53 protein-coding genes and 1 pseudogene (2 of these 54 cut by a window edge) are annotated in these 55,775 nt (G+C 67.6%); 31 read left to right on the top strand and 23 right to left on the bottom strand.

The features are described from left to right. The 3 genes in view from LGM89_RS30135 to LGM89_RS30125 are tightly spaced (at most 50 nt apart) and all read left to right on the top strand, a layout consistent with a single transcriptional unit that may run on beyond the window. Positions 1 to 162 carry the 3' portion of an aldolase gene (locus LGM89_RS30135; protein WP_226274847.1) on the top strand. It extends 621 nt beyond the left edge of the window, so 162 of the gene's 783 nt are visible here — the last part of the coding sequence; the start codon falls outside the window, past its left edge; it ends in the stop codon at positions 160 to 162. A 50-nt stretch (positions 163 to 212) separates the two neighbouring features. After that, a complete protein-coding gene (locus LGM89_RS30130) occupies positions 213 to 1,109 on the top strand; it encodes a dihydrodipicolinate synthase family protein (RefSeq protein WP_226274846.1) in 897 nt (298 codons plus the stop codon). Continuing rightward, positions 1,106 to 1,813, top strand: coding sequence for an MOSC domain-containing protein (locus tag LGM89_RS30125; protein ID WP_226207233.1), 708 nt, complete (start codon positions 1,106 to 1,108; stop codon positions 1,811 to 1,813). Before LGM89_RS30130 ends, LGM89_RS30125 begins: the two co-directional genes overlap by 4 nt. A 20-nt stretch (positions 1,814 to 1,833) precedes the next feature. Here the strand turns inward: LGM89_RS30125 and LGM89_RS30120 are convergent, their stop codons facing one another. Further along, complete coding sequence (locus LGM89_RS30120; RefSeq protein ID WP_226274845.1) at positions 1,834 to 2,598, bottom strand: SDR family oxidoreductase; 765 nt, start codon at positions 2,596 to 2,598, stop codon at positions 1,834 to 1,836. Positions 2,599 to 3,000: 402 nt separating this feature from the next. Here LGM89_RS30120 and LGM89_RS30115 point away from each other — a divergent pair, with 402 nt between their 5' ends. Next, on the top strand, positions 3,001 to 3,705 hold the full coding sequence (locus LGM89_RS30115; protein WP_226274844.1) for a YceH family protein: 705 nt from the start codon (positions 3,001 to 3,003) through the stop codon (positions 3,703 to 3,705). Between the two features lie 91 nt (positions 3,706 to 3,796). Here the strand turns inward: LGM89_RS30115 and LGM89_RS30110 are convergent, their stop codons facing one another. Genes LGM89_RS30110 through LGM89_RS30100 form a run of 3 tightly spaced genes read right to left on the bottom strand, consistent with a single transcriptional unit; the run spans position 3,797 to position 6,068 of the window. After that, positions 3,797 to 5,062, bottom strand: a complete 1,266-nt coding sequence (locus LGM89_RS30110) for a hypothetical protein (RefSeq protein ID WP_226274843.1) — start codon at positions 5,060 to 5,062, stop codon at positions 3,797 to 3,799. Next, complete coding sequence (locus LGM89_RS30105) at positions 5,062 to 5,514, bottom strand: hypothetical protein (RefSeq protein ID WP_226274842.1); 453 nt, start codon at positions 5,512 to 5,514, stop codon at positions 5,062 to 5,064. The genes LGM89_RS30110 and LGM89_RS30105 overlap by 1 nt, the downstream gene beginning before the upstream one ends. Next, a complete protein-coding gene (locus LGM89_RS30100; RefSeq protein WP_174947585.1) occupies positions 5,514 to 6,068 on the bottom strand; it encodes a hypothetical protein in 555 nt (184 codons plus the stop codon). The genes LGM89_RS30105 and LGM89_RS30100 overlap by 1 nt, the downstream gene beginning before the upstream one ends. A 401-nt stretch (positions 6,069 to 6,469) precedes the next feature. On the opposite strand from LGM89_RS30100, the gene LGM89_RS30095 reads away from it, so the two are divergent. The 3 genes from LGM89_RS30095 (at position 6,470) to LGM89_RS30085 (ending at position 9,763) form a co-directional block, all read left to right on the top strand. Continuing rightward, positions 6,470 to 7,786, top strand: coding sequence for a lipase family protein (locus LGM89_RS30095; protein WP_226274841.1), 1,317 nt, complete (start codon positions 6,470 to 6,472; stop codon positions 7,784 to 7,786). 191 nt (positions 7,787 to 7,977) lie between these two features. After that, positions 7,978 to 9,108 (top strand): 3-deoxy-7-phosphoheptulonate synthase, encoded by a 1,131-nt coding sequence (locus tag LGM89_RS30090; RefSeq protein ID WP_089495987.1) that lies wholly within the window; start codon positions 7,978 to 7,980, stop codon positions 9,106 to 9,108. A 226-nt stretch (positions 9,109 to 9,334) separates the two neighbouring features. Next, the gene (locus LGM89_RS30085; protein WP_089495988.1) at positions 9,335 to 9,763 is read left to right on the top strand and encodes a PRC-barrel domain-containing protein; all 429 of its coding nucleotides are present in this window, start codon (positions 9,335 to 9,337) and stop codon (positions 9,761 to 9,763) included. Positions 9,764 to 9,818: 55 nt separating this feature from the next. Here LGM89_RS30085 and LGM89_RS30080 read toward each other — a convergent pair whose 3' ends face one another. From LGM89_RS30080 to dapF, 5 genes are all read right to left on the bottom strand, one after another. Continuing rightward, positions 9,819 to 10,334: an Ohr family peroxiredoxin gene (locus LGM89_RS30080; RefSeq protein WP_089475879.1), complete on the bottom strand. Its 516-nt coding sequence runs from the start codon at positions 10,332 to 10,334 to the stop codon at positions 9,819 to 9,821. A 25-nt stretch (positions 10,335 to 10,359) separates the two neighbouring features. Beyond that, positions 10,360 to 11,115 (bottom strand): SDR family oxidoreductase, encoded by a 756-nt coding sequence (locus tag LGM89_RS30075; RefSeq protein WP_226274840.1) that lies wholly within the window; start codon positions 11,113 to 11,115, stop codon positions 10,360 to 10,362. Positions 11,116 to 11,320: 205 nt separating this feature from the next. Next, entirely contained in the window at positions 11,321 to 12,343 is a 1,023-nt protein-coding gene (locus LGM89_RS30070) for a LysR family transcriptional regulator (protein ID WP_226274839.1), read from the bottom strand. Between the two features lie 178 nt (positions 12,344 to 12,521). Further along, positions 12,522 to 13,409, bottom strand: coding sequence for an RNA polymerase sigma-70 factor (locus LGM89_RS30065; RefSeq protein ID WP_226274901.1), 888 nt, complete (start codon positions 13,407 to 13,409; stop codon positions 12,522 to 12,524). Further along, entirely contained in the window at positions 13,406 to 14,221 is an 816-nt protein-coding gene (dapF, locus tag LGM89_RS30060; protein WP_226274900.1) for a diaminopimelate epimerase, read from the bottom strand. Before dapF ends, LGM89_RS30065 begins: the two co-directional genes overlap by 4 nt. Before the next feature lie 268 nt (positions 14,222 to 14,489). On the opposite strand from dapF, the gene LGM89_RS30055 reads away from it, so the two are divergent. The 3 genes from LGM89_RS30055 to trhA all read left to right on the top strand — a co-directional run bounded on the left by LGM89_RS30055 (position 14,490) and on the right by trhA (position 17,589). Beyond that, on the top strand, positions 14,490 to 16,568 hold the full coding sequence (locus LGM89_RS30055) for a carbon starvation CstA family protein (protein WP_089428804.1): 2,079 nt from the start codon (positions 14,490 to 14,492) through the stop codon (positions 16,566 to 16,568). Positions 16,569 to 16,580: 12 nt separating this feature from the next. Then, positions 16,581 to 16,787 carry a YbdD/YjiX family protein gene (locus LGM89_RS30050; RefSeq protein ID WP_226274838.1) on the top strand — a complete coding sequence of 69 codons (207 nt, stop codon included), beginning with the start codon at positions 16,581 to 16,583 and terminating at the stop codon, positions 16,785 to 16,787. A gap of 181 nt (positions 16,788 to 16,968) precedes the next feature. Continuing rightward, the gene (gene trhA / locus LGM89_RS30045) at positions 16,969 to 17,589 is read left to right on the top strand and encodes a PAQR family membrane homeostasis protein TrhA (protein ID WP_039349524.1); all 621 of its coding nucleotides are present in this window, start codon (positions 16,969 to 16,971) and stop codon (positions 17,587 to 17,589) included. Between the two features lie 67 nt (positions 17,590 to 17,656). On the opposite strand, the gene LGM89_RS30040 is transcribed toward trhA, so the two are convergent. The 3 genes from LGM89_RS30040 to LGM89_RS30030 form a co-directional block, all read right to left on the bottom strand. Continuing rightward, complete coding sequence (locus tag LGM89_RS30040) at positions 17,657 to 19,066, bottom strand: MFS transporter (RefSeq protein ID WP_226274837.1); 1,410 nt, start codon at positions 19,064 to 19,066, stop codon at positions 17,657 to 17,659. Continuing rightward, complete coding sequence (locus LGM89_RS30035) at positions 19,063 to 19,494, bottom strand: nuclear transport factor 2 family protein (RefSeq protein WP_226274836.1); 432 nt, start codon at positions 19,492 to 19,494, stop codon at positions 19,063 to 19,065. The genes LGM89_RS30040 and LGM89_RS30035 overlap by 4 nt, the downstream gene beginning before the upstream one ends. Before the next feature lie 117 nt (positions 19,495 to 19,611). Further along, positions 19,612 to 19,965: a DOPA 4,5-dioxygenase family protein gene (locus LGM89_RS30030; protein WP_089495996.1), complete on the bottom strand. Its 354-nt coding sequence runs from the start codon at positions 19,963 to 19,965 to the stop codon at positions 19,612 to 19,614. 492 nt (positions 19,966 to 20,457) lie between these two features. Here LGM89_RS30030 and LGM89_RS30025 point away from each other — a divergent pair, with 492 nt between their 5' ends. Both LGM89_RS30025 and LGM89_RS30020 read left to right on the top strand, forming a co-directional pair. Beyond that, positions 20,458 to 20,835: a hypothetical protein gene (locus LGM89_RS30025; protein WP_226274835.1), complete on the top strand. Its 378-nt coding sequence runs from the start codon at positions 20,458 to 20,460 to the stop codon at positions 20,833 to 20,835. A gap of 226 nt (positions 20,836 to 21,061) precedes the next feature. Next, a complete protein-coding gene (locus tag LGM89_RS30020) occupies positions 21,062 to 21,550 on the top strand; it encodes a hypothetical protein (protein ID WP_226274834.1) in 489 nt (162 codons plus the stop codon). 231 nt (positions 21,551 to 21,781) lie between these two features. Here LGM89_RS30020 and hpnH read toward each other — a convergent pair whose 3' ends face one another. Further along, entirely contained in the window at positions 21,782 to 22,942 is a 1,161-nt protein-coding gene (gene hpnH / locus LGM89_RS30015; RefSeq protein WP_039349540.1) for an adenosyl-hopene transferase HpnH, read from the bottom strand. 12 nt (positions 22,943 to 22,954) lie between these two features. Beyond that, complete coding sequence (ispH, locus tag LGM89_RS30010) at positions 22,955 to 23,896, bottom strand: 4-hydroxy-3-methylbut-2-enyl diphosphate reductase (protein ID WP_089495999.1); 942 nt, start codon at positions 23,894 to 23,896, stop codon at positions 22,955 to 22,957. Positions 23,897 to 24,299: 403 nt separating this feature from the next. Here ispH and LGM89_RS30005 point away from each other — a divergent pair, with 403 nt between their 5' ends. After that, the gene (locus LGM89_RS30005; RefSeq protein WP_089496001.1) at positions 24,300 to 25,487 is read left to right on the top strand and encodes a glycosyltransferase; all 1,188 of its coding nucleotides are present in this window, start codon (positions 24,300 to 24,302) and stop codon (positions 25,485 to 25,487) included. 121 nt (positions 25,488 to 25,608) lie between these two features. Here LGM89_RS30005 and LGM89_RS30000 read toward each other — a convergent pair whose 3' ends face one another. Then, positions 25,609 to 27,063, bottom strand: a complete 1,455-nt coding sequence (locus LGM89_RS30000; RefSeq protein ID WP_226274833.1) for a phage tail protein — start codon at positions 27,061 to 27,063, stop codon at positions 25,609 to 25,611. A 108-nt stretch (positions 27,064 to 27,171) separates the two neighbouring features. After that, entirely contained in the window at positions 27,172 to 28,179 is a 1,008-nt protein-coding gene (gene hpnA / locus LGM89_RS29995; RefSeq protein WP_059780150.1) for a hopanoid-associated sugar epimerase, read from the bottom strand. Between the two features lie 176 nt (positions 28,180 to 28,355). Between hpnA and LGM89_RS29990 the strand changes: the two genes are divergently transcribed. The 3 genes from LGM89_RS29990 to LGM89_RS29980 all read left to right on the top strand — a co-directional run bounded on the left by LGM89_RS29990 (position 28,356) and on the right by LGM89_RS29980 (position 31,093). Beyond that, complete coding sequence (locus tag LGM89_RS29990) at positions 28,356 to 28,652, top strand: acylphosphatase (protein ID WP_069253069.1); 297 nt, start codon at positions 28,356 to 28,358, stop codon at positions 28,650 to 28,652. 19 nt (positions 28,653 to 28,671) lie between these two features. After that, positions 28,672 to 29,571: an EamA family transporter RarD gene (gene rarD / locus LGM89_RS29985; protein ID WP_089496004.1), complete on the top strand. Its 900-nt coding sequence runs from the start codon at positions 28,672 to 28,674 to the stop codon at positions 29,569 to 29,571. Positions 29,572 to 29,968: 397 nt separating this feature from the next. Next, positions 29,969 to 31,093: an OpgC domain-containing protein gene (locus LGM89_RS29980; RefSeq protein ID WP_226274832.1), complete on the top strand. Its 1,125-nt coding sequence runs from the start codon at positions 29,969 to 29,971 to the stop codon at positions 31,091 to 31,093. 46 nt (positions 31,094 to 31,139) lie between these two features. On the opposite strand, the gene LGM89_RS29975 is transcribed toward LGM89_RS29980, so the two are convergent. Together LGM89_RS29975 and LGM89_RS29970 are read right to left on the bottom strand one after the other, a co-directional pair. Continuing rightward, positions 31,140 to 31,346, bottom strand: a complete 207-nt coding sequence (locus tag LGM89_RS29975; RefSeq protein ID WP_226274831.1) for a hypothetical protein — start codon at positions 31,344 to 31,346, stop codon at positions 31,140 to 31,142. A 120-nt stretch (positions 31,347 to 31,466) separates the two neighbouring features. Continuing rightward, positions 31,467 to 32,987, bottom strand: a complete 1,521-nt coding sequence (locus LGM89_RS29970) for a peptide MFS transporter (protein WP_089475860.1) — start codon at positions 32,985 to 32,987, stop codon at positions 31,467 to 31,469. Between the two features lie 503 nt (positions 32,988 to 33,490). On the opposite strand from LGM89_RS29970, the gene LGM89_RS29965 reads away from it, so the two are divergent. The 7 genes from LGM89_RS29965 (at position 33,491) to LGM89_RS29935 (ending at position 41,364) form a co-directional block, all read left to right on the top strand. Continuing rightward, on the top strand, positions 33,491 to 34,069 hold the full coding sequence (locus LGM89_RS29965; protein WP_069252724.1) for a cupin domain-containing protein: 579 nt from the start codon (positions 33,491 to 33,493) through the stop codon (positions 34,067 to 34,069). A gap of 179 nt (positions 34,070 to 34,248) precedes the next feature. Next, complete coding sequence (locus LGM89_RS29960; RefSeq protein WP_226207249.1) at positions 34,249 to 35,862, top strand: peptide ABC transporter substrate-binding protein; 1,614 nt, start codon at positions 34,249 to 34,251, stop codon at positions 35,860 to 35,862. A gap of 11 nt (positions 35,863 to 35,873) precedes the next feature. Continuing rightward, on the top strand, positions 35,874 to 36,812 hold the full coding sequence (locus LGM89_RS29955) for an ABC transporter permease subunit (RefSeq protein ID WP_089496009.1): 939 nt from the start codon (positions 35,874 to 35,876) through the stop codon (positions 36,810 to 36,812). Between the two features lie 13 nt (positions 36,813 to 36,825). Further along, positions 36,826 to 37,728: an ABC transporter permease gene (locus LGM89_RS29950; protein ID WP_226274830.1), complete on the top strand. Its 903-nt coding sequence runs from the start codon at positions 36,826 to 36,828 to the stop codon at positions 37,726 to 37,728. 1 nt (position 37,729) lies between these two features. Beyond that, positions 37,730 to 38,722, top strand: a complete 993-nt coding sequence (locus LGM89_RS29945) for an ABC transporter ATP-binding protein (protein WP_089496011.1) — start codon at positions 37,730 to 37,732, stop codon at positions 38,720 to 38,722. Further along, positions 38,719 to 39,738: an ABC transporter ATP-binding protein gene (locus tag LGM89_RS29940; RefSeq protein WP_226274829.1), complete on the top strand. Its 1,020-nt coding sequence runs from the start codon at positions 38,719 to 38,721 to the stop codon at positions 39,736 to 39,738. The genes LGM89_RS29945 and LGM89_RS29940 overlap by 4 nt, the downstream gene beginning before the upstream one ends. A gap of 165 nt (positions 39,739 to 39,903) precedes the next feature. Then, positions 39,904 to 41,364: an OprD family porin gene (locus LGM89_RS29935; protein ID WP_089496172.1), complete on the top strand. Its 1,461-nt coding sequence runs from the start codon at positions 39,904 to 39,906 to the stop codon at positions 41,362 to 41,364. A gap of 54 nt (positions 41,365 to 41,418) precedes the next feature. Here the strand turns inward: LGM89_RS29935 and LGM89_RS29930 are convergent, their stop codons facing one another. From LGM89_RS29930 to LGM89_RS29920, 3 genes and pseudogenes are all read right to left on the bottom strand, one after another. Continuing rightward, positions 41,419 to 42,414 carry a DedA family protein/thiosulfate sulfurtransferase GlpE gene (locus LGM89_RS29930; protein ID WP_226274828.1) on the bottom strand — a complete coding sequence of 332 codons (996 nt, stop codon included), beginning with the start codon at positions 42,412 to 42,414 and terminating at the stop codon, positions 41,419 to 41,421. Between the two features lie 152 nt (positions 42,415 to 42,566). Then, on the bottom strand, positions 42,567 to 42,836 hold the full coding sequence (locus tag LGM89_RS29925; protein WP_039349596.1) for a hypothetical protein: 270 nt from the start codon (positions 42,834 to 42,836) through the stop codon (positions 42,567 to 42,569). Between the two features lie 227 nt (positions 42,837 to 43,063). Then, positions 43,064 to 45,403: pseudogene (locus tag LGM89_RS29920) on the bottom strand (phosphocholine-specific phospholipase C); the annotation flags it as partial. A 572-nt stretch (positions 45,404 to 45,975) separates the two neighbouring features. Between LGM89_RS29920 and LGM89_RS29915 the strand changes: the two are divergent. The 3 genes from LGM89_RS29915 to LGM89_RS29905 all read left to right on the top strand — a co-directional run bounded on the left by LGM89_RS29915 (position 45,976) and on the right by LGM89_RS29905 (position 48,784). After that, on the top strand, positions 45,976 to 46,476 hold the full coding sequence (locus tag LGM89_RS29915; protein WP_226274827.1) for a GNAT family N-acetyltransferase: 501 nt from the start codon (positions 45,976 to 45,978) through the stop codon (positions 46,474 to 46,476). A gap of 273 nt (positions 46,477 to 46,749) precedes the next feature. After that, positions 46,750 to 48,345 (top strand): thioredoxin family protein, encoded by a 1,596-nt coding sequence (locus tag LGM89_RS29910; RefSeq protein ID WP_226274826.1) that lies wholly within the window; start codon positions 46,750 to 46,752, stop codon positions 48,343 to 48,345. A gap of 73 nt (positions 48,346 to 48,418) precedes the next feature. Next, a complete protein-coding gene (locus LGM89_RS29905; RefSeq protein ID WP_089496016.1) occupies positions 48,419 to 48,784 on the top strand; it encodes a 5-carboxymethyl-2-hydroxymuconate Delta-isomerase in 366 nt (121 codons plus the stop codon). 77 nt (positions 48,785 to 48,861) lie between these two features. Here the strand turns inward: LGM89_RS29905 and LGM89_RS29900 are convergent, their stop codons facing one another. Together LGM89_RS29900 and LGM89_RS29895 are read right to left on the bottom strand one after the other, a co-directional pair. Next, positions 48,862 to 49,125, bottom strand: coding sequence for a DUF4148 domain-containing protein (locus LGM89_RS29900; protein WP_226274825.1), 264 nt, complete (start codon positions 49,123 to 49,125; stop codon positions 48,862 to 48,864). 247 nt (positions 49,126 to 49,372) lie between these two features. Further along, entirely contained in the window at positions 49,373 to 50,776 is a 1,404-nt protein-coding gene (locus LGM89_RS29895; RefSeq protein WP_089428826.1) for a GntP family permease, read from the bottom strand. Positions 50,777 to 51,092: 316 nt separating this feature from the next. Between LGM89_RS29895 and LGM89_RS29890 the strand changes: the two genes are divergently transcribed. The 5 genes from LGM89_RS29890 to LGM89_RS29870 all read left to right on the top strand — a co-directional run. Continuing rightward, positions 51,093 to 52,571 (top strand): sigma-54 interaction domain-containing protein, encoded by a 1,479-nt coding sequence (locus LGM89_RS29890; RefSeq protein WP_089496018.1) that lies wholly within the window; start codon positions 51,093 to 51,095, stop codon positions 52,569 to 52,571. A 57-nt stretch (positions 52,572 to 52,628) separates the two neighbouring features. After that, the gene (locus tag LGM89_RS29885; RefSeq protein WP_089496019.1) at positions 52,629 to 53,156 is read left to right on the top strand and encodes a BON domain-containing protein; all 528 of its coding nucleotides are present in this window, start codon (positions 52,629 to 52,631) and stop codon (positions 53,154 to 53,156) included. Between the two features lie 61 nt (positions 53,157 to 53,217). Next, positions 53,218 to 53,490 (top strand): hypothetical protein, encoded by a 273-nt coding sequence (locus LGM89_RS29880; protein WP_081421152.1) that lies wholly within the window; start codon positions 53,218 to 53,220, stop codon positions 53,488 to 53,490. Positions 53,491 to 53,593: 103 nt separating this feature from the next. Continuing rightward, positions 53,594 to 53,893, top strand: coding sequence for an H-NS family nucleoid-associated regulatory protein (locus LGM89_RS29875; protein WP_089475849.1), 300 nt, complete (start codon positions 53,594 to 53,596; stop codon positions 53,891 to 53,893). A gap of 603 nt (positions 53,894 to 54,496) precedes the next feature. Next, positions 54,497 to 55,775: the 5' portion of a GNAT family N-acetyltransferase gene (locus LGM89_RS29870; protein ID WP_226274899.1), read on the top strand. The gene runs 1,079 nt beyond the window's last position; the window shows 1,279 of its 2,358 coding nt (coding positions 1-1,279); it begins with the start codon at positions 54,497 to 54,499; its stop codon lies beyond the right edge, outside the window.

Genomic DNA, 55,775 nt, shown 5'->3' with positions numbered 1-55,775 from the left:
AAGCTGCAGCTGCTCGCGATGGCGGCCGGCGAAATTAGGCCGGTGCCGCCGCCGCTGGCGCGCGAAGCGCACGACTGGATTTCGAAGCCGAAGCGTGATGCGGTGACGTTCGACTACTACGCGCGCCGGGCATTGCGGACGCATCAGGATTGCGTCGCATGAGCGGGCGATTCGTCGTTCTCGTCTCAGACCATCATTGAGGAATACCTATCGTGTCCATCCTGCTGAAAGGCATCATTGCCTACCCGGTTACGCCGTTCTCCGCTGACGGCGGCGTCGACCTGAAAGCACTCGAAGCGCTGATCGAGCGGCTGATTGCCGACGGCGTCCACGCGATCGCCCCGCTAGGCAGCACAGGCGAAAGCGCGTACCTGTCCGACGCCGAATGGGAGGCGGTCGCCACCGCATCGATTCGCGCGGTGCGCCGGCACGTGCCGACCGTCGTCGGCATTTCCGATCTCACCACGGCGGGCGCGGTGCGCCGCGCGCGCTTCGCGGAACAGGCCGGCGCCGATGCGGTGATGGTGCTGCCGGTGTCGTACTGGAAGCTCGCCAACGACGAGATCGTCGCGCACTATCGTGCGATCGGTGCTGCCATCGGCATCCCGATCATGCTGTACAACAACCCCGCGACGAGCGGCGTCGACATGTCGCCCGACCTGATCGCGTCGATCTGCCGGACCGTCGACAACGTGACGATGGTGAAGGAGAGCACCGGCGACATCGGGCGGATGCACCGGCTCGCGCAGTTGAGCGACGGCGCGATCCCGTTCTACAACGGCAGCAATCCGATGGCGCTCGCCGCGCTCGCAGCGGGTGCGGCGGGATGGTGCACGGCCGCGCCGAACCTGAATGCGGCGTTGCCGCTGGCGCTGTTCGACGCGATGCAGGCGGGCGACCTGGCGCGCGCGAGGACGGTCTTTCATGCGCAGCTGCCGCTGCTGCAGTTCATCGTCAACGGCGGGTTGCCGGTGACCGTGAAGGCCGGGTTGCGCCTGCGCGGCTTCGATGCCGGCGAACCGAGGAAGCCGCTGATGCCGCTCGGCGACGCGCGCACGCGCGAACTCGAACGCCTGCTCGCGGCGCTGCCGGACGGAGTGACGACATGAGCGATACGGCACGACCGCTGATCTCGGCCGCCATCGGCGCCGTGCGGGTCGGCAAGTGCCGGCCGCTGGCCGACACGCCGCACGCTAGTGCGATCGACAAGCAGCCGGTCGGCGCGCGTCTGTGGCTGGGCACGCTCGGCTTTGCCGGCGACGAGCAGGCCGATGCGCGGCATCACGGCGGCCCTGACAAGGCGGTGCACCACTATGCGCACGATCACTATGCGTGGTGGTCGGCGCAGATCGGCACGCGTGACGTGCTCGCGCAACCGGGCGCGTTCGGCGAGAACCTGTCGACGCACGGCGTGACCGAGCACGACGTGTGTCTCGGCGACGTGTTCACGCTGGGCGGCGCCGTGCTTCAGGTGTCGCAGTCGCGGCAGCCGTGCTGGAAGCTGAACGCGCGTTTCGATCATCCGCGGATGGCCGCGCTCGTGCAGCAAAGCGGCCGGACCGGCTGGTACTACCGCGTGCTGCAGGAAGGCTGGGTGGAGTCGGGTGACGTGCTGGCGCTGCATGAGCGCCGCTACCCGCGATGGCCGCTGGCGACGGTGCTCGACGTGCTGTACCGGCGCACGCTCGACATGGCCGCGCTCGATGCGCTGTGCGACGTGCCGATATTGCCGCCCGGCTGGCGCACGATGCTCGAAAGGCGCCGAACGGAGCGGCAGGTCGAAGACTGGACGAAGCGGCTCGAAGGGCGATGACGCGCCGCGTGCCGCGTGCCTCAGTGGCTCGGCAGTTCCCGCACGTCGGCGGTGGGCACCGAGCCGAACGCGTCGCTCAGCGCATAGCCGATCAGCTGTCGCGCGGCCGCCTCGGGCGTCGCGAGCGCGCCGCTCGACTTCAGCTGGTCGAATTTCTCGCGCATCGGGAAGTTGTCTTCGCTGGTCGAGCGGATCGTCGCCTGCATGCCCGTATCGACGACGCCCGGCGCGACGCTGCAGATCCGCAGCGCGCGGTTCGCGTCGAGTGCGACTGCGCGCGCATGGTGATCGAGCGCCGCCTTGGTCGCGCAGTAGACGCTCCAGCCCGCGTACGCGTTGCGTGCCGCGCCGCTCGACACGTGCAGGATCCGGCATTCGGTCGTGGCCCCCGCCGCTTGTGTGAGCGCGGCGGACAGCATCAGCGGCGCCGCGACGTTCACGCCGACCGCGCGCGCGACGATCGCCGGGTCTTGCGCAGCGAGTGGGCCGATCGGGTCGACGATGCCCGCGTTGTTGAACAGCAGCACGATCGATGCGCCGTCGACGAAGCGGCGCAGCGTGTCGCCCGCCAGCCAGGCCGCGACGGCCGCCGTGTCCGACAGGTCGAGTTCGATTTCGGCGAAGCGGTCGCCGGCTTGCGACGCGAGCGACGGATGGCGGCTGCGCGACACGCCGAGCACGGCGACGCCTTCCAGCAGCAGTTGTTCGGCGAGCGACGCGCCGAGGCCGCGCGTATGTCCGGTGACGATGGCGCGCACGTGCGGGGCGGAAGAGGATGCGGTCATGGTGGTGAACGGGTCGAAGGGGTGAACGGGATGAGCGGCGTCGACGCGCGGTGCGCATGCGTGGCGGCATGGCGTGCGGGTCGGGCGATGCGTGGTGTGGCGTGCGAAGGCGGTCGCGCGGCGCCGCGGGCGTCGGGGTGACGCATATCGTAGCGCCCGCATGCGTGTCGCGCAAACGCCGCCGCGCGTGCGGAGGCGGAATCCGCGGTGCCATGCGTATCCCACGCCGCGTGGCACCCACTCGCCGATACGTTGGACGAAAGCCTGCTGCGGCAAGTGCGCGCGCCGGCACGCCGCGCGGCGCCGGGCCACGCGACGCGAGCTATCATATGGCTCGCCCGTGCGCGATGCCGGACGGGCCGCGACCGTTTCCCTTCACCTGCTGCACGCTGCGACGCCACCATGAACACCACGCCGGATACGCCCACGCCACGCGCCCTTCGCGAACTCACGCCCCTCGAGGCCCGCATTCTCGGTGTGCTCGTCGAGAAACAGCACACGGTGCCGGACACCTATCCGCTGTCGCTGAATGCGCTGACCGCGGGCTGCAACCAGAAAACCGCGCGCTCGCCGGTGATGAACGTGAGCGAGGATGAGGTCACGACCGCGCTCGACGGACTGAAGCACCTGAGCATCGTGATGGAAGGCAGCAGCAGCCGCGTGCCGCGTTTCGAGCACAACATGAACCGCGTGCTCGGCATTCCGAGCCAGGCGATCGCGCTGCTGACGATCCTGCTGCTGCGCGGCCCGCAGACGGCCGCCGAACTGCGCCTGAACAGCGCGCGCCTGCACGGTTTCGCGGACATCTCGTCGGTCGAGGCGTTCCTCGACGAACTCGCGGCGCGCACGCAGCCGCTCGTCGTCCGGCTGCCGCGTGCGCCGGGGGCGCGCGAGAACCGCTGGATGCACCTGATGTGTGGCGAAGTGAACCTGACCGACTTCGCGAGCGCGGAGGCCGGCGGTGCGGATTCCGTGCCGCCTTCCGAATTCGAAGCGCTGAAGGCGGAACAGAAGCGCCTCGCGGATGAAGTGGCGCGGCTGAATGCGCTGGTTCTGCGGATGGCCGGCGAGCTGGGCATCGACGTCGACGCGCAAGGCGCGTCCTGACATCAGCGGCTGCGGGGCGTATGCATCGCCCGGCCCCGTCGCCACACGGCCGGGCCGGTGCGCGATGTGGGCACCGCCACGCACCGCCGTGTTACTTCAGCTTGACACCCGGTACGAGATAACGCGAACCGCCCGGTTTCAGGATCGGTGCCAGCGCCGCAAAGGGCGCATCGAGTTGCGGCCCGAGGCAGGCGCCCATCGCGTGCCCGATGCCGGAGACGCTGAACGACAGCTTGCCGGGCGCATCGAATTCGAACGCCAGATACTGCGGGAACACATCAGCACACGCCATCGAATCGCCGTCGCCGTCCGTCGGGTGAGCGCCAGATTCGGTCTTGTCACGCAACCGCGCAATGAAGTTCACCAGCGCGGGGCTCGCTGCCGGTTCGCCGTCCTTGCCCGCCGCAGTCGCGTCGATCACGCGATCCCAGTCGAGATACGTACCACGCAACAGGTCGAACGTGACCGGATCGTAGTGATTGTTCGGATGGGCGCCGCCGCAGTACGTACTACCCGATTCCACGATGCCGAGTGCCGCAGGTGACAGCCACGTGACCGTCACCTGTTCGTCGTCGAAGCCGCCGAGCGAGCCGGCGGCCGGCCCGTCGTCGGAGTAGCGGGTCGACGCGCATTCGAGCGCGGCGAGATTGATCTGCCAGTGCTGCTGCTCGAGCAGGCGGTTGACCCGTGCCATGACCGCCGGATCGGGATGACGGCTCAGACGCGGATACATGAGCTTCGTGCGCGGGTCGCGCCACATCCGGTACGCAACGGTGCCGTCGCCGATCTCGGGGCCTGCGGGCTGCGCGTGCCCGGCAAGCTTCAGCGTCGCATAAGGCGCCTGCCGCATGTCGATGGCCACGCCGCTTGCGATACCGCTGCCGACGCCACCGGCGATGCTGTTGGTGACGGCTTCGACGGCACCGGGCGCAACCGCATCGGGATCGTATTCCGCAACGCGCCGCAGCGTGAAATTGCGTGACTTGCCAGAGCGCGCATCGATCCAGCGGCCGCGATAGCCGGCCTTGTCCCGCGTGCCCTGCCAGGTGGCCGCGGCATGATCGAAATCGGCTTGCTGGCCGAATCCCAACGAACTGCGGGCATCGTCCGGCAACTGCGATCGCACGAGCGGTTCGACCAGTTGCGCGGGCGTGCCGTGCAGCGGAATATCGACGCCGTGCTGCGCATAGAAGTAGCGGCCCGAGATTGAACCATCCGCAGCCGGGCGATCGTCGAGTTCCATCACGACGGCGCCGGCGCCTTGCAGCGTTCCTTCGTAGACCGTGCGCGGCGCGGCATCGACACAGCCCGCGCGCAGCGCGAACAGCACCAGCACGAACCGGATCAGCGGGCGCATCACCAGCGGCACCCGGTTTGTTCGGACGCGTCGACGTCCAGTACCCTGCCGAACGCGGTCTGCTTGCCGGTGCGCGCGCTGGTATAGGTCATCGAATAGATCATCGCGCCTTGCGACATCATCTCGTACCGCCCGTTGATCCTGCCGTCGACCATCTCGACCCAGGTTGTCGTGAACTGGTGCGGGCGGCCCTCGGCGAGCACTTCCTCGTCCACGTGCTCGACCACCAGCGGCAGCGCCGTTTTCGCTTTCGCATAGCGAACCATGCCGCCTGACCAGCCGACGGCGTCGTCGTAGTAGGTGCGCATCTCGAAGCGCACGAGCTTGTCGCCGTCCGACTTGAAGCAGTACACGTCGGTGGAGACCTTGGCGAACGCGGGCAGCGACGCGCAGAGCAGCAGGGCGGCAAGGATTTTTTTCATGATGAGCCGGTGAAGAATGAAGTGCGGCATCAACCTAGCACGATCCGCGTCGCGCCTGCATCGACGAGCCGGAACAGCAGATCCTCGACGGCCGTCTCGGGCGCGGAGCCGAGGTCCGCATTGACGCGCCACCCCTGTTCCGTGCGAACCGGTTCCGACAGGTAGTGAGCGATGCCGTGCAGGCCGTCTTCGGCCGGCGTGTTCTCGTCGTCGACGTCGAACCACGCGAAGAACCACGCCTTGAACGCCTCGACGGCCGCGCTTTCGTCGAGACCATCGGCCTCGATCGCAGCCCAGTCCCACACGAACGGGCGGATCGACACGGCCGCCGTTTCGAGGTCGAACGCCAACGGCTCGAATGCCAGTTGCGTGGCGGAATCGACCATCGCCGGCTGGCCGGCCGATTCGCCTTCCGTGGCAATGAGGTCGGCCCGGCACGGCAACGCGAGCGGCCCTTCGGTGGCGAGCGTGCCGTCGGCCCGCCGGTAGGCCGGTTCGACGATCACGGCCGGTTGCGCCGCCGCTTTCGCGAGCAGGTCGGCATACGGTTGGCGGATGGCGCGGAGCAGTTCGGAGACGGTCATCGTGGCGTATCGGTTGGGCAGGGGCGATCGGTTGCAGGCAGTCAGTATGCGGCGCGGCCGGCATCGCACGACGGGGCCTTCGGTACCGGACAGCCGTGATCGTACGGCACTTCGACAACACGCGGACAGTCGGCCGAATGGCCTGCGCCACCCGCATCGCGCGGCGACCGATTTAGACGTTTACCTTCAAACAATCGAAAACGCCCGTCGAGCGCGCGCTCGTTGTGCTTCAATTCATCCGGTTTGTAGTCCTACTAAAATTACAGGTGCGGAACAGGCCGGATTACTCATTCACAGGAGACAGTCGATGGCTCGGAAACGGTTTTGAAGCGGCACACGCGATGGTCTGCAACACCGCGAACTTCCTTCGATGAAAGCAGGTTATCCCAGGGGCCCCAACCATGTTCTCAAGACGTTTCATGATGGCCGCGGCAGCGATGTCCGCCGCGTTGGCCATCACCGCGCCGGCAGCCAGCGCCGCCGCGCCGATCCTATCCGACCCGTTCTACACGTACACCGGCACCACGCCGTTGGCATCGATTCCACCGGGCACGGTGCTCAAGACGCGCAACGTCACCTACCACGTGGCCGGCATCCCCACCGCGCTGACCGCGCAGCAGTTGCTGTATCGCACCCATAACGCGCTGAACCAGCCGGTCGTCAACGTGACGTCCGTGATCCGGAGCCCGGTCAGCAACGGCCAGGCCATCTCGTACCAGTCGGCCTACGATTCGCTGAATCCGTACGACGAGCCGTCGCAGGTGATCGCCGGCGACCGCGACGTCACGAAGATCATCAACGTCGGCACGCTGCTCTACAGCGCGGAATCGATTCCGCTGTCGACGCTGCTGCTGCTCGGCTACAACGTCATCGTGCCCGATACGGAAGGCCAGACGGCCGATTTCGCCGCCGGCCCCGAATACGGGATGACGACGCTCGATTCGATCCGCGCGGCGCTCAATACGCCGTCCACGGGCATGAATCCGTCGAGCAAGGTCGCGATGATCGGCTATTCCGGCGGCGCGATCGCGACGAACTGGGCCGCTCAGCTCGCGCCGAGCTATGCGCCCGAGATCAACAGGCAGCTCGTCGGCGCGGCGGAAGGCGGCGTGCTGGTCGATCCCGCGCACAACCTGCGCTACGTCGACGGCAGCATCGTGTGGGGCGGGGTGGCCGCGGCCGCGCTGGCCGGGCTGTCGCGCGGCTACGGCTTCGACCTGACGCCCTATCTCAGCGATACCGGCGTCGCCGTGTTCAAGGACATCCAGAGCCAGTCGCTCGCCTACATCCTGCCGAAGTACACGGGGCTGCGCTGGGGCACGCTGTTCAAGCCGCAATACGCGAACGACATCAACAGCATTCCCGTGTACGTGACCTATGCGAACAAGGTGAATGCGGGGCTGGCCGCCTCGCCGACGATCCCGATGTTCATCGGCCAGGGCACGGCGGGCGCGCTCGATGGCACGTTCAGCAGCCAGGTGGGCGACGGCGTGATGATGGCGTACGACGTGCGCGCGCTGGCGCAGAAGTTCTGTGCCAGCGGCACGCCGGTCGTGTACAACGAGTATCCGCTCGAACATGCGGGCGCGATCGTGCCGTGGGTGGCCGGCATGCTGCCGTGGCTCTACGACCGCTTCAACGGGAAGGCCGCGCCGACCAATTGCTGGCTGACGTCGCTGCTGCCGAGCAATTCGCTGGCGCCCGAGACGCTGCACTAGCCGCCACGCCGCGTGCGATGCGGCGCGTGTCCGGGCGACCCTCCGCGGGTCGCCTTTTTTTTCGCCTGTTGATCTGCGTCGCGCTGCGGCAAGGGCGCCGCGTCGGTCCCCCTGCCGCAGCCCGCCACCGTCCCGTCCGGGTGCCATAATCGAGCCTGCCCATCATTCCAGACGTCCCCCGGAGAATCACCATGCAGAACCTCGACAATCCTTCCCACGATCGCGAGGTAGGCAGCGCCGACGCGACGCAGGACACCACGCGCATCGACGACGTCCGCATCGGCGCCGTACGCCCGCTGATTTCGCCGGCGCTGCTGCTGGACGAACTGCCGGTGCCGGCCGCCACGCAGACGCTCGTCGAGGATACGCGCCGCGCGATCGGCGACATCCTGCACGGCCGCGACGACCGGCTGCTGCTCGTCGTCGGCCCGTGCTCGATCCACGACCACGACCAGGCGCTCGATTACGCGCGCCGCCTGAAGATCGCCGCCGATGCGCTGAAGGACGACCTGCTGATCACGATGCGCGTCTACTTCGAGAAGCCGCGCACGACGGTCGGCTGGAAGGGCTACATCAACGATCCGCGCCTCGACGGCAGCTTCCGCATCAACGAAGGGCTGCGCGCCGCGCGGCAACTGCTGCTCGACATCAACGCACTGGGCCTGCCGGCGTCGACCGAATTCCTCGACCTGCTGAGCCCGCAATACATCGCCGACCTGATCGCGTGGGGCGCGATCGGCGCGCGCACGACCGAGAGCCAGAGCCATCGCCAGCTCGCGTCGGGCCTGAGCTGCCCGATCGGCTTCAAGAACGGCACCGACGGCGGCGTGCAGGTCGCGTCCGACGCGATCGTCGCCGCGGCCGCGAGCCATGCGTTCATGGGGATGACGAAGATGGGGATGGCCGCGATCTTCGAGACGCGCGGCAACGACGACGCGCACGTGATCCTGCGCGGCGGCAAGAACGGCCCGAACTACGACGCCGAGCATGTCGAGGCGAGCTGCGCGGTGCTGCGCAAGGCCGGCCTGCGCGAGCAGGTGATGGTCGACTGCTCGCACGCGAACTCGAACAAGTCGCACGACCGCCAGATCGACGTCGCGCAGGATCTCGCGCGGCAGCTGTCGCAGGGCGAGCAGCGGATCGTCGGCGTGATGGTCGAGAGCCATCTCGAGGCCGGCCGCCAGGACCTGAAGCCGGGCGTGCCGCTGAAGTACGGTGTGTCGATCACGGATGCGTGCCTGAGCTGGACGCAGACGGAGCCGGTGCTCGACGTGCTGGCAGCGGCGGTGCGGCAACGGCGTGCGCAGTCGCGCAACGCGTGACGAGGGCGATGTACGCGATTCGCTGCGGTGTCCGTAATGTCGCCATGGCAAGAGGTGGCTGACAGCGGCTGCGTCATCACGTCCGATGCAGCGTTTCGCGAGTGGCGCTAACATGGGCCGGTGTGATGCGTCGTACAGAGGCCTTTTCGTTTCACGCGGCGCATGCACGGAGGCGGCTTGGCCGGCCGCCGACACCGACAACAACCGAACCGGAGTACATGACAGCATGGCTTTCTACAAGACCCTCATCGCAGCAACCGTCCTCGCCTCGAGCGTCAGCGCACATGCGCAGATCGCGGGTGCGCAGCCGCTCAGCGTGACCGTCGAGCAATCGCAGGCGCTGCTCGAAGGCTGGAGCGTGAAGAAGAGCGTGCTCGGCAAGGCCGTCTACAACGACGAGAACCAGAAGGTCGGCACCGTGCGCGACCTGATCGTCGCGCCGGACGGCTCGGTATCGGCGGCGATCGTGTCGGCCGGCGGCTTCCTCGGCGTGGCTGCGCATGACGTCGCGGTGCCGATCGCATCGCTCGACGTGCGCAGCGGCAACATCTACCTGCCGGGCGCGACGAAGGATGCGCTGAAGGCGACGCCCGCGTTCCAGTACGCGAAGGTGCCGTCGCCGCCGAAGCCGAAGAAGGTCGACGACAAGCACTGAGCCAGCACGGATTGGCAATACCCGGCGCGCAACGCGCCGGGTATTTTGTTTGCGGTCAGCCGTTCGACGGATCGTCCGGAGGCGCGAGCGCCACGATGTGGCTGATGCCTTCGTGCGCCATCTTCGTATAAGGGCTGAAGCGCTCCGTATTGCGGACGAGTTCTTCCGCCACCGTGCGCTCGACGCCCGGCAGCTGCACGCGAATGTTCGCGTTCAGCATGAACAGCCCATCCACCGGATCGCGGCAGAAGTCGACCGATGCACTGACCGACGCGCCGGCGATCGACACGCCGGCCCGCGTGGCGAGCAGGCTCAGCGCCCCATGAAAGCACGCTGCATAGCTCGCGGCAAACAGCTGTTCCGGGTTCGGGCCGTCGCCCGGGCCGCCCAGTGCGGACGGCAGGCGCAGCGCCACGTCGAGGCGGCCGTCGTCGGAACGCGCGACACCCGATGCGCGCCCATGCTCCGCCGCCCCGCCCGTGACGGTCACCGTCGTCGAATAGAGCGTCTGCGGTTCCCGCCCGCGATACTTGTCGAGCAGCGAGAGCGGCGGTGGCCGTAGCGGCGTCATGGCGTGCGCGATCCTGCGGTGCGGCTCAGCGCGCGGGCTGGTTTTTTTTGAACCACGTATCGAAGGTCGTCGCAGCGAGGCGCGCGCCGGGCGCGGGGACGAGCGTGTCGTCCTGCAGTATCGCGCCGAAATAATCGGCGCCTGCGTCCCTGACCACCGTGCGCGGGTCGCGCGTGATCTTCAGGAAATGGTCGACCAGGTCGGCGATCCGCACCCGATCGGGGCCGCCGATTTCGGCAATGCCGTTGCGCGGTGCGTCGAGCGCGACATCGGTGACGGCGGCCGCGACGTCGTCCGACGCGATCGGCTGGAAGAACGCGGTGGCCTGCCGCGTGGTGTCGCCATCGGCGCTCGCCTGTGCGATCGCGCCGACGAATTCGAAGAACTGCGTCGAGCGCACGATCGTGTACGGCACGCCTGCTGCGCGGATCAGGTCTTCCTGAATGAGCTTGCCGCGGAAATACGCGCTTTGCTGCAGGCGGTCGGTACCGACCACCGACAGCGCGACGTGATGGCGCACGCCCGCCGCGCGCTCCGCGGCGAACAGGTTGCGCCCCGACGTCTCGAAGAATGCCTTCACGGCCGCTTCCTCGAACGACGGCGAGTTCGCGAGATCGACCACGACGTCCGCGCCCGCCAGTGCGTCGCCCAGCCCCGCGCCCGTGATCGTATCGACGCCGGTCGACGGCGCTGCCGCCATGGCGTCGTGGCCGCGCGCGATCAGGTTCCTGACGACTTTGCTGCCGATGAGGCCGGTACCACCAATCACGACGATCTTCACGATTGCTCTCCTTGAACGGGCGCGCGGGAGGCGCGCCGCCTGAATCGGTCGAAGCCGGCGCGCATTGCATTCGCACGCGTGCGCCGGCACGTTGCCGAATGGCGCGCCGCGATGCCCGCACGCCGTTCGATCAACCCGCATCGTAGGCAGATGCCGCGCGATCCGGTAGAGCCCCACCGGTGCTCACGGTGTTGCTTCGAATGCATCAATCGACCGGCTCCAGCGGCGCCGTCGTCGTTACGGTAGTCATCGCGGTCATCGTCGTGAGGCACTGCAGGTCGCGTGCGCGCGTCTGTTCGATCATGTAGTCGATGAATGCGCGGATGCGCGTCGGCAGGTGCTTGCGGCTCAGGTAACACAGATAGTGTCCGCCGTCGTCCGGCGCGTGCTGGCCGAGGCAGCTCACCAGTTGCCCGTCGGCGAGCAGGTCGCACACCTGGTACGCGGGCAGTTGCGCGATGCCGAGCCCGTCGAGCGCCGCGCGCACGACCAGATCCATGTCGTTGAAGGTGTGATGCGCGGCGAGCTGGTGCTGCTGCGCCAGCCCGTCGACCTTGAATTCCCATTCCGCGGCGCGGCCCGACGCGGTGCGCAGGTTGATGCAGCGATGCTGCGCCAGCTCGTCCACGTGACGCGGCAAGCCGTGCCGGTGCGCGTACGACGGCGACGCGCAGACGATCATCTGCATCGGAATCAACTGGCGCGCGACGATCGCGCTGTCCTCCATGCGGCCGTCGCGAAACGCGACGTCGATGCGGTCGACGGAGAAATCGGCCGGCCGGTCGTTCAGCAGCAGTTCGAGCGTGATGTCCGGATACTGCGCGTGGAAATCGCCCAGCAGCGGCGCGATGATCTTGCGGCCGAAGCCGGGCGTCGAGCCGATCCGCAGGTGTCCGCTCGGCGGGCCGCTGCGCAGCTCGCGCATGTCCTCGAGCGCCTGCGCGAGCTGTTCGATGCCGGGGCGGCAGCTTTCATAGAAGCGTTCGCCTTCGCGCGTCAGCGACATGCTGCGCGTCGTGCGCTGGAACAGGCGCGCGTCGAGCCGGTCCTCGAGCCGCTGCACGTGGCGGCTGACCGACGAGCGGCCGACGCCGAGGCGATCGGCGGCACGGGCGAAGCTGCCTTCGGTGACGACGGCCAGGAAGGTGACCACGCCGGCGTAGCAGGTCGAGAAGCTGCGCGCGAACGGATCGTCGGCGTCAGGGCGGCGGATGGAAGTATCTGGCATGAAGGTGCTGGAATCGTGGTGTCCATACGCGACTAGACGTTTCAGCACAGCGGCCTGTGACACCGTCCTCTATCTTTTTTAAAAAAGGGACGCGGCGGCGGGCGGGCAGGTTATTTCTCCGGCGCGAGCTCGAGCTCGAGCTCGAGCTCGAGCTTCGCTGGCGCGCGAGGCGCGCACGTCAACCGGCGATGCAGGTTGCCGCGATCCGGGCGAGCTTGTCGGGGTTGCGCTGCACGAGAATCCGGACGATGCGCGTGCCGTCGGTCTCGAACGACATCGCGGCGTCGAGCTGTCCGTCGATGAAGCGCAGCATGGCCCACTGGCCGTTGAGCACGACGGACCGCATCTCGACCCCGCTGCCGTGGCGCAGCCACGTCGCATAGAACAGTTGTGCGACACGCCGGCTGCCGACCATTGGCCTCGGGACGCTCCGGACCTTGCCGCCACCGTCGCCGATCAGGGTCGCGTCCTCGGCGAGCAGCGCCTGGATCGACGGGAAATCGCCCTGCGCGAGCGCGTGCGAGAACGTCTGCAGCAACCGGTGGTGCGTTTCGCGCGGCACCGCGTGGCGAGGCGAGCCGTCGTCGCGCAGCCGCGCCTTGGCACGGCTGACGAGTTGCCGGCACGCGGCTTCGGTTTTGCCGATCGCGTCGGCGATCCGGTCGTAGTCGATCTCGAAGATTTCATGCAGCAGGAAGGCGGCGCGCGCCTCCGGCGTCAGCCGTTCGAGCAGCAGCAGGAACGCGACCGACACGTCGTTCGCGCGCTCGATCATTTCCTCGGGCGTGGCCGGTGATGCGTCGAGTTCCGGCTCGGGCAGCCAGATCCCGGTGTATTGCTCGCGCCGGCGCTTCGCGGCGCGCAGGCGGTCGATCGACGTGCGTGTCGTGACGGCGACGAGCCACGCTTCGGTGTTCTCGATCCCGTCGCGTGCCGTGTCGTGCCAGCGCAGCCAGACGTCCTGCACGATGTCCTCGGCGTCCGCGATGGAGCCGAGCATCCGGTACGCGATCTTCTGCAGGCGCGGACGCAGTGCCTGGAACGTGTGTGTGTCGTCGGCCGTCACAGCCACACCCCGCTGAAACCGAACGCGACCGGCCCGCTCAGGAGCACGCTGCCGGCGCCATCCCAGCGCACCGTCACGTCGCCGCCGTCGCATTCGACCCGCACGCTCTCGTCGAGCAGCCCGCGCCGGATGCCGTTGACGACCGCCCCGCACGAACACGATCCCGAACCGAGCGGCACGCCGCCGCCGCGCTCCCAGATGCGCAGGCGAATATGCGTGCGATCGATGACCTGAACGAAATGCACGTTGGTTTTCCGCGGAAACAGCGGGTGCGTTTCGATGGCCGGGCCGAGCGCCGCGACATCGATCGTGCCGAGATCGTCGACGAAGAACGTGCAGTGCGGATTGCCCATGTTGCACGCGGCCGGCGCGCCGGGCAGCGGCAGCGCGAGGGTGTCGAGTACCTCGGCGAGCGGCACGTCCCGCCAGCCGGTGAGCGGCCTGCCCATCTCGACGGTGATCAGGCCGTTCGCCTCCGTCGAGCACACGAGATACCCGCGGGGCGTCCGCAGCACGAGCGATGTCATGCCGGTTTCCCGCATCAGTTGCCACGCGACGCCGCGCGTCGCGCTGCCGCAGGTGTCGAGCGGCGTGCCGTCCGCGTTCCAGAACGCGACGCGGGCCGCCGCGTCGTCGCAGTCCGACACGATCGCGAGCTGGTTGAAGCCGATGCCGAAACGCCGGTCGCCCATGCGCCGCACCAGATCAGGGGCGATGGGGTGCGCTTGATTCTGGTCCTGATCCTGACCGCGCAGGTCGACGATGGCGAAGTCATCGCCATTCGCGTTCATCTTCTGAAATCCGAACGGCATGACAGTTCCGGAAGGGGGCAGGCGAACACTGTACGTGGCTCGCCGTTCGCGATCAATCGCCGCACGATATCGTGCCCGCGCCATGCATCTACGTAATTCTACGTAGCTCCGCATACGTAGTTATCCGCTTGTAAGCCGCCCCGGTCGCGCGGAATACTACGGCCCATCGCCGCGACCTCTGCGAGGCTGCGGCACGACGCATCGACGTCACGCGGGTTCGGCCCCTCGCCGCATCCACTCAAAAACACATTGGAGACCAGGAGACGCCATGAATCGGGCTTCCAGTACCCTGCTCTGGATCGCGGTCGCGCTGCTCGGCGCGTTCGCGTTCGGCACGATCGCACTCGCACACGGCGAGCGCGTCAGTGCCCTCTGGATCGTGATCGCCGCAGTCTGCGTGTATCTGATCGCGTATCGCTTCTACAGCCGTTTCATCGCCAGCAAGGTCATGCAGCTCGACGGGCTGCGGATGACGCCGGCCGTCAAGTACAACGACGGCCTCGACTACGTGCCGACCAACAAGTACGTGCTGTTCGGCCACCACTTCGCCGCGATCGCCGGCGCCGGCCCGCTCGTCGGGCCCGTGCTCGCCGCGCAGATGGGCTACACGCCCGGCATGCTGTGGATCCTGGCCGGCGTCGTGTTCGCCGGCGCGGTGCAGGACTTCATCGTGCTGTTCATCTCGACGCGCCGCGACGGCCGCTCGCTCGGCGATCTCGTCAAGATGGAGCTCGGCACGGTGCCCGGCGTGATCGCGCTGTTCGGCGCGTTCCTGATCATGGTGATCATCCTCGCGGTGCTCGCGCTGATCGTCGTGAAGGCGTTGACCAATTCGCCGTGGGGCACGTTCACCGTCGCCGCGACGATTCCGATCGCGCTGTTCATGGGCGTCTACACGCGCTACATCCGTCCGGGCCGCATCGGCGAAGTGTCGATCATCGGCTTCGTGCTGCTGATGGCATCGATCGCGTTCGGCCAGCACGTGCACGATTCGCCGACGCTCGCCGCGTGGTTCACGTTCACGGGCACGCAGCTCACGTGGATCCTGATCGGCTACGGCTTCGTCGCGTCGGTGCTGCCGGTGTGGCTGCTGCTCGCGCCGCGCGACTACCTGTCGACGTTCCTGAAGATCGGCACGATCCTCGGCCTCGCGATCGGCATCCTGGTCGTCGCGCCGGAACTGAAGATGCCCGCGCTGACGAAGTTCGTCGACGGCACGGGCCCCGTGTGGTCGGGCAACCTGTTCCCGTTCCTGTTCATCACGATCGCGTGCGGTGCCGTGTCGGGCTTCCACGCGCTGATCTCGTCGGGCACGACGCCGAAGCTGATCGACAACGAAACCAACGCGCGCTTCATCGGTTATGGCGCGATGCTGATGGAATCGTTCGTCGCGATCATGGCGCTGGTCGCTGCCTGCGTGATCGAACCGGGCATCTACTTCGCGATGAACGCACCGGCCGCCGTGCTCGGCTCGACGCCGGAAGCAGTCGCCAACACCGTCACGCAATGGGGCTTCGTGCTGACGCCCGACATGCTGACGCAGACCGCGAAGGCCGTCGGCGAAACGACGATCATCGCGCGCGCGGGCGGCGCGCCGACGCTGGCCGTCGGCATGGCGCACATCCTGCACCAGGTGATCGGCGGCGAAGCGATGATGGCGTTCTGGTATCACTTCGCGATCCTGTTCGAGGCGCTGTTCATCCTGACGGCCGTCGATGCCGGCACGCGCGCGGGCCGCTTCATGCTGCAGGACCTGCTCGGCACGTTCCACCCGGCGCTCAAGCGCACCGAGTCGCTGCCGGCGAACCTGGTCGCCACCGCGCTGTGCGTGGCCGCGTGGGGCTACTTCCTGTACCAGGGCGTGGTCGATCCGCTCGGCGGCATCAACACGCTGTGGCCGCTGTTCGGCATCTCGAACCAGATGCTCGCCGCGATCGCGCTGGTGCTCGGCACCGTCGTGCTGTTCAAGATGAAGCGCGAGCGCTATGCGTGGGTGACGATCGTGCCGACCGTGTGGCTGCTGATCTGCACGCTGACCGCCGGCTGGCAGAAGATCTTCGACGCGAACCCGAAGGTCAGCTTCCTCGCGCACGCCGCGAAGCTGCAGGCCGCGGTGGACGAAGGCAAGGTGCTCGCGCCGGCGAAGTCGATCGCGCAGATGAAGCGGATCATCTTCAACGACTACATCGATGCGGCGCTGGCCGGGCTGTTCATCTTCGTCGTCGTGGCGATCGCGGTGTACGGCGTGATCGCCGTGCTGCGCGCGCGCCGCGAGTCGAAGCCGACGGTGCGCGAGACGCCGTACGAAGCGATGCCGGCCGCGCAGGCGCTCGGCAGCGGACGTTAAGGGGAGGCCGCGATGTTCAGCGATCTTGGCAGCGACCTGCGCAGCGCGGGGCGTTACCTCGGGCAGGCGTTGCGGCTGATGGTCGGCCTGCCCGACTACGACACCTACGTCGCGCACATGCGCGCGACCCATCCGGACCGCGAGCCGATGACGTATGAGGAATTCTTCCGCGAGCGTCAGAGCGCGCGGTACGGGTCGGGCGCGGGGAAGTGCTGCTGAACCGGGCTGCCTAGGCGGTTCGGTCATCGAAAGGGAAGCGCCGCGATGCATGTCGCGGCGCTTTTTTCTTTGGCGGGCCGGTGGCGCGCTGCGCCGTTTGCCTGAACGCAGCACGGCAAATTCCGCCGGCCGGTATCATAGGGTTTCCTCTTTTCCCGATGGACCCGCAGGAGAACACGTCGTGCATGTCGGTGAGCGTTTCAACAGCATTTCCCATCTCGTCGGCGCGGTGCTGTCGGTGGTCGGCCTCGTGGCGCTCGTGACGATGGGCGCGCTCGAAGGCGATCCATACAAGGTGGTGAGCTTCAGCGTGTATGGCGCGATGCTGATCCTGCTCTATGCGATCTCGACGCTGTACCACAGCGTGCGCAATCCGCGCCTGAAAGCGATCCTGCAGAAGTGCGACCACTCGGCGATCTACCTGCTGATCGCCGGCAGCTATACGCCGTTCACGCTGGTCACGCTGCGCGGCCCGTGGGGCTGGTCGCTGTTCGGCGTGAGCTGGGGGCTGGCCGTGTTCGGGATCGTGCAGGAGCTGACGCTCGGGCGGCGCACGCGCCTGCTGTCGATGATCCTGTACGTGGCGATGGGCTGGCTCGCGCTCGTCGCGGTGCGTCCGCTGATCCATGCGCTGCCGCCGGTCGGCACCGCGTGGCTCGTGGCCGGCGGCCTGATCTACAGCGCGGGGATCTACTTCTTCATCAACGATGAACGCATCCGCCACGGGCACGGCATCTGGCATCTGTTCGTGCTGGCCGGGAGCCTGTGCCAGTTCGTCAGTGTCGCGATGTATGTCGCGTGAGCGACGGGCGGCGTTGACGCAATGACGGCGCGCCGTGCCGCCGCGCGCGCACCTGCCGGAGCATGCGTTAGCGACGCGTGACGGTTTGTAGCGGCGTGGCCGGTTCGCCAGGTACCCGTGTCGGCCGCGCCGTGACCCACCATGTCGCGGCGGCGAGCGCGGACATTCCGGTCGCGATGCCGAGCGCCGCCCGCATCGCCGCCGGAAACGGCTGCAACGTCGCGATGCACGCACCGAAAATCGCCACCCCGAGCGCCGATCCGCTCTGGCGCGCCGCGTTCAGCGCGGCCGCCGCCACGCCGGCGCGGCGCCGGTCGACCGTCCCGAGCGCCGGCGACGTCGCGGCCGGCGAGATGAATCCCGATGCAAAGCCGATCGCGAGCATCGGCACGACGGCGAGCCATGCGGGTGTCGTCGCGCCGATGCCCGTCATGCCGAGCGCGCCGGCCGCATAGAGCCCAAACGCCGCGCACATCGTGCCGCGCGCGCCGAAGCGCGCAACCAGCCTGCCCGAACCCAGCCCGCCGAGCGCGACCATCGCGGTCATCGGCAGGAACGCGAGCCCCGTGTCGAGCGGGCTCGCGCCGCGGATCTGCCGATAGAACAGGCTGAGCACGAACAGCAGGCCGTAGAACACGAACGCCGACGCCATCGACACGAACGTCGATCCGGCGAACAGCCGGTTGCGGAAGAACGCGAGCGGCAGCATCGGTTCGCGGCGCCGCGCTTCGATCGCGATGAACGCGCTCCACGCGACGACGCTCGTTACCGCGCCGCCGATGATCGGCGCCGAGCGCCAGCCGAGCGACGGGCCTTCGATCAACGTGCCGATCAGGGCCGCGATCGCAACGATGGCCGCGGCCTGGCCACCCCAGTCGAAATGCCGCGAGGCGTCGACGACGGCGGCGCGCACGACCGAGCGGCCGAGCCAGATGCCGGCCAGCCCGAGCGGCAGGTTCACGAAGAAGAGGCTGCGCCACCCCAACAGATGGATCAGCAGGCCGCCGATCAGCGGGCCCGACGCCATCGCGATGCCGCCGCAGCCCATCCACAGGCTGATCGCCGACGCGCGCGCGGCCGGTTCGGGGAACGCGCGGTTGAGCAGCGCGAGCGAGCAGGGCACCAGCATCGCGCTGCCGACGCCTTGCAGCACGCGGGCGATCGCGAGCGCCGGGAGGGTCGGCGCGACGCCGCACAGCGCCGACGCGGCGACGAAGACCGCGAGTCCGGCGATATAGACGTCGCGATCGCCGAGCCGGTCGCCGAGCGTGCCGCCTGTCATCAGCAGGCTCGCGAACGCGAGCGTGTACGCGTTCACGATCCACTGCAGGCCGGCCACGCGGCTGCCGAATGTCTGGGCGATGTCGGTGAGCGCGACGTTGACGATGGACGCGTCGAGCAGCACGAGCGTGTAGCTCATGCAGGTCGCGGCGAGTACGCGGCGCGCGGCGACCCGATCCAGTGCGGCGGCCGTCATGCGCGTTCGGGCGACGGTGTGGCGGCCCGCAGCGCATTGAACCCGACCCATCCCCAGTACACGCGATGATGCGCGATCAACCCGTCGCACAGGTCCATCACCTCGACGAGATCGACCTGGTCGCCGTCCGGCGTGGCGCGCGGATATTCCCACGTGAGCTGGCGGCCGTTCGAGAAGAACAACCCGGTGCGGTACCAGCGCCCGAGCTTGTTGCCCGGATTGCGCAGGCCCGCTTCGAAGAACCCGCCGATCGCGGCCTTGCCGTGCAGCACGCCGGCGCCATGATCGGGCAGCGTGACGACGATCAGCGGCGTTTCGAGCACCGCGTCGTCGGCATACAGCGCCATCAGCGCATCGACGTCGCGTGCGACGACGGCCGCGTGCCAGCCTTCATAAATGTGCCGGGCATCGGCGTGGGCGTGTGACATGGCGGGTTCCCGAAGCATCGATAACGGAACCCACTGTAGAGGCGCGCCGCCGCGGGACGTTTCACGTCGACCCGAAACGTGGATGTCGCCGCGGCGCAGGCGGCCGCGTGCCGGCTGTTATCCGGCCAGCGCGTCGAGATTCAGCTGATACGACTTCCCGATCCACACCGCGCAATCGCGATGGTCGCGCAGTTCGTCGTTCGTATTCGGATGCAGGAAGATGTCGAGCGCGCCGTGGTTCAGCACGAGCCACGGCACGATCTCGTCGAAGCGCGCGGCGTCGAATGCGATCTGGTACGACCAGGCCGGGTGCGGGCCGACGAGGCGTTCGTGAAAGCGGCCGAGTTCGATGACCGCGCCGAACCGTTCGTCGACGAGCTGGCGAAACGCCCAGGCCGCGTCGCGGCTGGCCGCATCGAAATAGACGTGTGCGTGCCAACTGTGGATGGTGGTGGTGTCGAGGGCTGCCATGGAAGGACTCGATGAGAATGGGAATGCATGAGGTGCCGTGCGAAACGGCCGATGCGTGATTATCGCGCGTCATTGCCGTGCGCGTCGTGTCTCGATCCGGCAATCCGGACGCGATGACTTGTCCTGAATCACGAGAAACGTTCGATTAGATCGGGCCAGCGATGGAGGTATCCGCACGCGCGATATCACGCCGGAGGCCTTGTCGGCAGGTGCGCCGGCCGTGATCGCACCGGCAACATGCCATTTCGGAAATTGAAACAGCGCGGCGTGCGCTGCTTCGGATCGTCTGAACAAAGGCGATCAGGGCATTGAATGAAATAAAGAAATTCCTGTTTGACGGGATTCGCGCATGACGCGATTTGCGCACCGGGTGTCGACACCGAAAATATCAATTGCAGATTCGGCTATTCAAGCGGAATGCCGCGCGTCATACGATGGTTTCAACGCATCGTCGAACCTGATCGATGCGGGGACAACCGCCTGGAGGCCACTATGCGATCCCTCGTTCCCGTTGCTGTACTTTCCTGCGCACTCGTTGCGCTGCCCACCGTCAGTTTCGCCCAGTCCGCCGTGACCGACGGCGCATCGAATGCGTCGCTGTCGAGCTGGTCGGCGGCGCGTGCCGAGACCGATGCGCAACTGATGCAGATGACGCGCGCCGGTTATCGCGCGACGTCGGCCGGCAACCAGAACTATCCGCTCGCGATGCAGCGTGCGCTCGAACGTATTCACAACCCGGTGCCGGACCGGTCGCGCGAAGCGCGTGCCGCGATGGAGGCGCGCGCCGCGCGCGACGTGCAGGGCGGCCATCCGGTCAAGGCGTTCTTCGTGAAGACCGCGTACTACCTGAAGGGCGAGAACACGTTCTGATGCAGGAGACGAGCATGCCTTGCACGATCCGATTTGCCGGCGGCGGCGTGCGCGCGTCGGCGCCGCGCCGGCCGCCGGACGCACGAGCGACGCAACGGCGCGACGATGGGCGCGGCGCGCGGCGTCGTGCGAAGCATCCGCGCCATGCGCGCCGCGACGCCGTTGGGTGCCGCATCGCATGGCCGGCTTTCGACGCGAGCGATGCGCCTGCCGACGGGAGCCCATCATGAAGGGCGCCCGGAAGAACCGTCGCCACGTGCCGCTGACCCGCGAGTGGCTGCTGCCGCTGCCGCCCGTGCATGCGCGCGACATCTCGCTGAAATGCCACATGGCGCTCTTCGCGCTGCGTAGCGGGCATGGCAGCGAGGCGCTGCTGATGCGCTTGCGCACGAGCGTCTACCTGGTGTTCCTGGCGCTCGACGATGCGGTGTTTGCAGATGCGGACATCGACCTGTGCGTCGACGCGGAGCGTGCGCTCGATACGGGCGTGGCGCGCGCCGCGCAAAGCGGCGCATGGACGCTGCGCGACGACGAATGCGCGGTACTCGAGCAGGTGCTCGCGGCGCACGACACGTGTGTCACGACGCTCAAGCGGCATCGGCTGGCCGAGCTGTGGGAGCACGTCTGCGCGTTCGCATCGAGCGGCCAGCCGGCGCTCGTCGCGGGCGCGGCGCAGAAGATGCGCGTGCATGCGGCCGAATCGCTGGCCGCGTAGCGTCGCACCGGTTTCGCAGGGAGGATGGAGGAGACAGGGCCGGCCGCACCGGCGCAGCCCACACAGTCGCGTTGATTCAGCGCAGGCGTGGCTGTCGCGGCAATCGATACGGTGGCGGCGAAACGCGACGTAAAACCGCGGCCCAAAACAAAAGCGCCACGGAGCGGACTCCGTGGCGCTTCATCTTTTCCCGCCGGCGCGGAGGCGTGGCCTCCGCGTGGCGAAACGCGCTTACGCTGCGGCTGCCGGCTTCGCCGCCTTTTGCAGCTTGCCCTTGCCGGCGCGCTGGATTTCCTCGAGCTTGATCTCGACGTGACGCGAGAACACGTACTCGGCCGGGCGCTGCTTGTCGATCGGAATGTCCGGAGCGAACGGGCCGTCGGTCTTGATGCCCTTGCGGCTCACGGCGAATGCCTTCAGCGGATGCGCCATCGTGTCCATCACGGCGGTCGCTTCGAAGCCGCAGTGGACCATGCAGTCCGCGCACTTCTCGTAGTTGCCGACGCCGTAGTTGTCCCAGTTCGTGTCTTCCATCAGTTCCTTGAAGGTCTTCACGTAACCTTCGCCGACCAGGTAGCACGGCTTTTGCCAGCCGAACACCGTACGCGCCGGGTTGCCCCACGGCGTGCACTTGTACGTCTGGTTGCCGGCCAGGAAGTCGAGGAACAGCGACGACTGGCTGAACGACCAGCGCTTGCCGCCTTCGCCGCGCTTCAGGATTTCGCGGAACAGGTTCTTCGTCTTGTCGCGGTTCAGGAAGTGCTGCTGATCCGGCGCGCGCTCGTACGCGTAGCCCGGCGACACGGTGATGCCGTCGACGCCGATCGGCTTCAGCGTATCGAAGAACTTCGCGACGCGCTCGGGGATCGCATCGTTGAACAGCGTGCAGTTGATGTTCACGCGGAAGCCGCGGCGCTTCGCTTCCTTGATGGCCGCGACCGCCTTGTCGTACACGCCTTCCTGCGACACCGAGTGGTCGTGCATCTGCGCGTCACCGTCGAGGTGGACCGACCAGACGAAGTACGGGCTCGGCTGGTAATCGTCCATCTTCTTTTCCATCAGCAGCGCGTTCGTGCAGAGGTAGACGAACTTCTTGCGCTTCATGATGCCGCGGACGATTTCCGGCATTTCCTTGTGCAGCAGCGGCTCGCCGCCCGCGATCGACACGATCGGCGCGCCGCACTCGTCGACCGCTTCCAGGCATTCCTGGACGGACAGACGCTGGTTCAGGATGGGGTCCGGGTAATCGATCTTGCCGCAGCCGTTGCACGCGAGGTTGCAGCGGAACAGCGGCTCGAGCATCAGCGCGAGCGGATAGCGTTTGTTGCCGGACAGGTGTTGGCGCGTGATGTACGCGCCGACGCGGACTTGCTGGAGCAGCGGAATAGACAAGAGATGTCCTCCTTAAACTTCGCGGGCGACAGCTTGCGTGAGCTTCGCCGGCAGCTTGAATTCGACTTTTTCCTCACGGCCCGCCATCGTCGTGACGTCGACGGGACCCAGCGCGCGCAACGCGCCGATGACATCTTCGACCATCTCCTCGGGCGCGGACGCCCCGGCGGTCAGGCCCACGGTTTTCGCATTCGCGAACCATTCGGCCTTGACTTCCGAACCGTCGGCGACGAGATAGCTCGGCACACCGCTTTCGGTGCCGATCTCGCGCAGGCGGTTCGAGTTCGAGCTGTTCGTCGCACCGACGACCAGCAGCACGTCAACCTGTTCGCTCAGCTCGCGCACGGCGGCCTGGCGATTTTGCGTCGCGTAGCAGATGTCGCGCGTGTCCGGGCCGACGAGGTCGGTGAACCGGCGCTGCAGCGCTTCGATGATGCCGCGCGTATCGTCGACCGACAGCGTGGTCTGCGTAATGTACGCGACCGGCGTGTCGACGGGCAGCGTCAGCGTAGCGACTTCGGCTTCGCTCTGCACGAGGATCACCTCGGCCGGAATCTGGCCGATCGTCCCCTCGACTTCCGGGTGGCCCGCATGGCCGATCAGGATCAGCCGGCGGCCCGCCGCGACATACTGGCGGCCTTGCACGTGCACTTTCGTGACGAGCGGGCAGGTGGCGTCGAGTACGTCGAGCCCGCGCGTTTCCGCGTCGCGCTCGACCGTCTGGGCGACACCGTGCGCGCTGAAGATCGCGACAGCGCCGTGGGGCACCTCGTCGAGTTCCTCAACGAATCGGGCCCCTTTATTACGCAGATTTTCGACGACATGCCGGTTATGCACGATCTCGTGACGCACATAGACCGGCGCACCGTGCTGTTGCAGCGCGCGATCGACGATCTCGATCGCACGGACAACCCCCGCACAAAAGCCGCGGGGCTGGGCAAGGATGACTCGCATAAGTGAGCGAACTCCGACGACAGACGCCGGGGTTCGAGGCGCTTGGCACGCGCTTGCTCGCCCCGGCTTGATGTTATGAAGGCAGGAACGAACCGGCCGGCCAGGCCCCGGAACCCCGAATTAATCGCGCATTTTAACTCTATCGGGAAGTCCTTGCTCTGGTGCTGTGTCCGGCGTGTTGCATTTGCGGGAGAACCGCGTCGGCGCTGGCGCGCGCGGAACCCAGTAAACTACGCGGTTTCGCGGGCAGCCGCTCCGGCTGCCCGGCGTCGCGCTCATTTCAAGGCCATTCGATGACCGTCGATTCTTACGCGTATTGCCCGTCCGCCCGCGCGGTTTCGGGTGTTTTGTTTCCGACCCCTATTGATTTTGCCGATGCCGGCGCCCGACAGGAGGCGCGCCGATGATGCTGGTTCTTGCATTCCTGGTGTCCGGCGTGTCGCTGATGATCTGGATCGTGCTGCTCGTCGCGCGCGGCGGCTTCTGGCGCGCGGTGCCCGCGCGGCCGCTGCCGCCCGAGGCGCGCGGCGCGGCGGCCGAGGCCGGCTGGCCGGCCGTCGTCGCGGTCGTGCCGGCGCGCAACGAGGCCGACGTGATCGCCCGGGCGGCGACTTCGCTGCTCGAGCAGGATTACCTGGGCGACTTTCACCTGATCATTGTCGATGACCACAGCGACGACGGCACCGCCGACGCGGCCCGCGCGGCCGCGCTCGCGATCAACCGCGCCGACCGGCTGACGGTGCTGGCCGCGAAGCCGCTGCCGGCCGGCTGGTCGGGCAAGGTGTGGGCGCAGTCGCAGGGGATCGCCGCGGTGCAGACGCTCGGCCTGCCGGCCGACTACCTGCTGCTGACGGATGCCGACATCGGCCATCCGCCCGACGCCGTCGCGCAGCTCGTCACGCGCGCGCAGGCCGAGAACCGCGATCTCGTGTCGCTGATGGTGCGGCTGCGCTGCGATTCGTTCTGGGAAAAGGCGCTGATCCCGGCGTTCGTGTTCTTCTTCGCGAAGCTCTACCCGTTCTCGTGGATCAACAACCCGCGCAACCGGACGGCCGGCGCCGCGGGCGGCTGCATGCTCGTCAAGCGCACGGCGCTCGAGGAAGCGGGCGGCATCGAGTCGATTCGCGGCGCGCTGATCGACGACTGCAGCCTTGCCGCGCAGATCAAGCATCGCGGCGAAGGCCGCCATCCGATCCGGCTCGACCTGGCCGACCGCAGCGTGTCGCTGCGCCCGTACGACAGCTGGCGCGACATCTGGAACATGATCGCGCGCACCGCGTTCACGCAGCTGCACTACTCGCCGCTGCTGCTGGCCGGCACGCTGCTCGGGATGACGATCATCTATCTCGTGCCGCCCGCCGCGGCGCTCGCGTACGGCGCGCGCGCGTGGCCGGCGTGGCTCGCGTGGGCGTCGATGTGCGCCGCGTATGCGCCGATGCTGCGCTACTACCGGCGCTCGCCGCTGTGGGCGCCGGCGTTGCCGCTCGTCGCGCTGTTCTACGTCGGCGCGACGTTCGCGTCCGCGTGGCGCTACTGGCGCGGCAAGGGCGGCCAGTGGAAGGCACGCGTGCAGGCGCCGGTGGATCGCTGAGTCTTGCCCGGGAGGCGTGCCTCCCGGCAGCCGGAAAGCACACAGCCCGATCGGTGGAAACCGGTCGGGCTGTTTCGTTTTGGACGGTGCCTGTTCGGCGGGCGGTGCGGCTTGCCGGCGTTTAGCGCTGCGTCAGCATCATGTACATCTGGACCACGACGTCCGGCGAGAACGTGAACGGCACCCAGCCGTAGCCCGTGTGGCGGGCCACCAGCAGGCGGTCGCCGTTCGACTGTTTCTGCACGGCCATCATCGGGTTCTTCGTCGTCACGAAGCGCCAGCCGGCCGGGATGCCGGGCGGCGGCTCCGGCTGCATCGACGCACGCGCATGCGCAAGTTCCTCGATCAGCTGGCCCAGTTGTTCCGGGTGCAGCGTGATCGATTCGCCGTTGATGGTCAGTGTGAGTTCGTTCTGCGTCGGGCGCGACACGTGCAGCGTCGCTTTGTCGGACGGGGCCGGGGCGGTGTCGACGTCGGCTTCGGCTGCGGCTTCAACCGGCGTTTCGGCTTGCGCCGTCGCGACGATGGCCGTGTCAGCGTCGGCCGTTGCATCCACCGTTTCGGCCGCCGCCGCCGCGGGCGCGATCACGGCCGGTTCCGCCGCCGGCGTACCGGCCGGTGCAGGTTCGACGACTTCGGCTGCCACTGCCGTGGCGGGGACTGCACTCGTCGCGGCTTCCTTGACGACGGCCTCGACCAGCGCCTCGGCGTCGGCGATGGCCTTCGCGTGGTGCTGCGCCGCCGCTTCGGCTTGTGCGATCGCTTCGGCATGACGCTGCGTGACGGCCTCCGCCTGCGCGGTGGCATCGGCGTGGCGCTGCGCGGCCGCCTCGGCCTGCGCGATCGCTTCGGTGTGGCGTTGCGTGACGGCTTCGGCCTCGGCGGTCGCCTCGGCATGACGCTGCGCGGCGGCCTGCGTTTCCGCGATCGCCTGCGTGTGCTGCTGCGCGAGCGCTTCGGCTTCCTTGATCGCAGCCGTATGGCGCTGCGCGGCAGCTTCGGCTTCGGCGATGGCAGCCGCGAGACGCTGCGTGGCCGCTTCGGCTTCGGCAGTGGCTTCCGCGTGCCGCTTCGCGGCGGCCTCGGCTTCGACGGTCGCGGCTGCATGGCGCTGCGCGGCCGCTTCGGCTTCGGTGGCAGCCGCGTGATGGCGCTGCGCGGCGGCCTCGGCTTCGGCGATCGCTGCCGCGTGGCGCTGCGACGCCGCTTCGGCATCCGCATGACGCTGCGCGAGTGCTTCGGTCAGCGCGGTGGCTTCCGCATGGCGCTGCGACGCGGCTTCGGCTTGCGCGGTGGCATCGGTATGACGCTGGGCGGCGGCTTCGGCCGCGGCGGCCGCGCTGGCATGGCGCTGCTGCGCCGCCTCGGCATCGGCTGCTGCTGCCGTGTGGCGTTGTGCGGCGGCCTGCGCTTCGGCTTCCGCGGCGGCGTGACGCTCGGCCGCGGCCCGGGCCTCCGCTGCCGCGGCGCGCGCGAAGGCTTCGGCGCTGCGGGCCGCCTGCTGCGCGGCGTGGTGATCGTGGAGGAGCTGATCGACGCCCGTGGCGAGCGAAGCGATCTGATCGTTCAGGTTCATGCGTGTCTTCTCTGCGTAAGACCCGCGATTTTAACCGCTGCGCCGGTAGCGGGCCGCGCGCGACGTGTAACAAAGTGCGCAAAGCGGCGTGAAGCACGCCGCTTTGTGTTACTTCAGGTAGCCCGCGGCGCCGAACCAGTCGAGCGCATCGCGCAGCCCTTCACGGTACGGGCGCGCCCGGTAGCCGAGTTCGCGCTCGGCTTTCGCGGACGTGAAATACATCTTGTTCTTCGACATCCGCAGCCCGTCCACGGTGACGAACGGCTCCTTCTTCGTGAACTTCGCGACCGCTTCCGCACCGACCGCGAGCGGGTAGAGCGGCCAGCGCGGCAGCGCGATCGTCGGCGCCTTGCGGCCCGTCATCTGCGCGATGTCGGCCAGCATCTGCTGCAGCGGCAGGTTCTCGCCGCCGAGGATGTAGCGCTCGCCGATCCGGCCGCGCTCGAGCGCGAGGAAGTGGCCGTGCGCGACGTCGTCCACATGCACGAGGTTCAGCCCCGTGTCGACGAACGCGGGAATCTTGCCGAGTGCGGCTTCGACGATGATGCGGCCGGTGGGCGTCGGCTTCACGTCGCGCGGGCCGATCGGCGTCGACGGATTGACGATCACGGCCGGCAGCCCTTCGTCGGCGATCATCCGCTCGACCGCGCGTTCCGCCAGCACCTTGCTGCGCTTATAGACGCCGATCGCCTGCTCGGCCGTGAGCGGCCGGTTTTCATCGGACGGATCGCCGGCGCTCGTCACCTTCAGCGTCGCGACGCTGCTCGTATAGACGATCCGCTCGACGCCTTCCGCGCGCGCCGCACGCATCGTCGCGACCGCGCCCTCGAGGTTCGCGCGCTCGATCTCGTCAGGGTCGGGCGCCCACAGCCGGTAGTCGGCCGCCACGTGCAGCAGGTAGCGCACGCCGCGCAGCGCGGCGCGCATCGACGCCTCGTCGCGCATGTCGCCGGTGACGATCTCGGCGTCGAGATCCGCCACGTTCGTGCGCGGGCTGGTCGGGCGCACGAGCACGCGCACCGCATAGCCCTTCTGCTGCGCAATGCGCGCGACGGCCGAGCCGACGAAGCCGGATGCGCCGGTGACGAGAACGAGATCGCGGGAGGTATCAGTCATGCGTTTCCTTCAGGGCCGCGCGCGGGCGGCGCGGCGGTTGAGCATCGGCGAGATTGTACGTGGTCGGCGCGGGCGGCGACGCCAGGCCGTGACGGGCACGAAGCGGCTCCGGCCCGTGTGCGAAGCGGCCGACGCGACTACAATGCCGGGCTTGAATGCAACGGGAGGGCGACGCGATGAGCCGCAATGAACTGGACGAACGGATCGAGACCTACTACGTGCGGGTGCGCGGCGTCGTGCAGGGCGTCGGCTTCCGTCATGCGACGGTGCGCGAGGCGCATGCGCTGAAGCTGCGCGGCTGGGTCGCGAATCTCGAGGACGGCACCGTCGAGGCGATGATCCAGGGCCCCGGCGCGCAGATCGACCGGATGCTCGCGTGGCTGCGCCACGGGCCGCCGGCCGCGCGCGTGACCGAGGTGACGTTCGAGGAACGCAAGACCGAGAAACGCTTCGAGCGCTTCCAGCAGCAATAAGAAGAGGCGCGGAACGATCATGACGGGGTATCCGGAGGCCGGGCGCGGCCTCGTGTTGTCGGTGATGGCGTCGACACTGTTCGCGCTGATGTCCGCTTACGCGAAACTGCTGGCGCCGCTCACGGGGCTCGACATCTTCGCGTGGCGCGTGTTGTGGACCGCGCCGGGCGCGCTCGCGCTGATCGCGCTGCGCGGCCGCTGGCCCGCGCTCGTCGACCTCCTGCGGCGCAGCGTGCGCGACTGGCGCCTGCTGATTGCGCTGCCCGTGAGCGCCGCGCTGCTCGGCGTGCAGTTGTGGCTGTTTCTGTGGGCGCCGCTGCACGGCCGCATGCTCGAAGTGTCGCTCGGCTATTTCCTGCTGCCGCTGACGATGGTGCTCGTCGGCCGCTTCTACTATCACGAACGGCTCGATCCGCTGCAATGGGCGGCGGTCGCGTGCGCCGCGCTCGGCGTCGCGCACGAAGTGTGGGCGACGCGCGCGTTCGCGTGGCCGACGCTCGTCGTCGCGCTCGGCTATCCGCCGTATTTCGTGCTGCGCCGGCGGATCAACGCCGATTCGCTCGCCGCGTTCGCGGTCGAGATCGTGCTGCTGTGCCCGATCGCGTTCGCGATGGTCGCGACGAGCACGACGCAGGTGGCCGACCACGCGGTGCTGTGGGCCGTGCTGCTGCCGGGCCTCGGTGTGCTCAGCACGCTCGCGCTCGCCAGCTACCTGAAGGCGAGCCGGATGCTGCCGATGGCGCTGTTCGGGATTCTCGGCTACGTCGAACCCGTGCTGCTCGTCGCGGTGTCGCTGCTGCTGCTCGGCGAGACGCTGAGCATCGCGAAGCTCGCGACGTACGGGCCGATCTGGGTCGCCGTCGCGCTCACCGCGTGGCACAGCGCGATGCTGATGCGGCGCCTGCCCGCGCGCGGATAAACGTCGATCGCGACGCGGCGGCTGCATGCGGCGTGCCGCGTCGCGCCTCGCAAGACAATCACGGCGCAGCGGTCGAACCCATCGATGCTGACCGCAAACTGGCGTCGCGCTGGCGCGAGTCTGGCGACGCTGCCTGCCTGGCCCGACAAGGCCCGCGCGTGTAATCGAACAGAAGATTCGGTTGCACTTTGTTACTTAGGGTCTCCCCGGATCGGCCAGTAGACTGGCCTTACCGACTTCCCTTCGTATGCAGCCTTTCAATGAACGGTCATCTCCGTGCCTGGCCGGCCGGGTTGGCGCGATGCGGGCATACGCGTATCGCCGCTGATCGCGCTCGCCTGCTTCTCCCCGATCCATTCTCCGGTGCGTGCCGCACCGCCGTCGTGCAGGGGGGCTCATGTCGTTGAGCCCGCCGCCTTCCGCCACGTTTGCGCCGTCGCGCAGCGGCCGCCTGATCGAAGTCGATTTCTTCCGCGGCATCGTGCTGTTGATGATCGTCGTCGATCACATCGGTGCGAGCGTGCTGTCGCGCGTCACGCTGCACGCGTTCGCGCTGTGCGATGCGGCGGAGGTCTTCGTCTTTCTCGGCGGCTTCGCGACCGCGAGCGCCTATGGCGCGATCGCCGAACGGCACGGCGCGCGCGCCGCGCAAAAGCGCTTCGTGCGCCGCGCGATGCAGATCTACCGCGCATTTCTCGCGACCTCGACGCTGATGCTCGTCGTGTCGGCCGTGCTCGACCACTACGGGATCGATGCGCCGAACCTCGCGCTCGACGACGTCAGCGTGATGCTCGCGTCGCCGCTCACGGGCGCAGCCGAGCTGCTGACGTTCCAGCGCCAGCCCTATCTCGCGTCGGTGCTGCCGATGTACGTGCTGTTCGCGCTCGCGTCGCCGGTGCTCGTGCCGTTCGCGCGCCGGCATCCGTGGCTGCTCGTCGCGCTCAGTATCGCGTCGTGGCTGACGGCAGGCTGGCTCGGCCCCGAGCTGCTGGATGCCGACGGGTTCCGCTGGAGTTTCAATCCGTTCGCGTGGCAACTGATGTTCGTCGCCGGCGTGCTCGCACGCTGCCAGCCGTTCTACCGGCGCATCGCGCTCGGGCGCTGGGGGGCCGCCGCGACGGGGCTCGCATGCGCGGTCGTGCTCGGCTGCGCGAGCTACAAACTGTTCTCGGGGCTGCCGCTGCCGGAAGGCGTGTTCAAGCGCGATCTCGCGCTGCCGCGTGTCGTGAGCTTCGCGGCCATCGCGTGGCTGATGGCCGATTGCGTGCGCTTCGGCTGGATCGCGCGGATCGCGCAGGGCGTGCGGCCCGTCGTGGCCGTGGGCCAGCGCGGGCTGATCTGCTTCGTCGCGGGCGCGGCGATCTCGCTCGTCATCGATTCGCTGCTGCATCCGGTCGTGCGCAGCGCGGATCTGCGGCACGTCGGCGTGGGCCTCGTGGCCGACGCATGCGCGCTCGGGCTGATGATGGCCGTGGCCGGCTCGGGATCGTGGATCGCGCGGTGGCGCGGCGCGGCCGCATGAGCGGCGCGGGACGCAGCGCGTGCGGCACGGAATGTGCCGCGCGGCGTCAGTGAGGTGAGTCGATACGGGAGCGGGGAACGGGGAGGGCGTCGTCGGATTCGGCGTCGTCGCGTTCGTCGGGCGCCGGATCGTCGCGTTCCGCGAGTACCGCGTCGGCTTCGGCCGCGGCGCGCGCGGCACGTATCGCGGTGCAGCGCTGAGCGTGCCGGATGTCCGACAGTATCCTCAAGAGCCGCGTTGCTTTGCTTTTCATCGTCTTCTCCCGCCAGTGCGCCTCTCGCGATGCGGATGCGCTTCCTGCAACCAGTGTAGGACGCGTTCGCGTGCCTGGCGGGAGAATGTGGCGTGCACTCCGCACGCCGAGGGATATTACTTACTGCGCGGTGGCGACGCCCTGCGCTTGCGGCGCTTCTTCGCGGCGCGCTTCTGCACAACGCTGGTGCTGGCGCGACAGGCGGTTCATCAGCGGCAGCAGCAGCAGCGCGAGCACCATGCCGATCGCGGCGAGCCAGCCGAGCTTCTCGAACAGCGACAGGTACAACGGCAGCGATTCGGTGGCCGGCAGTTCGTGCGACGGCATCTGCGCGAAGTTCGCGACGACGCTGCCCAGATACTGCGACACGCCGGTCGCGACGAAGTACGCACCCATCATGAAGCCGCTCATGCGCGCCGGCACGTAGCGGGCGATCATCGCGAGGCCGAGGCCGCTCACCAGCAGTTCGCCGAGCGAGTAGAGGCCGTAGCCCCACACCATGAACCACGACGACACGCGGCCGTCGACCGCGTAGCGGCCGCTGATCGTGAACACCAGGTAGCCGGCGGCCACCGCGCCGAAGCCGAGCGCGTACTTCGCGGCGACCGGCAGGTCGCGGCCGCTCTTCGCGACGGCGTTGTACACCCACACGAGCACCGGGCTCAGCAGCATGATCCAGATCGGGTTCAGCGCCTGGAACTGCGCGGCGCTCCACGTGAACAGCGTCGTGTCGAACAGCATGAAGCGCGGATCGACGTTGCGCAGCGCGAACAGCGTCAGCGACGTCGACATCTGCACGTAGAAGATGAAGAACAGGATCACCTGGCCGATCAGCACGAGCGCCGCGATCAGGCCCGCGCGCTCCGAGCGCTCCGACTTCGCGATCATGTACGCGAAGATCGCGAGGATCGCGAACGCCGCTGTCCACACGCTGGCGACGGCGAGCTGCTTGTGCTGCAGCACGTACAGCGTGATCAGCGCGAGCCCGACCCCGCCCAGCGCGACCGCGCCGAGGCGCTTCCAGCGGATCGGCTGGTCGTCCGGCAGCGAGCCGACGTGCGCGAGCGTGCGATGCATCAGCATGAAGTTGAGGATCGCGAGCAGCATGCCGCCGCAGCAGACCGCGAACGCGGCGTGCCAGCCCCAGTGATCCTTGATCCACGGCGTCGCGAGCATCGACACCGTCGAGCCGATGTTGACCGCCATGTAGTAGATCGTGAACGCGCTGTCGATGCGCGCGTCGTCGCCTTCATAGATGCGGCGCACGAGGTTGGCCGCGTTGGCCTTGAACAGGCCGTTGCCGACGACGATCACGCCGAGCGACGCGTACATGTACGTCAGCTGATCGTTCGGGACCGACAGCATCAGGTAGCCGGCGCACAGCACGGCCGCGCCGATGATCATCGTGCGACGCGCGCCGAGCACCTTGTCGCCGATCCAGCCGCCGATCGACGGCGCCGCATAGACGAGTGCGGTGAACGCACCCCAGGTCAGGTTCGCATGGCTGTCGGTGAAACCGAGCCGGTCGACCATGAAGAGGACCAGGAGCGCGGCCATGCCGTAGTAGCCGAAGCGCTCCCACATTTCGATGAGGAAGACCGTCGTGAACGATCGGGTTTGTGAAACGGGTGGTTGCATCATCAATCTCGTTTGAAACGGACGGCACGGATCACGCGTCGTCTTTTTGGGGTCGAACTGGCGCCGGTGCACAATGGGGCCGGGTAGGCTACGTGCTGGCGATGGAACAGTCGGGCGGTTAGCCCGGGCCGGGGTCTGACTCCGCCGGGAATGGCGGAGAGGGGCCCCGACCGGCGCGCGCATGGTAACGGCTGCCGGTCCGGTGCGTCAGGTGTCTGCCACCTAGGGAAACTCCCAATGTGGCAGCAGCTTTCAGGAACATTCGTCTCATCATCTATTTGTAAGCTTTCGTGCAGGTCCTCCGAAGATTCCCGGAGAGCCGCTTGCAGCTTGCCTGTGAAGCCGGCGAGTCTGGCAAGATAGCGCGTCGTTTCGCTCGCTTCGTGTCCCGTTTAGTGCACCGGGCTTGACACCGAAGACGTGGGCGAACCCGAAGACTAAGCTATATCGTTCTAACTTAGTTATTTTCCATCAAACATTTTTTGACGATCACTTTTCGGCCTGCTATGGTTCCCCCCACTGAAAACTCGCGGGCTGCAGATGCTGCCGCGCTGGGCAGCAAGATTCGCGCGTTGCGCCAACGACTCAAGCGCACGCTCGACGACACCGCTACCGCCGCGGGGATTTCGAAGCCGTTTCTGTCTCAAGTCGAACGCGGGCTCGCGTCGCCGTCGCTGACATCGTTGGCCGGTATCGCGCACGCGCTCGGTGTGACGGTGCAGTACTTCGTGGATACGCCGAGCGAGGAACGCTCGGTTTGCCGAGGCGAGCAGCTGCGCTTCTTCGGGTTTGCCGATTCGGCGAACCTGTTCGCGCGGCTGACGAACGTATCCGAAGGGCGCCAGCTGGAGGCGATCCTCGTGAGGATGCCGCCGGGGCAGAAGCGGTCCGAGGTGACGACACATGCAGGAGAGGAGTTCCTGTATGTGATTGAAGGGGAAGTGTCGCTGACGCTGGAAGGCAAGACGTTCGTCCTGCAGGCCGGCGACAGCTCGCACTATCAGTCGACGGTCCCGCACAGCTGGGTCAACACCGCGAAGATCGAGTCGGTGGTGGTCTGGGTCGGTACACCGAGGCTGTTCTAACGCACAGGTATTCCTTCGTTTCGAAGACGGAATACCTGTCGAAAGAAACGTAAGGAATACTAAAATGCAATACGAGAATCACGGGCCTCCTCAATCGCTGCGCCCGTCAGCGTCTCAAGCGTAATCCGCGGCATCCGCCGCGCGACGCTCACCGAACAACCTTTCTCAAGACTGCCACGATGAAATCCTTGCATGCCATGTCGGCCGTGCTGGCCGCGCTCGCCCTGACGCCTGCCGCCCACGCCGTTACCGTTCCGTCGAACGTCGCGCTCGCGCCTCAACAGGACCTGACGCGACAGGTGCCCGCCGAAGTCGAATCGCTCGACCCCGCGCACATCGAGTCGTGGACCGGCAACACGATCGGCCTCGACCTGTTCGAAGGGCTGGCCCGCATCGATGCCGCCGGCCAGGTCGTGCCGGGCGTCGCGCTGTCGTGGGAGCGCAAATCGCCGACGACGTGGATCTTCAAGCTTCGCCGTGACGCGAAGTGGAGCAACGGCCAGCCGGTGACGGCCGCCGATTTCGTCTATTCGTGGCAGCGCCTCGTCGATCCGAAGACGGGCTCGAAATACACGATCCTCGTCGAGTTCATCAAGAATTCGAAGGACATCATCGCAGGCAAGGCCGCACCGTCGACGCTCGGCGTGCGCGCGGTCGATCCGTACACGCTCGAAGTGACGACCGACGTGCCCGTCGCGTTCTTCCCCGAGCTGACCGCGATGGCGCCGCTCGTGCCGGTGAACAAGGACGTCGTCGCGAAGTTCGGCGATGCATGGACGCGCCCGGGCAACATCGTCAGCAACGGCGCCTACCAGCTCGTCGACTGGCAGCCGAACAACCGCATCGTGGCGACGAAGGACGCGAAGTACTGGAACGCGTCGAAGGTCGTGATCAACAAGGTCACGTACCTGCCGATCGAAAGCGACGAAACCGCGATGCGCATGTACCAGGCCGGCCAGATCGACTACAGCTACTCGATCCCGTCGGGCATCTTCCAGCAGGTCAGCAAGCAGTTCGGCGGCGAGCTTCGCCAGGGCCTGCAGCTCGCGACGTACTACTACTACCTGAACAACAGCGACGCGGCGCTGAAGGACAAGCGCGTGCGCCAGGCGCTGTCGATGGTGATCGATCGCGACGTGCTCACGTCGAAGCTCACGCAGGCCGGCGAGAAGCCGATGTACGGCCTGATGCCGAACGGCACGAAGGGCGTGCAGCAACCGTTCACGCCGGAATGGGCGTCGTGGCCGATGGCCAAGCGCATCGCGGCCGCGAAGGACCTGCTGAAGCAGGCCGGTTACTCGGACGCGAAGCCGCTGTCGTTCACGCTCACGTACAACACCAACGACCTGCACAAGAAGGTCGCGCTGTTCACCGCATCGGAGTGGCGCACGAAGCTCGGCGTCAACACGAAGCTCGAGAACGTCGAATTCAAGGTGCTGATGAAGCAGCGGCATGACGGCAAGGTGCAGATCGCGCGCGACGGCTGGTTCGCCGACTACAACGACGCGATGACCTTCTTCGACCTGATCCGCTGCGGCAGCGCGCAGAACACCGTCGGCTACTGCAACAAGCAGGTCGACACGCTCGTCGACGAAGGCAACCAGAAGCTCGACGACCAGGCGCGCGCCGCGCTGCTCACGCAGGCGCACGACACGGCGCTGAACGACACGCCGATGGTGCCGCTGTTCCAGTATTCGGCCGACCGCCTCGTGAAGTCGTACGTGGGCGGCTACTCGCTGAAGAACGTGATCGACATGCGTGCTTCGCAGGACATGTACCTGATCAAGCACTGAGCGGAGCGATCATGCTGGCCTACGCACTGAGGCGCACGTTATGGGCGGTGCCGACGATCCTCGCGGTCGTCACCGTCTGCTACCTGCTCCTGCATTTCACGCCCGGCGGCCCGTTCGATACGGAGAAGCAGCTGTCCGCGGCCACGCTCGCGAACCTGAACGCGAAGTACCACCTCGACGAGCCGCTGTGGAAGCAGTACCTGCTGTACCTGAACGCGCTGCTGCACGGCGATCTCGGCCCGTCGTTCCGTTACGTCGACTGGTCGGTGAACGATCTCGTGAAGAAGGCGCTGCCCGTGAGCCTCGGCGTGGGCGGCGTGTCGATCCCGATCTCGATCGTGTGCGGCGTGCTGCTCGGCACCGTCGCGGCCGTGCGCCGCGACAGCTTCATCGACCGCTTCGTGATGCTGATCGGCAACTTCGGCAACGTCATCCCGCCGTTCGTGCTCGGCCCCGTGCTCGTGTGGATCTTCGCGATCCTGCTGAAGACGTCGTCCGGCAACGGCTGGCTGCCCGCGGGCGGCTGGGGTGACGGCGGCTGGCAGTACCGGCTGCTGCCGATCGTGTTGCTGACTTTCATCAACATGTCGCTGCTCGCGCGCGTGATGCGCGGCTCGATGATCGAGACGCTGTCGAGCAACTACATCCGAACCGCGCGCGCGAAGGGCCTGCCGGGCTCGACGATCGTGCTGCGCCATGCGCTGAAGCCCGCGCTGATGCCGGTCGTGTCGCTGTTCGGCACGGTCTGCATCACGTCGATCACGGCGGCCGTCGTCACCGAATCGGTGTTCGCGCTGCCGGGGCTCGGGCAGCTCGTCGTGAACGGTGCCATCAACCGCGACTACACGCTGGTGCTCGGCCTCGTCGTGCTGACGACCGTCTGCGCGGTGCTGTTCAACCTGCTGGTCGACCTCGCGTACGCGTGGCTCGATCCGCGCATCCGTTATTGAGCGAGGCACAGCGATGACTCCGACTACACCTGTCGTCGGCCTGCCTGTGCAGACCGACTCGCCGCCGCGTTCGCGCTCGCCGCTCGCGCTTGCGATGGCGCGCTTCCTTCACAACCGTGCGGCCGTGTTCAGCCTCGTGCTGCTCACGCTCATCACGCTTGCCTGTTTCGTCGGCCCGTGGCTGCTCGCGGCCGATCCTTCGGCAAGCGACTGGGGCTCGATCAGCCTGCCGCCGACCTGGGCCAACCAGCACTGGTTCGGCACCGACGAGCTCGGCCGCGACCTGCTGGTGCGCACGCTGATCGGCGGCCGCGTGTCGATCGAGGTCGGCCTGCTCGGCACGCTCGTGTCGGGCCTGTTCGGCGTCGCATGGGGCGCGACCGCGGGCTTCGCGGGCGGCCGCGTCGACTCCGTGATGATGCGCATCGTCGACATGATGTACGCGATCCCGTACCTGCTGATCGCGATCCTGATGATGACCCTGTTCGGCCGCTCGTTCATGCTGGTCGTGCTGACCATCAGCGCGTTCTCGTGGATCGACATGGCGCGTGTGGTGCGCGGCCAGACGCTGTCGCTGCGCAGCCGCGAGTTCGTCGATGCGGCACGGGCGATCGGCGTGACGCCGGCGTCGATCGTGCGGCGCCACATCGTGCCGAACCTGCTCGGCGTGGTCGTCGTGTACGCGACGGTCTCGGTGCCGGGCATCGTGCTGACCGAATCGGTGCTGTCGTTCCTCGGCCTCGGCGTGCAGGAACCGATGACGAGCTGGGGCGTGCTGATCCAGGACGGCGCGCAGAAACTGGAATCGACGCCGTGGCTGTTGCTGGCCCCGGCCGTCATGCTGTGCGTGACGCTTTACTGCGTGAACTTCGTCGGCGATGGCCTGCGTGACGCGCTCGACCCGAAGGATCGCTGAAATGGGTGCACTGCTGGAAGTAGACAACCTCGGCGTGCGCTTCACGCGCAAGGACGCGCCGCCGGTGGACGCCGTGAGCGGCGTGTCGTTCTCGCTCGAAGCCGGCAAGACGCTCGGCATCGTCGGCGAATCGGGCTCGGGCAAGAGCCAGACCGTGATGGCGATGCTCGGCCTGCTGGCCGGCAACGGCACGACCACCGGTGCCGCGCGCTATCGCGGCGACAACCTCCTCGAGATGGATTCACGCGCGCTGAACAAGATACGCGGCGACCGGATCGCGATGATCTTCCAGGATCCGATGACGTCGCTCAATCCGTTCCTGACGATCGAGCGGCAGATGACCGAGACGCTGCAGCTGCATCGCAAGCTGTCGCGCAAGGAAGCCACCAAGCGCGCGATCGAGGCGCTCGAATCGGTGCGGATCCCCGACGCGGCACGCCGCATCCGCATGTATCCGCACGAGTTTTCGGGCGGGATGCGCCAGCGCGTGATGATCGCGATGGCACTGCTGTCCGAACCGGAAATCCTGATCGCCGACGAGCCGACCACCGCGCTCGACGTGACCGTGCAGGCGCAGATCATCGACCTGCTGCGCGAGCTGAACCGCGAGCGCGGCACCGCGATCGTGCTGATCACGCACGACATGGGCGTGGTCGCGGGCCTCGCGGACGACGTGATGGTCATGTATGCGGGCCGCACCGTCGAATACGCGCCGGCCGAATCGATCTTCGCGGCGCCGTCGCATCCGTACACGATCGGCCTGCTCAACGCGCTGCCGCGCCTGACCGACGCGGACGATGCGCCGCTCGTCGCGATTCCCGGCAATCCGCCGATGCCCGGCACCGCGCCGGCCGGGTGTGCGTTCGCGAAACGCTGCACGTATGCGGAAGAACGCTGCGGCGCGGCGCGCCCCGCGCTCGAAACCTATGGCGCCGCGGGCGCGGTGCGCGCATGCCACCGTCCGGTGGCCGATCTGACGGGAGGTCTGCGATGAGCGTCAATGAACGCCGCCAAGCCGGCGCGACGGACGACACGCTGCTGTCCGTCGAGGGTCTGAAAGTGCATTTCCGCGTGCCGCTCGGCGGCTATCCGTGGTCGCCGAAGGGGACGCTGCGCGCCGTCGACGGCGTGTCGTTCGACGTGAAGCGCGGCGAGACCGTCGGGCTCGTCGGCGAATCGGGCTGCGGGAAGTCGACGCTCGCGCGTGCGCTGATCGGCCTCGTGCCGATGACGGCCGGCACGGTGAAATGGCGCGGCGAAGCCGTCGCGCCCGACCACCTGCGCGGTACCGCGATGCGGCGCGAAGTGCAGATGATCTTCCAGGATCCGCTCGCGTCGCTCGATCCGCGCATGACGATCGAACAGGTCGTCGCGGAGCCGCTCGTCACGCACCAGGCCGGCCTCGGCCGCACCGAGGTGCGCCGCCGCGTGGTCACGATGCTCGAACGCGTCGGCCTGAACGCGCATCACCTGCTGCGCTATCCGCACGAATTCTCCGGCGGGCAGTGCCAGCGCGTCGGCATCGCGCGTGCACTGATCGGCGAGCCGAAGCTCGTGATCTGCGACGAGCCCGTCTCGGCGCTCGACGTGTCGATCCAGGCGCAGATCGTGAACCTGCTGCGCGACCTGCAACGCGAACTGTCGTTGTCCTATCTGTTCGTTGCACACGATCTGGCGGTGGTGAAGGCCATCAGCCAGCGTGTGCTCGTGATGTATCTCGGCCGCGTGATGGAGTTCGGCACGCGGCATGACGTGTACGGCGTGCCGCAGCATCCGTACACGAAGGCGCTGCTCGACGCGGCGCCGACGCCGGAGCCGGCGCGCGAGCGTGCTCGCCGTCCGATGCTGCTGGCGGGCGAGATGCCCTCGCCGCTCAACCCGCCGTCCGGCTGCGCGTTCCGCACGCGCTGCCCGGTCGCGATCGAAGCGTGCGCGCAGGACGTGCCGCTGCCGGAAGTTCGGCAGGGGTCGGCCGCGCGTGTCGCGTGCATCCGCGCGGGTGTGGCGTGAGCTGAAGTGACGCAGCAAACATAACCAAGGCAGGTCAACAGGGGTAGGTGCGGCGCGAACGATCTTCGCGCCGCGGGTACAGGCGCGTCCTTAATCGGGCGCGCCGGGGGGCCGGGCGCGGATCGCAACCGGCGTGGACGATATCAACACAAGACGAGAATGACGATGAAAAAACAGAAGACGATCGGGACGGCATCGAAAATGCTGCTTGCCTGGGGGCTGCCGGCGCTCGCCGGTGTCTCGCTGACGGGCGTCGCGCACGCCGACGACGCGGCCCCCGCCCCGCTGACGGTCGCGCAGGCCGCACCGGGCACGACCGTTGCGCAGGCAACGACCCCGAACGCCATCATCAACGCCGAAGCGAACCAGGCCGTCACGCCGCCCGACGAGCCGTCGGCCCAGTCGCAGTCGAAGGGTTTCATTGCCGACAGCCATCTCAACTTCCTGTTCCGCAACTATGCGGACACGCTCGACGCCAAGGGCGGGCCGCATCGCCACGCGTGGGTTCAGGGCGCGATGGCGAACTTCGAGTCGGGCTACACGACGGGCCTGATCGGTATCGGTTTCGACGCATCGCTGTATGCGGCGCTGAAGCTCGACGGCGGCCAGGGCGCCGGCAGCATGGTGCACATCGCGAAGGGCGGCGGTGGCGGCAACCAGCTCGCGTGGGCCTATCCCGGCATCTACGACGTGAAGGCGCGCATCTCGAACACGGTGGTCAAGTACGGTCTGCAGGCCGTCGACAACCCGTTCATGGAGCAGCACGACAACCGTGCGCTGCCGCCGACGTTCCTCGGTGCGACGCTCGTCAGCAATGAATTCAAGAACGTGATGCTCGAGGCCGGCAGCTTCACGAAGACCGACGCGCGCGGTCACACGACGCTCACCAACCTGACGACGCAATACGGCGGCACGCGCATCAACCGCCTGTCGTACGTCGGCGGCACGTGGGACTACTCGCCGAACGGCGAAATCGCGCTGTACGCGAACCAGGCCGACGACGTGTGGCACCAGTACTACGCGTCGGTGAAGCACAGCATCGGCAGCCCGCAGACGATCAAGTGGACGGGCTTCGGCAACGTCTACTCGACGCACGACACGGGCGATGCGCTGCAAGGCAAGATCAACAACAACGCATACAGCCTGTCGCTGGCCGCGCAGCACGGCCCGCACGAGCTGCTGCTCGGCTTCCAGCAGGTGCTCGGCGACCAGTTCTTCGACTACCTGAACGAAACGAACGGCATCTTCCTGACCAACTCGATGGACGTCGACTACAACGCGCCGCACGAAAAGTCGCTGCAGCTGCGTTACACGTTCTACGGCAAGGAAGCGGGCCTGCCGGGCTTCAAGGCGATGGTCTGGGGCGTGACGGGCTGGGGGGCGGACGGCAGCGCGGGTGCGGCGAACGACCCGAGCAAGTCGAGCATCTACTGGAGCAACGGTGCGCCGGTGCAGGGCCGTCACCACGAGTTCGGCTTCATCCCGTCGTACACGTTCCAGAGCGGCAAGCTGAAGGACACGAAGGTCACGTTCATCGCGATGTGGCACGCCGGCTCGGCACACTACTCGGACGCGACGAACACCGAGTACCGCCTGGTCGTGAACCTGCCGCTGCACGCGTTCTGATCGCAGGGGGCGCAGGCGCCCCCGCCTCGCACGGCCGGCCTTCGATCGATGCGATCAGGCCGGCTTGTGCAGCCCCGCGACGGGATCGTTCGCAGCGGGCATCTCTTCCACGAGCGACGTGAGCTGGCGGCCCGTATCGCGCCATGCATCGAGGCCGCCGCGCAGCGCGAGCGCATCGGTGAAGCCGGCGTCGAGCAGGCGCTTCGCCATCAGCGCGGCCGTGAACTCGTTCGGGCACGAGCAGTACACGACGAACTTCTGCGAGAACGGATAACGCGCGACGATGTCGCCGACCTGGCGTTCGTCGGCGAACTGCGCGCCGGGAATCGTGAACGGGTCGAGCTTGCGGTGCTCGGGCGAGCGCACGTCGAGGACCACCGGCGCGGACGTATCGCGCAGCATCGCGTCGAGCTCGTCGACGCCGACCCGCGCGCTCGCGAGCTGGCGGATCAGCGCGCGGCGGCGCATCCAGCGGATCGCCGCGTACACGGCCAGCACCGCGACGGCCACCAGCAGCGCCGCGCGGCCGAGCTGGCCCGCACCCGCGAACAGCCAGTCGATCTGGCGAGCGAACATCAGCCCGACCATCAGCCCGACGATCGTCCACAGCGCGGCGCCGAGCGCGTCGTAGCCGAGGAACGTGCGATAGCGCGTGCCGAACGCGCCGGCCATCGGCACCGACACGAGCGACAGCCCCGGAATGAAGCGCGCGACGGCGAGCACGCGCACGCCGTAGCGGCCGAAGAAGCGTTCGGTTTTCTTCACGCAGCTGTCACGCGACAGCGACAGGCGGCAGATCGTCTTCAGCGTCGTGCCGCCGAAGCGCCGGCCGGCGAGGTACCACACCGTGTCGCCGATCAGCGCGCCGAGCACCGACAGCACGACCACCGTGACCAGTTGCGAGCCGATCATCGCCGGATGCATCGCGGACATCGCGCCGAACAGCACGAGCGTCGGCATCGCGGGCACCGGCAGCCCGATGGCCGCCGCGAGCACGTTGGCGAAGACGAGAAGCGGCCCGTATTGGGCGACGAGGTCGCGGAGGAGCATGACGGCTGGCCGAAAAGGAAACGCGCGCGGAAAGCACGCAGATGGGCCGATTATCGGCCTTTTTCAAGTCAGCGGCGGGAATAACGCAAAGTGCCTGACGGCGGCGGCGGACACGGTGAGCCGGCGCGTTGCGCGCGGCTCACCGGTCGAAATCAGGAGGAGGTGCGGGCGAGCGACGCGGCGCCGTGGTTTTCGCCGGGGAGCTCGGCGCCGTGCGAGCGGATCGCCGCGATCAGTTCGGCCGGCGTGATCTCGTAGCGGACTTCGCGGTGGATGCCGGGCTTGCGTTCGTCGATCTCGATCAGCAGCACGCTCTTGCCGTCGCCGGTTGCTTCGAGCCGGAGCGAGCGCAGTTCGCGACCGTCGGTCGGGTCGTGTTCGGTGAGCAGGGTCATTGCCCCGGATGAGCCGGTAGTGCGCATCGAACCTATCCTCGTATCGTGGATGCCGTAGTGGCGAAGATGTCTTTGTTGAATGCAGCTTGGCGCAGTTTAACGCGAACGGGCCGCAATTCGGAGCAATTTCGTTGGGGGGAATTGAGGGCTGAACCAGGGATCCATCTGATGTTTGAGCCGCGCCGGGCGGGCGTTTGCGCCGGATCGGGCACAGCCGCGGCCGGCGCCTGACCGCCGTGCGCGGCCGGGCCGGCCCGGGCGGCGAGCCCCATCGCCGGGTCGCTGACCGAGTGGCGGCCGGTTTCGACGCGGCCGGCGACACGACGCGAGAAACTCGCGTCGCTGTCCGCGGTGACGATGAAGTCGTACCAGTGGCCGGTCGAGTCGAGCTGCCAGTGCAGCTCGGCCTGGTCGCCGGCGCGCACCGTGACCGTCCACGTGGTACCGGTGCCGTGGCCATGACCCTGGCTGTTGCCGTCCTCGTTGCCGTGGCCACGACCGCGATCGTCGTGCGCACCATGGCCGGACAGCGGCCCGTAGACCTGGTTCGACTTCACGGTGAAGCGCACCGTCCCGCCGCCGTGGTTGTGCAGCTTCAGATGGAGGTTGCCGCTCGCGCCCGCATAGCCGACGCGCACTTCCGGCTGCGGCGCGCGTGCGCCGGCCAGGCGGCTGAGGTCGCCGGTGAAGCGGCGGTGATAGCCGTTCGGGCCCAGCACCCATAGGTCATATTTACCGCCGTTGTCGGCGCGCGCGGCCCAGTCGCCGTGCAGCGTCTTGCCCGGTTCGACGACGTAGCGCCGCGGCAGGCGGTCGAGGTGCAGCTTGTCATAGGCGTGAAACACGGCGGCGGCGCGGCCCGTGTTCGCGAACTTCAGCGTGACCGTGCCGGTGCCGGCATCGGCACGCGCACTCGCATGCAGTTCGTAAGGCAGCGCGCGCGACGGGCGCACGCCGGTCGCCTGGGCGGGCAGCGACGGCGCGGCCGGCGGCACGATCTTCGGCGCGGCCTGTTGCGCGGCGCTCAGCGCGTCGACCTGGCTTTTCGTCGTATGGCCCGCCAGCGTCGGCAGCGGTTCGTGGTTCGGCGAGCGGAAGTTGAACGCGCTCGTCAGGTCGCCGCACACCGCGCGGCGGTACGCGCTGATCTGCGGCTCCGCGACGCCGAAGCGCTTTTCGAGGAAGCGCAGCGTCGACGTATGGTCGAACACCTGCGAATTGACCCAGCCGCCGCGGCTCCACGGCGACACGACCCACATCGGCACGCGCGGGCCCGGGCCGTACGGACGGCCGTCGATCGCCGGCTGGCTCGACGTGGCCGGCGTGAAGTCGTGGTACTCGGCGGCGACGTCGGCGTCCCGCAGCGTGTGGCCGCCCGCGAGCGTGCCGTCGGCGTTACGCGACGGCACGGCCGGCGACGGCATGTGGTCGAAGAAGCCGTCGTTCTCGTCGTAGTTCACCAGCAGCACGGTCTTGCTCCATACCTCCGGGTTCGCCGTCAGCGCATCGAGCACGGCCTGCACGTACCAGCCGCCCTGCGCGGGGCTCGACGGCCCCGGATGTTCGCTGTACACGGACGGCGGGATGATCCACGACACCTCGGGCAGCGCGCCGTTGCGGATGTCGTCGCGCAACGATTCGAGGAAGCCGTACGGCATCGTGTTGCCGAACCCCTTCGCGAGCGGGCTCAGCGCATCGTCGATCGCCGGATCGTAGAACGCGCCGGCCGCCGTCACCGGCTGCGTGATGTCGGTCGACGCGACGTACGCCGGCCGGCGCGCGGGCGGCATCTGCTCGATCGCCGCGCGCCAGTGGCGGAAGCTCATCATCTCGTTGCAGCCGAAGTTGTCGATCAGGCTCTGGTACACCTTCCACTTCACGCCGGCCTGCTGCAGCCGGTCGGCGTAGGTGGTCCAGGTCCAGCCCTGGCTCGACGGGCCGATGTCGTTGCCGCCGTTGAACTGGTTGTTCAGCGCGGCGATCTTCACGCGGTTGCCGTCGGCCGGGCTGATGCCGTTCGGGCCGTTGGTGCCGCTCCAGTAGAACAGGCGGTTCGCGATCGTGCCCGTGTGCATCCCGCAGTGATAGTGGTCGCACAGCGTGAACGCATCGGCGAGCGCGCGCTGGAACGGTACTTCCGCCGCGTCGTAGTAGCCCATCGACAGCGGCGTCTTCGCGTCGGGCCAGCGGTTCATCCGGCCGTGGTCCCACGCGGCCTGCGCATCGGCCCACGTGTGCGGCGTGCCGCCCGCGCGCTGCGCGTTGCCCTGGCTCGCGTCGAGGTGATACGGCGTGACGGTGGTGGCGGGCGTCGCTTTCGTGTACGTCTGGTGGAACACGTCGCGGCCGTTCGGCGACGGCACCGCGAAGCGGTCGCCGTAGCCGCGCACGCCCTTGAACGTGCCGAAGTAGCTGTCGAATGCGCGGTTCTCCATCATCAGCAGCACGACGTGCTTCACATCCTGGATGGTCCCCGTTTCGTGAAACGCGGGAATCGCGAGCGCGCGGCGGATGCTCGGCGGAAACGCGGACAGCGCGGCGGCGGCGAGGCCGGAAGTGGCGGTTTGGTGAAGGAATTTGCGGCGTGACGTCATGGCGTTCGGGTCCTGTGATGATGGGAGCGTTCGTGACTTCGTCTGGCAGCGCCCGTGCATCGCCCCCTGGGACGATTCGCGCGGCGCGTGCGTTCGAGTGCATCGGCCGCGCGTGGCGGAGGTGCGCGCATCGCGCGCGATGCGTGGTGGCGCGCGGATGCGTTGGCCGTCGCCGCGATTCCGTGCAACGCGCGCTCGTGATGCGCGGCCAGGACGTCGGCACACGCCGGCCCGGCACATGCCGGGTTGGGCGGCGACCAGTCTAGGGAGGCGGCGTGACGTCGACGTGATGAAGACATGACATCGCATGTCGTGCGTATGACGTTGTGTGCGCAACGATTAATCGGGAAGCGGTGCGCGACGGAATGGGTCAGGAATTACCGATCGGGGCGTGAGAAATCGGTCATATTTTTCCGGTTCGCGATGGAGGGGGTACTCGCGCATCGTTGCGGGTGCAACGGCATCGCATGACGCCCATGTTTCAAATGCGTGAAATCGGATAAGCTCGACACGTTGCTGCGCACGTGTCGCAGCCCGCGCGACTGGCGCGACTTTTCGGAACCGGCCCACCCATGACCGACATCACGATCCGGCACAGCGAGGCGCACGACGTCGACGCGATCCGGCAAATCGCCGCGCATCCCGCGGTGTACGCGAATACGTTGCAGCATCCGTTTCCGTCGCTCGAGAAATGGCAGAAGCGGCTCGACGGCGTGCGCGAGCATGGCGTGAGCCTCGTCGCCGAAATCGACGGCGTGGTGGTCGGCCATCTCGGCCTGCATCCCGAACAGAATCCGCGCCGTCGCCATGCGGCAGGGCTCGGCATGATGGTCGACGCGATGCACCACGGGCGCGGCGTCGGCAGCCGGTTGCTCGCGGCCGCAATCGATCTCGCGGAAAACTGGCTGAACATCACGCGTCTCGAGCTGACCGTGTTCACCGACAACCGCGCGGCTGTCGCACTCTACGAGAAGCATGGCTTCCGGGTCGAAGGTGAATCGCCGGGCTATGCATTGCGCGATGGCGCGCATGCGTCCGTGTATCACATGGCGCGGATCAAGCCGCGGCAGTGAAGGCCCGGCCGACACGTATCTGACAGCACGCGCGGCCGCGATGTCGCGCGTCATATTCATTTGAGAATTCGTTCGTTTTCTCCCGGCTGTGCCCGTCGTATCGTCGGAGGATTTGCCGGCCGCCTCGGCCGGCGTGCGTTTTTCCGAAACGATCATGCGCGGCGTTGCACGTCGGCAGGCTTCATCGTCATGGCTTCATGGCTGTGACTTCGCAGCCATCGCTTCGCGCGCCGCACCTATCCCGCAACCGTCTCTTTCAACGGACCCGCTTCGATGAAAACTGCTCTCCGGAATCTGACTGCCGCCTGCCTGTTCGCCGCCGCGGGTGCGGCGCTTGCCGCTGCCACGCCCACGGGCGCCCCGGCGGCGAGCGCCGCGCCTGATGGCGCGCACCTGCCGCCCGGCATCGCGTGGCAGCACGGCGACGTCGACGCCGCCTTCGCGCTGGCGAAGCGCACCGGCAAGCCGCTGCTGCTTTACTGGGGCGCGGTGTGGTGCCCGTCGTGCAACCAGGTGAAGTCGACGATCTTCAGCCAGCAGGCATTCAAGACGCGCTCGTCGTTCTTCGTGCCCGTGTATCTCGACGGCGATACCGAAAGCGCGCAGAAGCTCGGCGAGCGTTTCAAGGTGCACGGTTATCCGACGATGATCCTGTTCCGTCCCGACGGCACCGAAGTGACGCGGCTGCCGGGCGAAGCCGATCTCGATCGCTACATGCAGGCGCTGTCGCTCGGGATGACGGCCGCGCATCCGGTGCGGCAGACGCTCGCGACCGCGCTGAAGAATGGTGCGTCGCTGACGCCGGACGAATGGCGCCTGCTGGCCGACTATTCGTGGGATACCGACGGCGCGCTGCCGGTGGCGGCCGATCGCGTCGCCGAGACGCTGCAGTCGCTCGCGCAACGCGCACGCGCGGCTGGCGCGAAGGCCGAATCGGCGCGTTTCGCGCTGAAGTCGGCCGTGGTCGCCGCGTCCGACGATCCGGCGCAGGCCGGCGCGCTCGACAAGGCGGCGCTTGCCGATTCGTTGCGCAAGGTGCTGCAGGATCCGGTGTTGTCGCGCGCCGACTCGGACGTGCTGGTTGCGGCGCCCGCGCGCGTGGTCGCGTATCTCGGCGGCGACGACGCGCAGCGCGCGAAATTGCGCGGCGCGTATGACACGGCCCTCGCGCGCCTGTCGACCGATACCACGCTGTCGTCGATCGACCGGCTGATGGCGCTGCACGGCCGCGTGCTGCTCGCGCGCGGCGATGCACGCAAGGGGGCACCGCTGGCCGCGCCGGCGCTGGCCGACACGGCGCGCAAGCAGATCGCCGCGTCGGTGCAGGGCGCCGCGAATGCCTACGAGCGGCAGGCGCTCGTCAGCGAAGGGGCCGACACGCTGACCGACGCGGGGCTGTACGACGAGTCGGATGCATTGCTGAAGACCGAGCTGACGCGCTCGTCCACGCCGTACTACTTCATGTCCGGGCTGGCTGCGAATGCGAAGGCGCGCGGCGACAAGGCCGCGGCGCTCGACTGGTACCGCAAGGCCTATGACTCGGCGAGCGGGCCGGCGACGAAGCTGCGCTGGGGCGCGACCTATTTTGCGAATGCGGTCCAACTGGCGCCGGACGATTCGGCGCGCATCGAAGGGATTGCCGCGAGCGTGCTCGCGCAGGCCGACAAGACGCGCGACGCGTTCTACGGCGCGAACCTGCGCGCGCTGACCAAGGTCGTCACGCAGTTGAACCAGTGGCGCGCCAGCGGCGCACACGATGCATCGGTCAAATCGATCGCGAAGCAGTTCGACGGCATCTGTGGGAAACTGCCCGCCGGCGATCCGCAGGCAAGTGCCTGCGCGCGCCTGATCCAGCCGGTCAAGGCATAGATCCGGTGGCACTGCGTGGGCTGTCGGGATGCCTTCCGGCGCTTGTCCCGATACCCACGAGGCCACCGACACCATGCCCCACCTGACGCTCGAATACTCCGCGAACCTCGACGGGTTCGACGGCGCCGCGACCTTGCGCGCGCTCAATGCCGCGCTCGCCGCGTCCGGTCATTTCAACGAGCTCGACATCAAGAGCCGCGCGCTGCGGTTCGATACATTCGCGGTCGGCACGTCGCCGGCGCCGCGCGCGTTCGTCCACGCGACGCTCGCGGTGCTGAGCGGCCGGACGACCGACGTCAAACGTGAATTGTCGGAGCAGGTACTGACGGAACTGAAGCGGCACGTCGTTGCGCCGCCCGGCACGCACCTGCAGCTGAGCGCGGAAATACTCGAACTGGAACGCGAGTCCTACGCGAAAGCGAGCATCGAGCCACGCTGAGCGGACGGTGCGGTGCGTGCCGCGCGAGCCGCGAACGCGGCGGTGATGCGCGCACGGCCGGCGGATTCGAAACCGGACTATTGGCCCGTGGAGTACGTGCCGCGATTGCCGTCGCCGGCGCCCGCGGCCCGCGGCGCACCCTGCTGCCGCGCGATCTTCGCTTCGGCCGCCTGAATGCTGGCCGGGTAGAACCAGTCGCTCGGCTGGAAGCCGGCCTTTCTCAGTGCAACCACTTCGGCATGAACTTCGGCGCGCGTGAGCGGCTGGCTGGCTTGCGCCTGCGCGGCGAGGGGCGCGGCGAAGACGGCGGCGACGGCGATGGTGCGGATGAGCGGGTTCATGAGCGGATACCTCCAGGTTTTCGACGGCGCCGATTGCATGCGGTCACCGTTGAAAGCAGTGTAGGCCTCGCCCGACGCGCGAAAAATGCCGCTGCGACCAACGTAGTGTTCTGCTGCGGGTAACAATGCGTGAGCCGGCGAGCGCGCGTGGGCGGCGTGCGGCAGAAAGGGGGGATGGGTGGAGGCGCGGCCGGCCGCATCGACGCGGCCGGCGGGCGGCGGCCCGGAGACGGGCCGCCGCGGGGTGTTACACGAGCCCCGTCGTGTAATACACGGCGATCACGAAGAACACCGCGAGCGTCTTGATGATCGTCACCGCGAAGATGTCGCGATACGACTCGCGGTGCGTGAGGCCCGTGACCGCGAGCAGCGTGATTACCGCGCCGTTGTGCGGCAGCGTGTCCATGCCGCCGCTGGCCATCGCGACCACCCGGTGCAGCACGTCCAGCGGGATATTGGCGGCCTGCGCACCCTTGATGAACAGGTCCGACATCGCGGCGAGCGCGATGCTCATGCCGCCCGAAGCCGAGCCCGTGATACCGGCGAGCGAGCTGACCGACACGGCCGCGTTGACGAGCGGGTTCGGGATGCTCTTCAGCGCATCGCTGACGACGAGGAAGCCCGGCAGCGCGGCGATCACGCCGCCGAAGCCGTATTCCGACGCGGTGTTCATCGCGGCGAGCAGCGCACCGGCGACGGCAGCCTTCGAACCGGCCGCGAAGCGCCCGCTCACGCGCTTGAATGCGGTCAGCACGACCAGCACGATGCCGAGCAGCAGCGCGGCCTCGACCGACCAGATCGCGACGACCGTCTTGATCGACGTCGTGACCGGCGCGTGCACGCCGGGCAGCACGTCCGGCGCGACCGTGTACGACGCGGCGCCGTACCACTGCGGAATCAGCTTCGTGAACGCGAAGTTCGACACGCCGACCAGGATCAGCGGCAGGATCGCGAGCGCCGGATGCGGCAGCGACGTGGTCTCGACGCGCTCCGGCTCGTTGACGAGCGACGTGCCGTAGCCTTCACCCTTCGCCATCGCCGAACGGCGGCGCCATTCGAGATACGTGAGGCCGACGACGATGATGAACAGCGAGCCGATCGTGCCGAGCACCGGCGCGGCCCAGGCGGTCGTCTTGAAGAACGTGGTCGGGATGATGTTCTGGATCTGCGGCGTGCCGGGCAGCGAATCCATCGTGAACGAGAACGCGCCGAGCGCGATCGCGCCGGGCATCAGCCGTTTCGGGATGTTGCTCTGGCGATAGAGTTCGGCTGCGAACGGATAGACCGCGAACACCACGACGAACAGCGATACGCCGCCATAGGTGAGCAGCGCGCACACCGCGACGATCACCGCATTCGCGCGTGAACGGCCGATGTAGCGGATCGCCGCATGGACGATCGACTCGGAGAACCCGGAGAGTTCGATCACCTTGCCGAACACTGCGCCGAGCATGAACACCGGGAAATACAGTTTGACGAAGCCGACCATCTTCTCCATGAAGATGCCGGAGAAGACCGGCGCGACGGCGGCGGGTTCGGTCAGGAGCACCGCGCCGAGCGCGGCGATCGGCGCGAACAGGATCACGCTGTAGCCGCGATACGCGGCGAACATCAGGAACGCCAGCGCGGCGAGGACGATCACGAAAGACAAGGGAGTCTCCTAATGGCTTTGGTTGTTGTTCGATCGCGGGACGCGCCGCGGACCGGCTCAGGTTCGTGCAGGTTTCGTGCCATCGGCCGGATTGCACCGCCGGACATGGGTCCGCCGGAGACTGGCGGGCCCGCGCCGGTCGTTGTCTGAGGATTCTACATAAAACGTCTCCATCCGGAGACGAAATGGCCGTTCGGCCAGCCCGTGGAATCGGGCAGGGCTTTCCCGGACAACGCATTGCGGCGTGTCTCCAGAGTGAGATAATCCGTCTCGTTCCGGAGACAGCCGGCCCAGAATACACGGAGACGACGACACGATGATGAATGACTGGGCCCGCCTGCCCGTCAACTACGGCGACGTGCTGCGGCGCGCCGCCGAGTCGCTGTTCCGGACCTTCGAGGATTCGAGCGCGGGCACGGTGGTCGTCGATCGCGATGCGCGCGTCGTGTGGATGAACGAGCGGTACGCGGCGCGCTTCGGTTTCGCCGATCCGCAGCAGGCCGTCGGCCTCGACTGCGAGGCCGTGATCCCGAACAGCCTGATGCGCGAGGTCGTGTCGACCGGGCAGCCGATCCTGCTCGACATCATGGAGACGGGCCGCGAGCCGCTCGTCGTCACGCGCCTGCCGCTGAAGAACGAGGCCGGCGAGACGGTCGGCGCGATCGGCTTTGCGCTGTTCGACCAGTTGAAGACGCTTACGCCGATCTTTTCCCGCTACGCCCAGCTTCAGCAGCAGTTGATCGCGACGCAGCGTTCGCTCGCGCAGGCGCGCCGCGCGAAATACACGTTCGCGAGCTTCGTCGGCACGAGCGCCGCGAGCCTCGAAACCAAGCGTCAGGCGCGCCGCGCCGCGCAGGTCGATTCGCCGGTGCTGCTGCTCGGCGAGACGGGCACCGGCAAGGAACTGCTTGCGCATGCGATTCACGCGGCGTCGGCGCGCGCGCTCCAGCCGCTCGTGACCGTCAACGTCGCCGCGATTCCCGACACGCTGCTCGAAACCGAATTCTTCGGCGCGGCACCTGGCGCGTACACGGGCGCCGATCGCAAGGGGCGCATCGGCAAGTTCGAGCTGGCCGATCGCGGCACGCTGTTTCTCGACGAGATCGGCGACATGCCGCTGCCGCTGCAGGGCAAGCTGCTGCGCGTGCTGCAGGACAAGGAATTCGAGCCGGTCGGCTCGAACCGGATCGTGCGCGCCGACGTCCGGATCATCGCGGCCACGAGCGCCGACCTGCCGGCGCTGGTCGCGGCCGGGCGTTTTCGCGCGGATCTCTATTACCGGCTGAACGTGCTGACGATCCACGCGCCGCCGCTGCGCGAGCGCGCGTCCGACATCGCGGCGCTCGTCTACGCGACGCTCGAGGAACTGGCCGCGCAGCACGGGCGCGCCGCCCATTGCGAGCTGACCGACGATGCGCTGCGGATGCTGTGTGCGTATCCGTGGCCGGGCAACGTGCGCGAGTTGCGCAACACGCTCGAACGCGCGCTGATGCTGTCGGACCGGTCGGTGATCGATGCGCGCGCGCTCGCGCCGTTCCTTGGGCCGGTGCGCGTCTCGACGGACGGTGCCGTGCCGGCGCAGCCGCTGGCCGTGGCACCGGTCGAACCGCGCGCGGGCGAGCGGCCTGCTGTGCCGGCCGCTTCGTATGCCGATGCATTGGCGGCGTGGGAGCGCCAGTTCCTGATCGATGCGCTGGCGGCCTGCGACGGGAAGGTGGTGGAAGCGGCCGCGCGCATCGGGATCGGCCGCGCGACGCTGTACAAGAAACTGGCGGCGCTGGGCATCGACCGGTAAGCCAGACGGCCAAGCCGGCGCGCTCGGACGTGAAGCATCGAACAACAGGAGATCACGATGAAACGGATCGGCATCGCAGGGTGGCTGACCATGTGGCTGGCGACCGCCGCGTTCGCGCAGTCCGGCGACACCGATGCACCCGAGGCGCGGCGCAACTGGTACAACGATCCGTTCATCGCGCTGTCGCGGGACGTGGCCGAATGCCCGTTGCCGCTCGGCCCATGGATGACCCGGGCCGAGATGACGGACGACGCGCATTACCGCGCCGAACGCGGCACCACCTGCTGGCTTGCGCATCGCTGCACGAAGCCGAATTCCTATATGTATGACGCACCGATCGCCGATGCCGTGAAGGCGCACTTCGCCGGCTCCGATCGGCTGCATGGCACGAGCCTGTGGATCACCGTGCAGCGACGTTTCATTTACGTCGAAGGATGTGCGGATACGGCGTTCGATCAGCCGGCGTTGCAGCGCGAACTCGAGGCGCTTCCGGACGTCGAGCAGGTGTTCGTTCGCATCACCGACGATCCACGCAAGCGCTTGCCGTACAAGGCGCGCGGGCAACCCGGCCGTACGCCGAACTGACGGCCGAAGGGTCGCGCATGGCATACTCGCGGCATTCAAAAAAAGGTTGACGGGAACCACAATGAAACACATGCTTGCGTCGGTCTGTCGGTGGCCTCGGGCGGCCGTTGTGTTGGCTCTGGTTGCAGGGCTCGGCGGGTGTGGCGGCAGCGCGCCGCTGTTCACTTCGGACGGGCGTCCGACTACCCAGGTGCAATGCACCGGTAGCGACTGGAGCAATTGCACCGACAATGCGCGGGCGATCTGCAACGGCGATTTCGAAGTGATTCAGCAATCGAGCGATGACGCCACGCGAAATCTTCTCTTCGCGTGCAAGAAAAAGAGCGGTTATTGATCCCGAGATAACCGGCTGAGGCGGTCACGATCGGGCGAAGTGTTTTTCTGTTGGCTGAGCGTCATCTATTTTTCACGAATAACACTCACGGAGTCCCATCCATATGGCGACCTACAGGCAACTGACCGCGCAGCTCGAACGGCTTCAGCAAAAGATCGACAAGGAACGCGAAAAGGCGATTGCCGATGCGATTGCCGATATCCGCGCGAAAATCGAGGAATACGACATTACGCCGGAAGAACTCGGGTTTCGTCCGGTGGGCGCGGCCGCTGGCGCAGCCAAGCCGAAGCGCGTGTCGCCGCCGAAATATTTGAATCCGAAGACGGGTGAAACCTGGAGTGGCCGCGGGCGCTCGCCGACCTGGCTCGGCAAGAATCGCGAGCGTTTCCTGATCAAGGACTGACTCCCGAAAAACCTCACCTTTCGCGTACTGACTGACGGTGCGAACGGCCATGCGGCCGTCGCACCGTTTTGTTTTTGCGCATTTCCGGCGCGATTCCCGACGGCGTATTGAACCGCGACGCCGCGCAATTAACGGATCCCGTTTTGCGAATTCGCTGCGATTCGACGGGATATCGCGGTGAATTCCGGTAAACAGCCGCGCAATTGCGCAGCGCATGCGCATTGGCCTGCGCCATTCTCGTGGTGCACGCATGCTGCGAATTCCGATCACCGTTCGCATGTTGGCGCGTGGCGCCGCGCAATTCCCGAAGAGTCTCACCATGGCTCCTGTAAATCCTCACCTTTGACGAAGCGGACGCAGCGTCGCGCTGCACGCCTGCACCGTGCGCGCCGAGCGGAGGGGCTCGGCCGGCGCGCGGCGATGGCTTCCGTGCTGGTGTTGCAGGCCCATGATGCGAGCGTTGACGTGGGTCGAACAGTCGGCCGTTCGACATATAGGCAGCCGCATGCGCTTCGCCTATGCTTGGGGTTCGCGTCGATCGGCGTATGGCCTGTCCGTGCCGCATGCCGATCGGGTCGTCTTTCGTTACCGCAGGGAGCCGATGTGACCGTTCGCCATCTCGATGCGTTGTTCCAGCCCAAGTCCGTTGCGGTCGTCGGTGCGTCGTCGCGCGCGGGCAGTATCGGCGCGATGGTGTGGTCGCGCGTGCTCGACGGTGCATTCGAGGGGCCCGTGTGGCCCGTCAATCCGAAGTATCGTGAGCTGCACGGGCATCCGGTCGTTGCCGATGTCGACCGGTTGCCCGCGCCGCCGTCGGTGGCCGTGATCTGCACGCCGCCCGCGACCTGGGCCGGCATCGTGCGCAAGCTCGGCGAGCTTGGCACGCGCGTTGCGGTGATCGTCGGCGAGGCGCGTACCGATGCCGATCGCGCCGCGCTCGATCGCACGCTGAAGGCGGCGAAGCCGTTCGTGCTCCGTATCGTCGGGCCGGGCAGCCTCGGCGTGCTGTCGCCTGCACGGCACGCGCATTTCGGCGCGCCGGCCTATACGGCGCGATCGGGCGGCGTCGCATGGGTGTCGCAATCGAACGCGCTGACGAACGCGGTGCTCGGCTGGGCCGATGCACGGGGCCTCGGCTTTTCGCACGTCGTCGCGCTCGGCGGCGAGTCCGACGTCGATGCGGGCGACGTGCTCGACTATCTCGCGAGCGATCCCGGCACGCGCGCGATCCTGCTCGAACTCGATACCGTGCGCGCCGCGCGCAAGTTCATGTCGGCCGCGCGCGCGGCCGCACGCAACAAGCCGGTGCTCGCATTGCGCACCGGCCGCGCCGATCCCGGCGACGCGCTCTATACGGCGGCGTTCCAGCGCGCGGGGATGGTGCGGGTGGATGCGCTCGACGATCTGCTCGACGAGATCGAGACGCTCGGCGTCGGCCGCGTCACGGCGCGCGGCGCGGCCACGCTCGTGACGAGCGATGCGGGTGTCGCGAAACTCGCGGTCGATGCGGTGGCCGAAGTGCGCGATGTGCTGACCGACTGGTCGCCCGCGGCAACATCTGCGGTGTCGGCGGCGCTGCCGCATCTCGCATCGCCCGCCAATCCGCTGACGCTGGGCGACGATGCGCGCCCCGAGCATTTCGCCGCGGCGGTCAAGGCGCTCGCACCGTTCCCGCAAACGGGCACGCTGTTCGTCGTCCATTCGACTTCCCACAGCGCGCCGGCCGATGCGGTTGCGCATACGCTGATCGAATCACGGCAGTACGCGCATCGCGGCATCCTCGCGTGTTTCTTCGGCGCGGTCGACGCGGCGACGCGCGATGCGCTGCACGCGAACGGCATTCCGGTGCACACCACGCCGCAGCGGCTCGCGCGCGCGTATG

The organism is Burkholderia sp. AU31624, from assembly GCF_020420065.1.
Lineage (GTDB): Bacteria > Pseudomonadota > Gammaproteobacteria > Burkholderiales > Burkholderiaceae > Burkholderia.
The sequence above is the reverse complement of the archived record's forward strand: the minus strand, read 5'-3'. Positions and strand labels throughout refer to the sequence as shown.

Bases quoted from the DNA above. Each gene is read 5' to 3' on its own strand.
- LGM89_RS30050 (WP_226274838.1), top strand. From the start codon at position 16,581: ATGTTCAGCGATCTTGGCAGCGACCTGCGCAGCGCGGGGCGTTACCTC.
- LGM89_RS29940 (WP_226274829.1), top strand. From the start codon at position 38,719: ATGAGCGTCAATGAACGCCGCCAAGCCGGCGCGACGGACGACACGCTG.
- LGM89_RS29880 (WP_081421152.1), top strand. From the start codon at position 53,218: ATGAAACACATGCTTGCGTCGGTCTGTCGGTGGCCTCGGGCGGCCGTT.
- hpnA (WP_059780150.1), bottom strand. From the start codon at position 28,179: ATGACTGATACCTCCCGCGATCTCGTTCTCGTCACCGGCGCATCCGGC.
- dapF (WP_226274900.1), bottom strand. From the start codon at position 14,221: ATGCCGTTCGGATTTCAGAAGATGAACGCGAATGGCGATGACTTCGCC.
- LGM89_RS29890 (WP_089496018.1), top strand. From the start codon at position 51,093: ATGATGAATGACTGGGCCCGCCTGCCCGTCAACTACGGCGACGTGCTG.
- LGM89_RS30040 (WP_226274837.1), bottom strand. From the start codon at position 19,066: ATGACGGCCGCCGCACTGGATCGGGTCGCCGCGCGCCGCGTACTCGCC.
- LGM89_RS30055 (WP_089428804.1), top strand. From the start codon at position 14,490: ATGAATCGGGCTTCCAGTACCCTGCTCTGGATCGCGGTCGCGCTGCTC.
- LGM89_RS29905 (WP_089496016.1), top strand. From the start codon at position 48,419: ATGCCCCACCTGACGCTCGAATACTCCGCGAACCTCGACGGGTTCGAC.
- LGM89_RS30085 (WP_089495988.1), top strand. From the start codon at position 9,335: ATGGCTTTCTACAAGACCCTCATCGCAGCAACCGTCCTCGCCTCGAGC.
- LGM89_RS29960 (WP_226207249.1), top strand. From the start codon at position 34,249: ATGAAATCCTTGCATGCCATGTCGGCCGTGCTGGCCGCGCTCGCCCTG.
- LGM89_RS29945 (WP_089496011.1), top strand. From the start codon at position 37,730: ATGGGTGCACTGCTGGAAGTAGACAACCTCGGCGTGCGCTTCACGCGC.
- LGM89_RS30105 (WP_226274842.1), bottom strand. From the start codon at position 5,514: ATGCCGCACTTCATTCTTCACCGGCTCATCATGAAAAAAATCCTTGCC.
- LGM89_RS30110 (WP_226274843.1), bottom strand. From the start codon at position 5,062: ATGCGCCCGCTGATCCGGTTCGTGCTGGTGCTGTTCGCGCTGCGCGCG.
- LGM89_RS30035 (WP_226274836.1), bottom strand. From the start codon at position 19,494: ATGTCACACGCCCACGCCGATGCCCGGCACATTTATGAAGGCTGGCAC.
- LGM89_RS30095 (WP_226274841.1), top strand. From the start codon at position 6,470: ATGTTCTCAAGACGTTTCATGATGGCCGCGGCAGCGATGTCCGCCGCG.
- LGM89_RS30120 (WP_226274845.1), bottom strand. From the start codon at position 2,598: ATGACCGCATCCTCTTCCGCCCCGCACGTGCGCGCCATCGTCACCGGA.
- ispH (WP_089495999.1), bottom strand. From the start codon at position 23,896: ATGCGAGTCATCCTTGCCCAGCCCCGCGGCTTTTGTGCGGGGGTTGTC.
- LGM89_RS30025 (WP_226274835.1), top strand. From the start codon at position 20,458: ATGCGATCCCTCGTTCCCGTTGCTGTACTTTCCTGCGCACTCGTTGCG.
- LGM89_RS29915 (WP_226274827.1), top strand. From the start codon at position 45,976: ATGACCGACATCACGATCCGGCACAGCGAGGCGCACGACGTCGACGCG.
- LGM89_RS30000 (WP_226274833.1), bottom strand. From the start codon at position 27,063: ATGAACCTGAACGATCAGATCGCTTCGCTCGCCACGGGCGTCGATCAG.
- LGM89_RS29910 (WP_226274826.1), top strand. From the start codon at position 46,750: ATGAAAACTGCTCTCCGGAATCTGACTGCCGCCTGCCTGTTCGCCGCC.
- LGM89_RS29980 (WP_226274832.1), top strand. From the start codon at position 29,969: ATGTCGTTGAGCCCGCCGCCTTCCGCCACGTTTGCGCCGTCGCGCAGC.
- LGM89_RS29930 (WP_226274828.1), bottom strand. From the start codon at position 42,414: ATGCTCCTCCGCGACCTCGTCGCCCAATACGGGCCGCTTCTCGTCTTC.
- LGM89_RS30090 (WP_089495987.1), top strand. From the start codon at position 7,978: ATGCAGAACCTCGACAATCCTTCCCACGATCGCGAGGTAGGCAGCGCC.
- LGM89_RS30100 (WP_174947585.1), bottom strand. From the start codon at position 6,068: ATGACCGTCTCCGAACTGCTCCGCGCCATCCGCCAACCGTATGCCGAC.
- LGM89_RS29925 (WP_039349596.1), bottom strand. From the start codon at position 42,836: ATGCGCACTACCGGCTCATCCGGGGCAATGACCCTGCTCACCGAACAC.
- LGM89_RS29875 (WP_089475849.1), top strand. From the start codon at position 53,594: ATGGCGACCTACAGGCAACTGACCGCGCAGCTCGAACGGCTTCAGCAA.
- LGM89_RS30005 (WP_089496001.1), top strand. From the start codon at position 24,300: ATGATGCTGGTTCTTGCATTCCTGGTGTCCGGCGTGTCGCTGATGATC.
- LGM89_RS29885 (WP_089496019.1), top strand. From the start codon at position 52,629: ATGAAACGGATCGGCATCGCAGGGTGGCTGACCATGTGGCTGGCGACC.
- LGM89_RS29975 (WP_226274831.1), bottom strand. From the start codon at position 31,346: ATGAAAAGCAAAGCAACGCGGCTCTTGAGGATACTGTCGGACATCCGG.
- LGM89_RS29970 (WP_089475860.1), bottom strand. From the start codon at position 32,987: ATGATGCAACCACCCGTTTCACAAACCCGATCGTTCACGACGGTCTTC.
- LGM89_RS30080 (WP_089475879.1), bottom strand. From the start codon at position 10,334: ATGACGCCGCTACGGCCACCGCCGCTCTCGCTGCTCGACAAGTATCGC.
- rarD (WP_089496004.1), top strand. From the start codon at position 28,672: ATGACGGGGTATCCGGAGGCCGGGCGCGGCCTCGTGTTGTCGGTGATG.
- LGM89_RS29950 (WP_226274830.1), top strand. From the start codon at position 36,826: ATGACTCCGACTACACCTGTCGTCGGCCTGCCTGTGCAGACCGACTCG.
- LGM89_RS30020 (WP_226274834.1), top strand. From the start codon at position 21,062: ATGAAGGGCGCCCGGAAGAACCGTCGCCACGTGCCGCTGACCCGCGAG.
- LGM89_RS29900 (WP_226274825.1), bottom strand. From the start codon at position 49,125: ATGAACCCGCTCATCCGCACCATCGCCGTCGCCGCCGTCTTCGCCGCG.
- LGM89_RS30070 (WP_226274839.1), bottom strand. From the start codon at position 12,343: ATGCCAGATACTTCCATCCGCCGCCCTGACGCCGACGATCCGTTCGCG.
- LGM89_RS29990 (WP_069253069.1), top strand. From the start codon at position 28,356: ATGAGCCGCAATGAACTGGACGAACGGATCGAGACCTACTACGTGCGG.
- LGM89_RS29965 (WP_069252724.1), top strand. From the start codon at position 33,491: ATGGTTCCCCCCACTGAAAACTCGCGGGCTGCAGATGCTGCCGCGCTG.
- LGM89_RS30115 (WP_226274844.1), top strand. From the start codon at position 3,001: ATGAACACCACGCCGGATACGCCCACGCCACGCGCCCTTCGCGAACTC.
- LGM89_RS30030 (WP_089495996.1), bottom strand. From the start codon at position 19,965: ATGGCAGCCCTCGACACCACCACCATCCACAGTTGGCACGCACACGTC.
- LGM89_RS29955 (WP_089496009.1), top strand. From the start codon at position 35,874: ATGCTGGCCTACGCACTGAGGCGCACGTTATGGGCGGTGCCGACGATC.
- LGM89_RS30125 (WP_226207233.1), top strand. From the start codon at position 1,106: ATGAGCGATACGGCACGACCGCTGATCTCGGCCGCCATCGGCGCCGTG.
- LGM89_RS29935 (WP_089496172.1), top strand. From the start codon at position 39,904: ATGAAAAAACAGAAGACGATCGGGACGGCATCGAAAATGCTGCTTGCC.